The following is a 57,671-nucleotide window of genomic DNA, read 5'->3' on the forward strand; positions in this document are numbered from 1 at the left end:
CGCCGGCATGATCTGCGTGAATGTGAGTCAGGAATATATAGGTGATGGACTCAAGATCTATCCCCTCCTGTTTCAGATGAAGGTACATAGCTTCTATCGACTCCCCGGTTCCGGTATCAATAAGAGCCGCTTCCCCTTCACTCTGAAGCACATACACATTGCAATCAGAAGGGTGCGTCCAATCCATTCCCATCTTCCCACTGGCAACGATAGACACGTGCTCATTTATTCTCATCTTTTCACTCCTTGACTTGCACAATCATCTCGAGCTCCACAGGCGCTCCGAAAGGAAGTTCCCCGGCACCGAGAGCCGCTCTTGCGTGATTCCCTTTTTCGCCGAACACCTCAATCAACAGCTCAGAAGCTCCATTGATTACTAGAGGCTGTTCTCCGAAGTTTTCTGCCGATCGTACGTAACCGATTACTCGGACAAATCGTTCGACACGGTCAAGAGACCCGAGCACCGATTCAATTTCACCGAGACAATTCAGTGCAGCGAGCCGGGCCGCTTCTTTTGCTTCTTCTATATCTATCGATTCGCCGAGCTTCCCTACGTATTTCATTTCTGAGCCTACTTCCGGGGTCTGGCCGGATATAAACAATAAATTATCGACTTGAACTCCCGGTACGAATGTGAACCTTGGCTCAATCACGGGAACCTCTATTTCCAATTCTTTCAGACGCTCATATACACTCACTCGCCTGTCCTCCTTCAGAATTTCACTGGTCTTCCTTCTTCCGCGGACTGCACAATGGCATCAGCTATCTTGAGACCTTCCACTGAATCCGAAACAGGAGCAATCTCATTTTCTTCCTTTCTTTCTATCAGCCTCAGGAAATAATTCAATTCAGACCTGATCGCTCCTCCAATACCGTCAATCTCTGTCGACCATAGAGTCAATGCAGGGCGTTCCGTTCTTGTCTCCGTGTTGATAGAATATCCGGGATGGTTCAGAGCATACGTCGCCGTTCCCTTCTCTCCAATCACTTCTATATCTGCATCAATCGTTCCATCGAGCTCAAGCGTCTCCACCAGGTTTCTTGGCCCGCCTTCAGGGTAAAGCCAGGACGAATCAATAGAAGCAATCACTCCATTTTCAAAGGTAAGCACGGCAGAAAAGAGATCCGGGTGCTTGAATCCGCTTATATTTCTTTCAGAAGCGTATACTTCTACACATGGACTCCCGGCATACCATAGCGCCAAATCAATGTCGTGAATGCCGGATTCATATACCGGGTGAACCCTTTTTCCGAAATGGGCGAACCAGGATTTGCTGAAATTCCTCTTCGCACGGATCATCGCTACCTTCCCCAGCCTTCCTTCTCTCACCGCCCTGTAAATAGAATAGTAAGGAGAGCTGAATCTGCTTATATTCCCAACCAGTACGTGCTTTCCTTTCTCTTTGGCCAATTCATCAATTTGCTTCGCTTCCTGTACACTCGTCGCTATCGGCTTTTCGATGAATACGTGTTTGTTACTCTTCAAAGCATTTATTGCGTATGCACCATGGGTACTTTCATCACTTACGATATCGACGGCGTCCACTTCTTCATCATTTATCATTTCGTTGGCATCCACATACGTTTTCTTGACATCGAATTCTTTTTCCACATTTTGCAGTGCCTCTTCAGATATATCAGCCACCGCTACGACCTCACATCCTGGAAGCTCGGAAAGAACATTCAAATGAAGACGTCCGAATCGTCCGGCTCCTATGATTCCGATTTTAATGGTAGACATCACCTAACCACCTCTACTTTATCGATCCTTCTGTCAGTCCGCGTACGAAATACTTACCTACAATCCCGAAGAAAATCAGTACAGGAATCACTGTGAGCATGCCACCCGCTGTCGTCCATCCCCAGCGTACGGTGTACTGACCCATGATCTGATTCATCCCTACGGTGAGCACCTGGTTCGCCTCACTTGATATGAGAACAGAAGCGAATGCGAATTCCGTCCAGGATACTACGAAGGAATACACAGCGATCGTCGCCAGTCCAGGCGCAATAAGAGGCAAGATAATCTGGAACAGAATCCTCAGTTGTCCTGCTCCGTCTACTGCAGCAGATTCATCCAACGAAGGCGGGATACTCTTGAAGAACCCGCTCATCAACCACGTCGCAAACGGTGCGGCGAACGTAACGTTGATGATGATCAGACTCCACAGGTTATCAATCAGATTGACACCAGACATAAGGTTGTACACAGGAACCAGTAATAGCATCGTCGGAAAAATGAAAGTAGCCAGAATCAGGTAGTAGAAGAACTTCCTTCCCTTGAATTCCATCCGGTAAATAGCGTAGGAAGCAGGCACCACCAGCGCCGTAGTGATGATCATCGTTCCGAATGAAACGAACAGACTGTTCCTCAAATTCGTCAAATAAGGGGTCGCATTGATCAATTCGTTATAGTGTTGAAGCGTCCATTCTTTCGGCCAGAAATCCGCCTGCAGAATCTGATCCGGCAATTTGAAAGAAGAGATGGCCACCCAGTAGAAAGGGAAAGCAATCAACAATACGAGCGCAATCCCATAGATCCATTTAAATAGCTTCATATAAATTCTTTCCCCCCTTAATCCTTCGGTGCAGCAAAACGGACGAACAATACAGCAAACATAATCAGGAATAGAGCCGTAACCACGGACATAGCGGAAGCATTTCCAAGATTATAACTCTCAAAGGCTTCCTGATAGATGAGAACGGGTACGGTTGTCGTCGTCCCCGCCGGACCTCCTTCTGTCAGGGAATGTATCAGGTCGAAAATATTGAACATCCATAATGTCCCGACAAGCCCCAGCGCAAAAGTGGTGTGTTGCAGCGAGGGGAGCGTAATCTTCCAGAATTCCTGCCACTTGTTCGCTCCGTCCATCGCAGAAGCTTCATACAATTCTTTCGGGATTCCCGAAAGACCTGCCAATAGAATAACCGCAAGGAAAGGGAACCAGTGCCATGAATTGATGAAAATAATGACAAACAGTGACCACGTCGAATCGCCCAACAGATTCAAAGGCTCCCCGATAATGTTGAGGGATAATAGCACATCATTCAGAACCCCGTAGGAACCGTTCAGAATCCACTGCCAGAATATCGCGACGACGATAGTCGGAATCACCCATGGAATAATCATCCATGTCCTCGCCATCTGTGAAATTTTACGATTGTTGTTCAGAAGCAGTGCCACCGAAAAAGCAAGAATCGTTTGCACCACCATGTTACCGACGACCCAAAGCAGACTCTTCTGCCAGGCTCCCCAGTAAGCAGCCGAGCCGAATACATTCATATAGTTCTCAAAACCGACGAAATCTCCCTGTGTTCCGACGAACCCTGTACTGTAAAAGCTTTCCCGTATTACAGAACTGAGGGGCAGGAACACGGTCAATAATATCCAGATAACCAGCGGACCTACAAGCAGATAAGGCATCGCTTTCCTTATCCTGTTCTTCTTTTTTCTTACCCGCGTTTGTTTAGCGACCATCAGTACAGCCTCCCTTTCGCTCAACGGCTCCCCTCCTTCAATGAAGGCCCGGAGAAATTCTCACGTTGATTCTCCGGACCATAATGAAAATAAACTATTTATTCTATCGCTGCCTCCATCTGTTGCTGTCCCCATTCGACAGCTTCCTCGGCACTCATGCCATTGGATATCATCTGCCCGAGGGTATCAGCTAGAATGTTCGGACCGGAAATCTGACCGACTTCAGAAGACACTCCATCCGTGAACCCGAACAATGCCCCGTTTTCTGCAATGTCCATTAACGTACGGACTTCTTCTTCATATTGAGAAACGACTTCGTTGCTCCAATAAGCATCCGATTCCATCGCCGATTCTGTCACAGGTAGGAACAATCCAGGTTCTGCATTGATGAACTCTGCATAGTTCTCAGGTGTATATAGGTAATCGAAGAACGTTTTGATCGCTTCCTGCTTTTGCTCATCTTCTGTCAGCATCATGATCCCGTTAGAATAATAGATACTTCCTTCTTCTCCGCCTTCAGCCACAGGCATAGGAACTACACCCAGGTCTTCTGCCGGTCTTCCGGATTCTTCTTCAAATGGTGCCAAATATTGGCCCTTTTCGATTGCCATAGCGGCATTCCCTGAGTTAAACTGTGCCTGTGGCTCTCCCCATGTATACGTGTTACTGTCATTTGGAGAGTATTCCAGAAGCTCCGCATACATCTCATACGCTTTCACCGTTGCAGGTTGATTGAAATTGATATTATTGTCGCCATCAATAATATCTTTGGCTCCTGCAGTGATCATGAACGTATAGAGGACCTGATCGGTAGCCAGTGACTTCGATGCAGGAAGCGCAATACCGTTACGATCTTCTGTATCAAGTGCTTGTACAGCTGCCGTTAGTTCTTCCCACGTTTGCGGAGCTTCCAATCCTTCTTCTTCAAGGAAATCTGCCCGGTACCATAGAGCCTGTACCATCCCGAAAATAGGCAGCGCCCACGTCGTGTCATCATACTGATAAGGAGTAATAGCTGATTCTGTGAACCCATGCTCTTCATTCAAAGATTCATAAATCTCATCCATCGGTTGTACAACGCCCAAGTCCTGGATCAGCGTCGTGTAATCCGGAAGGGTGAACAATAAATCAGGACCATTCCCGGCCTGAATCGCTGCAGGGAACTGAGAATAAGCATCATCCCAACTCTGCACCTGGGGTTTCACTTCAATATCATCATGTTCCTCATTGAATTGCTGGATAACTTGATTAAATCGTTCCACCCTTTGTGGCGGCTCTTCCATGTGCCAAAGTGTTACTTCTGTGACACCGCCTTCACTATCACCGGAATTATCTCCTCCATCTTCATCTCCACCGGTATTGTCGCCGGAACATCCTGCTATAACAAGTACTAAAAGAAGCATGAAACCACTCAACCAGACAAACCTGTTCCTTTTGTTCTTCATCTTATTTCCTCCCCTGTTTTAAAGCTGATGCATCTTTCAAGCCATGACCAGTACAGACACATACCACACTTTCATCCGAGTCCATCCCTCCACCATCGACCATCTTCCTTAAAGCAGCGATAGCCGTCGAAGAAGATGGTTCTACGAATATTCCTTCAGACTCAGCCAGTAATGATAATCCCCTCATTATTTCATCATCAGAGACAGCGATAGCCACTCCACCGGATTCCCTGATCGTCTCAAGCGTCCTTGTTCCGTCATCCGGATAGCTCGTCAAAGGATCTGCGATGCCGCCAGCTACCGTCTTTTCTTTCACTTTCCACGGACCTACCTTCTCTTCCCCTTGCTCGAACGCTTTGGCAATCGGGGCACATGCTTCTGCCTGTACACCTACCATCTTAGGAAGATTCTCGATCATCCCCGCTTTCTTCAACTCCTGGAACCCTTTGTAACACCCAACAAGTAGTGGACCTGCACCGATCGGGATGATGATATGGTCAGGAACTTCGCCATACTGCTCATAAATTTCATAAGCAAGCGTCTTGTCTCCTTCAATCGCATAAGGATTCAAAAACGTCGATGTCAAATTGAGCCATCCCTGTTCAAGAGCTACACGCTTCGCAATGTCATAAGCGTCGCTGAATGTCCCTTCCACTGCTTTGATTTCAGCGCCGAACACTTCCATCATCGTCAGCTTCTCCTGAGGCGTCGTTTCCGGAACGCAGATCTCACACATAATCCCTGCTCTCGCAGCGTAAGCAGCAGCGGCCACCCCCGTATTCCCCGTAGAAGCCGTCACCACCTTATCTATCCCTCTCTCTTTAGCCAATGTCAAGGCCACCGATAGAGGCCTATCTTTAAAAGATAAGGTCGGGTTCCCTGCTTCATTTTTCAGAAAGACAGTAGATACCCCCAGTTTTTCCGCTAACGTTTCGCCTTCGAGGAACGGGGTTCTCCCTTCCCCGAGAGATACTGGTGCTGTAGTACCAGTCACAGGTAACAGTTTTCTGTACTTCCAGATCCCCGGCCACTCATCTTTGAACAACTTTTTTTCCTCTGAAAAAATCATCTCGTAGTCATATTCCACATCCAGGCTATGGCCACAAAGCTTGCATTCGTAGATGATGTCCACTTCGTGCTTATGCCCGCAATTCACACATACAAGTGCTTTGATATGTTCCAATAATCTCCTCCTCACTTGCACACATCTGTTACAACGTCATAGTACATACGGTATGCAGCCTGTAGCTGGTCCCTGTCGATGAATTCGTTGTCCGAGTGTGCTTGTGCTATATCGCCGGGTCCACAGACAACGACATCCACTCCATCCACTTCCCCGAATAATGCTCCGTCTGTCCAAAATCCCAGCCCAATAACTTCTGTGTCCTGGTCAAATTCCTTGGAGTATGCCCTTTTCAGACTGTGTACAATCCGGCTATTCGAATCGGTCTCGAGAGAACGATGAGGAACACCATTAAATACCGCTGATTCATGAACCACCCCTTTCATTTCGGGATCCTCTTGTTTCAGTTCTTCGATCATCTGCTGCAGACCATCGATCACATCAGATTCTTTCTCTCCCGGCAGAAGTCGCTGTTCGAACTTCACTTCACATCTGGCAGGTACAATGACCGGTCTGGTACCTCCAGAAATTTCACCGATATTCATCGTGCTTTCCCCGAGCAGCGCATGCCTGTTTTGTCTGATACGAGGCAGGTAGTCTCTTCTAACTTTCTGTATCCAATCCGTCGCCTTATAAATAGCGTTGATTCCCTTGAACGGCGTACTTCCGTGTACCGCTTCTCCTTCGAAAATGGCTTCTCCCCACACCACCCCCTTATGGGCGATTCCGATTTCCATATTTGTGGGTTCACCGACAATAGCGTAATCAGCTCTTACTCCATCTTTCACTAATTCATAGGCTCCTGGACTGTAATTCTCTTCACCTATCGTAGCTGTAAAAAGAAGTGTTCCTCTCATATTCTCTCGGTTTTGATAAATATCTTTCGTCACGACGGTCATCGCCGCAAGTGCCCCTTTCATATCGACACTCCCACGCCCGTATATGCGTCCATTCTCAAGGTAAGGCTGAAAAGGGTGCTCCATATCGTAGGGTGGGACCGTATCCATATGTCCGTTCAACATAAGGACAGGACCCGGGTCATCACCTTCGACAGTGGCAATCAGGTTACATCTACCATCCACCACTTCCCTGAGCTCCACCACCACCCCTTCTTTCTCCAGGTAGTCTTTCAGAAACTCAGCAAAACGCTGCTCGTGCCCTTCCGTCTCCTGATGACTTTCGATCTTTATCATCTCGAACAGAAGCTCTTCTACCTCAACGCTCATTTTTTGAGGCCCCATCCGAACTCTTCCAAAAACTCTTTCGATTCTTCTGCGACGCGGTCGAAATCACTTAACCCTATTCCTGAAGGCTCCCCTACACCGAACAGCCCTCCTGCTTGCCAGGCCTCCCATTCCACCGCGTTGTAGTGACTGTAGCCTACTTCCTTCAGCGCTTCAGCCATTTCCGAAAAATCCACGAATCCTCCGCCGAACCACACGTGCTGAGACTGCATGATATTCGGGAAGCCGACCTCGTCCTTAACGTGGACAACTTTGATACGATCACCAAGCTTCCTGATTGCTTCTTTGATAGGCATCTTCGGCTTCACCGTTGTATAGAAGGTGCCAACATCTACACAGCAATAAACATTCGGCCTGTCCACTTCTTCGAAAAGCTTGAGCATAGAAGCTATATCATTGATGATTGTTCCCTGAATCAATTCGATACTGATATCAATGTCATATTGTTTCGCATAATCTGCTGCTTCTCTCGTGGCCGTCACGACCTGATGCCACGCTTCTTTTCTCGTCATCACATTGTAGAGGGGAGGATCATAATAACCATCTCCTACAAGTGTTACGACTGTCTCCGCTCCCATGTCCGCAGCAGCATCAATCGCCTTTTTGAACTTGGCGATCCCGTTATCCCGGTCGAAGTGTCTCGGTGTAACAAAAGTCGTATGACAGGCAATTGAGGGAAAAGCGATATTCCGCTTCGTCATCGTTGATCGAATGCGCTTCACTTCTTCCTCATATTCATGAGGTCTCAATTCCATAATCTTCGGATAGACGACATCGAAGCCTTCATACCCATAATCAGCTATACGATTGATACACCAGTCGATTGATTTGTCTCCCCAGCTGTTCGAAGCGGGTCCAGCAATCTCAAGCCTACCCCATGGCATATTCGGCCAGATTTCAAAAGAAAGTTTCAAATGTGAACTCATCAACTCACCCTTTCGGTAATAGTACTGGTCATACACTCATCAACACGTCTATACCAGTTAAAAGATAATAAAAAAATACCGACGTTTTCGGTTATCACTTATCCATTTCGATGGAAAATTTATAACGATCAGCACGGTAAAACGATTGTACGTATTCTAATGGTGTATCATCTTCGCTGTATGTTCGACGTTCTATAAGCAGTACTGGTGTATCCAGATCAATCTCCAAATACCGGGCATCTGAAGGATTGACAGGATAGGATATCTCAATCGTCTGAGTCGCAGAGGCTAAGTTCAGGTGGTACTTCTCCTGCAATTCTTTGTACAAGGATTTATTCTCTAGAGAGAGACTCTTCAGAGAAGAAACTTTATCTGCCGGGAGAAATGACCTCTCCAATGCCATCGGCTGTTCATCAGCCAGACGTAGTCGGAACACTTCAACCACCCTATCTCCTTCCTTAAGATTCAACTTCTCGGCTACTTCCTTGTCGGCTTCGATCTCTTCAATATGCAATACTTTCGATCGTGGCTTCAACCCGCGCTTCTCCATATCTTCCGTGAAACTCGACAACTTCGTCAGACCCTGATTGATCTTCGGTCTGGCAACGTAAGTACCTTTGCCCCTCTTCCTGTAAAGCACACCTTCACTGACGAGATCATTGATTGCATGTCTCACAGTCATACGGCTGATAGCTAAGTGATCGGTAAGCTCTCTTTCAGAAGGAATGAGCTCGTTGACTTTCCACTCCCCTTTCTCTATCTGTTGGATGATTATCTTTTTCAACTGATGATAAATAGGAATGACTCCTTCTTTATCAATCGAACCTTCTTCTATCATTCAGGTCCCCCTTTCCAACTTACAAATTGAAAGTTTCTTATATTGTAAGCGATTACTTTTAAAATTTCAACAATTTTCGGAAAATTAATTCTTTTATTGTTCACATTTTTCTAGACCTTGCGGAACTAGAACCTACACGAAAAAAGTCACCTCCTGCAAAAAGGAAATGGCTTTTCAAGCTAAATCAATCACCTACAATATAAACCTCACGATACCCGGACAACCCATTCACCCACGAATCGATCGTATACGGCACGTAATCACGATAAGACTCATCCGTCGTAAAGTACAGAATCTCTTCCGGCTGCTCCCCGATCATCGCTGCATACAATTCACCGTCTGCACCTTTCATGATGATCCCTTCCATGAAACCGGCAAGCCCTCTCACCATTCCATGCTTCACTGTCGCAGGGAACTAGTCCAGGTTTTCCCGGTCCTGTCAGTTGGAAGGTTTCTTCGAATCTATTGTAGTAATAGTCTCCCGTCAGCTGTTTGAATCTGGCATTCTCTTCACTCGCAAACAACTCCATATCTACAAAAAGAACTCTGAAAGTTCTCTCCATTTATGAAGTATAATTCTTTCTTCATGCATTTTCATTTTTTTACATGACTCATAGTTAATAAGCTACATTTACAAAAATAGTCTCACAACATGAATAACTTTTCATTCAGACATTTTACCCCGTTCAAAACAAAAATATGGTTCTTCTTTTTGATGAACATCATTTCGAAAAAGTTCAAGGAGCCACTGGATAGTTAAGTAGCTCCTATTATTATTTTCCTCATGATTCTTTTACTCCACAGGAATCAGCTTCACAGACTCCTCCGATTCGATCGTTCCACCATCTGTCGCCTCGAAAATATATTCTGGTACCCCGAACCCTGACTCCCCATTTCTATCAAGGATTGTATTGACCAAAAGACTTCCGGAACTGCTATATACGATGAAATTGCTTCCTCTCCCTAACGGCATCACTTTATATCTGTTCGGTGGCAGATCTTTCCCTATCGTAAAGTGCCCGGCCGGAAGCTGTACAGGAGCCATCTTTTTCTCTTTGATCGAAGTATCCATGTCTGCGAGCTCCTCTTTCTTCACAGCAAGTTGACCATCTAAGTCTTCCATTTCTTTCTTTTTCGCATCCAGTTGGCCATCTATGTCCGAGATTTCATTCTCCAACTCTTTCTTTCCATCTATCATGGCATTGATTTCGTCCACTTCCGCCTGTTTTGCTTTGATTTCTTTATCCAGAGCAGTTATTTCTTCTTCTTTTCCTGCAATTTCCGTATCTTTATCTCTTTTCTTCTTCTCGGCTGCGGCTACATCCGTTTCTATCCCTTCTAAAATACCTTCCTGTTCTTCGATCATAGTCATTAAATCTTCATATACAACGACGTTCCCATCCACCTCAGCCTGACGCACCCCTGGAATCGATAAGAGGCCACCAATCACCAGAATGGTAAGTCCTGCCCCAGTCGTTTGAATAGCCTTTTGGACAGACTTTTTCATTACCAACATTACAACCATCCACCCTAACCCGAAGATGATCAGCACCGCGGAGAGACCCATGAGCACTTCTGCGACTGCAGTCATTTTCTTCTCCACCTTTCCTTCTTATTATATTTGGGCGAATTTACGAATATTTGATCATGAACAGAAAGATATAAAAGGTGACGAATAGCGCAAAACCGAGTCCATTCCACAATTCTTTGATCTTTTCCGCCCGGTAATACCAGAGCAATCCCGAGATGAAACCGATGAATGGATGCAGCGTCAGCATCAGGAACAATCCGAATACAATAGACCATGTGGAAGAGCCCCTTTCGTTTATTCTCCTTTCCTTATTCCTGGTGTGTTCCGGATGAAAGTTTCCAGCTTCCTCAGCAAAACGCTCTTTCTGCTTTTCTAAGTCATCAGAAGATGGTTCCTTCTTCAGTACGTTCGTGCGATTATCAGGGTAGTAAAAGACATTCTTCATTTTCTTAGCCCGAGCTGTTCGGAGCCATGCTTCTGTTTCCTGCGATTCCCTTTCATTCATTTCACTGATGAGATTCAGCAAATCCATATAAAAGTAATGGACAGGCGCCATCCGATTCATTTCTTCTTTCAGATTCTGAAGAATGATGGCGCGGTTTTCTTCCGTCGTCTGCTTTCTGAAACGTAACAATTTTCGTTTCGATTCCTCATACAATCGGTAATCCCCGGTGAAGCTTGAACTGAACAATAACAGGATCATCAATTTCACCGATTCCATATCGAGGTCACGGGAGGAAAAGTAATCATATGCGATCCGGGACGCACTGAAGAAATCATTCTCCATCGTATACGTCTTCGCATATTTCCAGACGTACCAAGGGTTGTACGGGTCCTTCGAAAGCAGTCGCAGACCGTAGGGACGAGCTTCCTCGAAAGACCCTTTGTCAAAACACAACCGAAGCATAAGATGGAGCCAAGCTTCTTCCTTCTCCCCTTTCGGCATATTTTCCGTTATTTTCTCTTCCGCTTCTTCGAGCATATCCAGCTGCAAGAAACAGTCGCTCATCAGAAGCCCGACTTCCTCCCGGCCAGGAAATATCTCGTCATATTCCTGTAAAATTTCGAGCGCTTCTTCATATTCCCCCAGTTTGAACCTGATCCATGCGCGTTCATAATGCTCTTCGAAATAGTAATCTTCGCGCAGCTTCATGGAAGCATAAGACGGGTGATCACGGAGGCTTTCATCGTATTCTTTTCTTAAAACAGGATTCCCGAGAGTTTCATAAGCTTTGGTGATCATCTGAAATTCCTTCGCATACCTTTCCTCGGAATACTGGCTCAATTTCTTCACGTATGCCCTCTTGATCGAATCCGGCGGAGCATTGGGCGGAATGTCGAGCATTTCATAATAAGTCATAGTGCTTTCCATTTCCTGACCTCCTTATGAAGGATGACATTGTTCTTGCAACCTCACATATGAAACGATAAAAATTTTATAAAGAACGTTATTGGTGAAATAAAGCTGCTTTCCAGTCGAAAAGCAGCATGTGTAAGTTATCAACTTATTCCGGTCAAGATTAGACGTAGGTCTCCAGTTTCTGATCATAAGGTAAGTATAAAGGATGACGGGGCTGTCCCTGCTTCGTCTTTCCTAAGCACAAGAGAGAGACGCCTAACTCATCAGCCAATCCCCTGAAGTACTGAACTCTTCTCTTATCAGCATGATTCCCCCAAGCACATACGATGGTTCGATGTTCACCGAGTAATCGTTTCAACCAGTAATCATTCTCTGCCCCCACAGGGGAATGGTCAGCTTTAAGTACGTCCGGTTTCGAAGAGCGAAGAGCATACAAGTTTACCACTTTAAATTTCCGGTATCCCCACCTGGATGTAAACCCTCTCAATTTCCTAATCGTTGGATCATCTGTTTTATCATCAGCGGTTGAGGGGTTCAACAGGACGAAAAGCAACTCCTCTTCTTTGGATCCTTCCTGCTCCCAGGACCGCTCCAGCCAATACCTGTAGTTCTCACATTCACTAATAAGTGCCATTCCTTTGTCACCCCCGGAAGTTTTTAAAGTTAGACATTGTGCTTCAGATGGTCATGTCAGGCGCCTCAGTTTGTATAATATCAGAATTTTCCCACTTTTATTGTAGCACAATTTACTAATTATGGGTTGACAAAAATTTGCACTTCTCCACAAAAGATCCCCTAGTTCTGTTCTTATTGCTTTATCGGATCTATCCAGTAAGCTAAACGGTCCGTTTCTGTATTTATTGGACACTCAGGTCCAGCATTTTCACCTGAGTAGTTCATTTCTTTCGTATTGAGCCATTTGAAAGCTTCCCCACGTCGTGAATGGGTGGCAATTAGATTTGCGAGACACTCGACTCAGCCTCCCAAGCCCTGAACAGCGCGCAAATGAATTCAAATACTTGCACCTTTTTGGCGAGAGCCAAAGTAGTTTACTAGTTCCCGGGGTTCTGGCTAAGTGTGAGCGTTTCGGTCCATTCAAGGGACCCAACTTTTTTAAAATGATCCTTTTTTCTCCGATACTACCTATAAAGCTATTCCAGGTAATAGTTTTCCTTACAAATTTTCAGATATTCAAAAATCTGTGCACCTCTGATCAAAAAGACTCACGACTATTTTCTTTTATTTGGATATCGTGTACGATAATTGCAACATATGAATTAGAAGGAAGAGGGGGATTCGTTTGGAGTCAGCAGAACAGCTTTACCTGAGACATCTCGATGAAAACATACATATCATGAACAGTCTGGATATCGACCGTAACCAGACCGAAGACTTCCAGAGCGTTTACAGACTTTTGATGAATAGAGACAGGGACACGCTGTTTCGTATCTTCCGCTTTACCGGTACCAAACATGAGGGTATCCCTTCCGATGAAGAGTGGGGACGCATCCAGTTCTCCTGGAAAAGCATCATTATTTCCGCCAGCCTTCAGGCGAGTATCCAACGGTTCACCCCTATGACGATGGCACAAATTTTTTCATTGTTGTTTACAATCGATGACATGGCACCCGCTCATTTCGAAACGGGGGCCCATTTTCTCACGGATAAGATGCTAGCCCTGTATGCCTCCGGGATCAAAGAGTTCGATCATATTTCCAATCCGCACGTAGGAAAGGCGATTCAACTCATCAATTCAAAGTTGAAATCCTCCAGGCTCAGTCTGAAAGTTGTTGCTGACAAACTGGAAATATCGTCGCCTTATCTGTCTGCTATTTTTCATGAGGAGATGGACGAATCAATCACCGCTTATATTCACCGAAAAAAAATCGAAGCTTCGACGGAGCACCTGATGTTTACGAATTATTCGATTCAGCGTATCGCGGAGGAGTATGGGTATTCGTCTGTAACGTCTTATGGCCGGAAATTCAAAGAAATTATGGATACGACACCTTTGAAGTACCGGAAGAATCATGCGATATGAGTGAAGCCTGACCATTCATTAGTGGTCGAGATTTCGGGGTATAAGGTGTTTTTTCAGTAGTAGATTTCTAAAGTACGGCATAAAAAATAGCATCAAACATTTTTCGTTGCTATTCAGTAAAAACTATCGCATACCTATACATTTGCGACGTATCACCTGATTCGCCACTGAAAACTGCCACAAAGAAAAAGCCTTCATGCGCTCGCGGCACATGAAGGCTTCTTTATTGATGAGTTACTAGCTTATTGCAGATCACTTTCCACACGTGGCGCCACCTTATACTCCTCGAACGTATATACGACAACACCAGTAATACTATCAAGCGTATCTCCTACTTCAACCGGAACATCCGTGAATTCATTATCAACGATGAACGTATTCCCTTCTCCGTCCACAGCTGTAAATTCACCGTACTCACGGGCTTCTGTAATTTCCACATTTTCAAGCGTTACGAGTTCAGCTTCTGTATCTTCTCCGATATCAGCACCCGTCACTGTTGCAGGTTCAAGGGCATCTGCATCAGCTTCCGCAATCATCACACTATCAGCATAAGCAACTGTAATCTGTTCTTGACCGTAGTACGCGCCTGTTGCTCCCTGAACTTCGATGACGTCACCGACTTCTGCATCGATGTTGCCATTTTCATCGTAAACGACGATACCAGCCGTGTCGTCTTCGATGTAATAGTTACTTCCATTAATAGCCGTGATTTCTCCTTGGACCTTCGCTTGCATGCCTCCATCAAGAGCACGGGCTTCTGAGATATCGACAGCCGGAGCTTCTTCAGGAATCGTGAGTGTCACTTCTTCCGTCTGTACTTCAGCTCCGTTCGTGATTGTTGCCGTAAGTGTCACTACTTCATCTCCAGTACCTGTCTCAGGTCGGGTAACGATTCCGTCCGCTGTCACCACGTCTTCGTTGCTTGAACTCCAGGAAATGGTCGTTCCGTCGAATCCTTCATTTGGAAGGATGAGGTCCTGCGTTACGGAGTCCTCGCTATCGCCTGCTTTGTATCCGATGTCAAGATTCTCCTTCATATACGTCACTACTTCTTCCGCACTCCATCCATCAAAACCGAAATCGATTTGTGCGAGAACCGGATCGTGGTCACTGGCACGGTCTTCCGCTACCGAGAAGTCGGAGTTGATGTTCAGGATATCCGCTGTCGTCGATCCGGCCAGGTCATTGTTGACGAGGATGTGGTCGAGGACCTGGGAGTTGCCTGTAAAGTTATACGTGTACTGCTCGTCCTCCGGTAATGTGTCGATCATGTTGGTGAGGTCGTCGCCTTTCAGAATGTCGAGTGTCTTCGAGAATTGGAAGTCGTTCAAGTCACCCATGACGACGACGTTCGCATCTGGATCATCTTCAAGAATTCCGTCGACAAAGCCGTTCACTTCTTCTGCAATCGCATGGCGCTGCTCTTCGGATCCACGTTCCGGCGGCTGCTCAAGACCGAATAGCGGATCATCGCCACTCTTGGAGTTGAAGTGGTTGAGGACGACGACAACGTCTTCACCCTGGAACGTAAATTCAGCTGCGAGCGGAATACGTGATCCTTGTAGGGCGTCACTGTTCGGAGCTACACGGCCGGGGTTCAGCGTGAGATCCCCATTTTCATAAGCGACCGCTTCTTCACTGCCGCCTTTCTCTGCTCCGTCTTTTAACGAGACACGGTCCGGATTATAAAGGAAGCCGACACGGATGTTCCCGCCCGGTTCTCCACCTTCTGCGTTATCGACAGGAGGAATCTCCGAATATTCATACGTAGGACCGCCGGCTGCTTCAATGGCGTCAATCAGCGTCTGGGCACTCTCTTCCCCTGATACGGTACCATCATCTTCATTACCCGTGTTATCCTGCACTTCGACGAGACCGATGACATCCGGCTGCTTCATGTTATCGGCGATGGATTCAGCGATCCGATTCGCTTTCTGTCCGGCATCTTCCGGGGTGAAGTTTTCAATGTTATAAGTCGCTACGTTCAATTTCCCGGAGTCGCGGGTGAGTTCTGTCGCACCCGGCTGGTAGTCCTGTTGATTCAACTCAGGAGGTGCTTCCGTTGCGAGCACCTGGAAGTTACCGAAGTCGTAGTCGACGATACCTGTAATGGATCCGTCCATTGTATCTCCGACCGTCGCAGGGTACGAATCGTTATCGACATAACCATCCAAATCGACGATGATCCGCTCCGGGTTCTTGTCATCTTCCGTCAAACGGGCACCGCCTGCTTTCGTTTCCGGTACGTCCGCTCCTTCCGGCAGCATCGCCACCTCACTGTAGTCGATCGGTGAGGAGATGGTAGGGTTATTGAAATCGACGCGCATGCCTTCCATGCTTTCGTAATAGTCGATGGCATCTTCTTCCGGATCGAAGCTCGTCAGTTCATCGTTATCGATTTCATCCGGTTGCGGCCGATCTTCGGCAAGCGTTACCGGTTCAGGGACATCCGCTCCTGTACTCATTTCCATCACTTCCGTCGCTGCAACTTGCGTCGTCGTCATCTGCGTTTCCGTACTCATATAGTCGGGGAGGTCCGGCTTTCTTTCTTCGACCATCCCACTCACAGAAACGACCGTCCCTGGTTCAATCTCTTTATCCGATACGACGAAGAGTCCTTCAGAAGTACCGATATCCCCGTCTTCTTCAAGCGACTGGATGTAGAATCCTTTCGGGAAGTAGCCCTGGTCGAGGTTGTGCGTAACGACACCTTTGACGTTGTTCACTTCCTCCCCTTCATAAGGCGAGAAGTGACCCGCTCCCTGGATGTCGTGAGGAGCAAGATTCTCTCCGTTCCAAGGAGTAACGCTCGCTTCCTCTTCCTCAGTGAAAAGATATTCGCCATCTTCTATCATTTGTTGGAGGATGTCTTCATCCGAAGAGTCTGAAGAGACTAACACATCAATATATGCATCAAAATCGACGATTGTATCGTCATTAACACCTATGCCCACCATGTCGTGCTCCATTATGTAGCTATAGAGACCGTCTCTTTCTCCATCAAGCAACTCATTCACGACCTCGTCATAATCGACACTTTTCAGAACCCCATCGTCATCTACAACGATTGTCGTTACCTCAACTTCCATCTCATCAGCCTGCACGACTGACGGAGCAAGTACGGCTGCTGCGACGACACTCGTTGCAAGAACCTTTCCTGGCACATTCTTCATCGAACCTCTCCCTTTTTCATAGATTAAAAGTCTGACTTCTATTATATGACAGGTTGTAAGGGCTTTCAATGAATGTGCAATCATTCACTTTTAAATATGATTGAAAATAGGTTCTTTTTCGGGAAAGAGGAGAGAATTTGCGGTTCGCTCACGATTATTTTTTGGAGCTGAGTGGTTCATTTCTCATGTATTGCGCCGTTCGTCAGCTGCCATGTGGTTATGGACGGTTCATTCTTACATTTGCGGGACATTCAGGGCATATTCTCCACTCCTGAACGGTTCGCAAATGCATTCCAATGCTTGTACCTTCCCAGAAAGCGGGAAGGTAGGTTGGGAGATCCGGGTTTTCTATTCATGTGCGAGCTTAGCAGGACAATCACGTTAGTGTTTCTCAACTGAGTGTCCCGCTTCTTTCTTACTGCGCCGTTCATCAGCTCTTCCACGACGTGAGTGGGTGGCAAAGGGATTTGCGGGACGTTCGGCACATGAATCACTTCACGAACGGCACCCAGAAACATTCGAATGAAAGAAAAACACCTGTCACAAGACAGATGTTTCACAAATCTATGTTCACACTATTCTACTCTTCTTCTTCAAAGGCTTGGCAAGAACCTTCTCCAGAGGTACAGGACGATAACAATAAGCTTTCTTCAGAAAATGCTTCAGGTGATATTCTGTCCGCTTCCCGTCCACCACAACCATTCCGTCCGCCATAGATAAAGTATGAATGCCGTCCGGGTAGAGGTCCGAGGGGTCCGGTTCGATTCTTGCTGCAATCTCCTCCGAGAATTTCGTCTCAGATAAATGCCTGATGCGATTCAGTACAATCGCTCCTCCATACGTATGCGAACAATCCTGGGCCGGACGGTACAACTCTCCGTTATGATAAAAGGGTGTTCCTGCCGGCCGTGAAGAGCGAGCGTCCACTTTCACAGGATTCCGGGCATGAGGCGACCATTCACCGAACAGGTCCTCCGCATAAAATATATGAAGTTCTTCGTTATCCCCATTATAAACGGAAGCACGCGTACAAAATATCCACCATTTCCCCTGATACTTGACCAATGTCGAATCGACAGCAGGAAAATGGTCAATCAATGTTTTTACCGCTTTCCACCCATCTCTGTACTGGTAAAGCACGACCTTTTCTGTTTCCGAGTTTTCCGGAATACAATACAACTCCCCGTCTACATACAATATATATGGATAAGAGAAATGGCTGCCTCCTGAAAGCACAGCTTTCTCTTCCTGGATAACCTCATTATTCCTGAGGATCCACTCTGTGATAAACCCTTTCACGGAGCGGTAATCCACTTCTTCCATAATGATCTTCCACTGTTCTCCATCCCGATACACGAATGGATCCGCATAATAGAGGTCGCTTCGTTGCTTGAACCAGTGAATGTTCAAATTCTTATGTTCCATAATTTCTTTCAGACTCATGGTCGTAGTCCCTACATTCCAGAACTCATAGCCGAATAATTTCCTTCTGAGCCGCTTCCACCGATGAATCATTTCCGTTCGCCGTATGTCACCTTTTCCTTTCAGCAAGCTATATTCTTTCGGCACGTATTGCTCCTCTTGCCTCATCAGAGTCTCGTCTTCCAAGTGTGCACTTACCAATATCGGCCAATCGGAAGTGATGGATTCGACCTTCTTCATATGGGTACGATACGAGTCAAGTCTCACGGAAATGCACGCCTCCCTCAGTGGCTGAACCATATCGTTATGCTTCAGTCGATCAAGACACACGGAGGTACTGCTCGAACGTTCACGAAAATTTTTCAAAAAAGGAATGGTCTCCCCATAATGACGATAGGTCCAGACACCCCACGTCGGCATATCAAGAATCTCACCTCGGAGACGGACTCTACTCAAGGAAAGGATCCAGTCCGGAGACTGTTCCCGGACATAGGCAGAAGTAGCGGAATCCAATTCTCCATCATGAGTGATAGAGGCGTCAATCACTTCGGTTTCTTCCTCAGAAGAACTTTCTCCTTTTCTCCCCAGACATATCAGAAATATAAGTTCTATCCGAGAGTCGTTCCTGATAGACCTGATCACCTGCTTTTCCCATTCCGTCAAAGGAAACCCATCGATGATCACTCCCGCCTTCCGCTGATTCCTCATCCTGTCACCTCCTTCTGGTACGCCAGGTATTCATCGATTGTTTCATGAACCATCTTGTCCAGGGAAAATTCCTTCTCTGCTTTCTTCCGCCCTTCCCGGCTCACTTTTTCTCTTTGTTGCTGATCGCTATCATACATGGAGAGAATAGCTTCAGAGAAGGATTCGACGGAATGATCGCCAATCAGGATTCCCGTTTCCCCTTCCGTAATCGCTTCTTTGATCCCTCCCCGGTCAATGGATAAGACAGGCGTTCCTGTCGCCAACGCTTCTATGATGACCATAGGAAACACCTCCCGTAAAGAAGTCAACAGGAGGAGATCCATGGATTGGATGAACACTTGCGGATCGTCCACCATCCCGAGCATCTCCACTTTATCCCACAGTCCCAAACCTTCAATCATCCGACGGATTTTATCTGCGTCCGGTCCATCCCCTGCAATATAAAACTTCATCCCCGGCACGTCTTTCAAGTGGTAGGCAATGTTGACGAAGAGCTCATGATTCTTCTCTGGAGAAATTCTTGCAAGGATTCCTACACGGAAGGTCTCCGTCTGTGTTTTAGGAACGAAATCGAACTGTGTGAGATCCACGCCGTTGTGGATAGTCTTCACAAGCTCCTCTTTCACGCCGATGTCCATCAGACGATTCTGTTCATAGCGGCTGACCGTGATTATTTTATCGACATGATGATTCATCAGATACGAAAAGAGGGCTGGTCGTTTCTTTTCAAGCATTGTCACATTATGTTTCGTATACAGGATACGGACGGGCAGTCGGCTGATTCTTTTCATCCAGAGGCTATACAATACCATTCGGAGACTGTTGGCATGGATGACATCGATCCTCCTTCGCCGTACGACTCCCTCCAACACCCTGATATTCTGCCGGTGCTTCCCGGGTTGCAATCGTATGAATCTCTCCTGATGCTTGAGTCTGTCTTCAAGTTCACCGGGAGAAGCGGCGAAGGTGAAATCGATATCCGGATGTTCCAAGTGGTTCTCCAATTTGCAGAAGTATATTTCCGCCCCGCCGAATCTCAACTTATCCGTAAGTAGAAGTACATTCATACCGCTTCCCCCTCCCTTTCCATGTGAGCAGGTCTTGAAATGACGACTTCATCAGTCATTTGACTCTGAAATAGATAGGCGGACAGAATCGCGACGTATAGGAAGAACATATCGTTGATGATGACAGTGAGAAATCCCATCTGCATCGTCAGACCGATGAATGTCAGAAACAGATAGGGTTCACGTTTGTGAACTTTGTAGTAGATCAGTTGGAACAAGAGAAGGCCGAGGAACAGGAGGTACCCGAATATCCCTACAAGCCCGGCATCTGCCAGGATGTCTAGAAACGTATTGTGAACCGTCAGATCATCATTGAATTCAACACTGTTGTAATCTGCGAAATTGTAGGCACCAAGCCCTGTCAAAGGATTTTCAGCGAAATAATTCCACGCTCTCCCCCACAGCTCGAGCCGTCCGCTCCCTCCGTCCTGGGAGAAGTCTTCGATCCGTGATCGCAACACGCCGATGATGTCCAATTTAAAATAGACGACCGAAACATACAGAGAAATGAGCAATGCAGTTCCTAGTCCGAGAAGCGTTTTCAACTGGCGAAGCGGATTATTGAGAGCGAGATAGACGAGAAGCAGGCAGACCATTACGAGCAGTCCTCCTCTCGAAAACGTCAGAAGGTTGGTCGTAATCGTAAGCAGTAACCCGAACTTGTTCATCCATGACCTGGCATTCGTCAAAAAGTAAGCAAAGAAGATTGTGTTGTAGAAGACGAAGAAGTTCGGGTCCTGCAGCAGCCCGATCAGCCGCGGGTAATTGCTGTCGAGCATGAGCCCGTAATGATACACCCGGTCCCCACTCAGAACGAACCCGACTTTCTGCAATCCGAGAAAATAAAAGAACAAACTCCCAAGATTGAAAAGAATGCCTACATACGTCAAGCTTTTATGAATCATCTCCTGCGTCGTGTTCACCAAAATCGATTTCATAACGAAATAGCAGGAAATATAAATGAAGATTCCGATCATGATCCGGATGCTCGATGCCGGATACAAGGCAAAGATTCCGGTCGAGACGTAAAGAAGATAGAATAGAAGCATCGCCACTTCGAATAACTGAAGCCGATAAAAACGGAAAGCTCCGAAGAACACCAGCATGTATGCGATGGATAATACCATATAAGGCTTGAGGGCAAATCCGATATACAGGTGATAGTTCGCCAGGGTGACTAGCAGAATAAGCAGGAACGTAAGTCCCCGATACTGAGGCTGTTGACTGAATGTATTCATTTTACCCTCTCCTTCTTTGCCCCTTCTACCGGCGACATCCTCCACGCTCTTTTTTTCTCGACGACCAGTTGAACGATTTGATCCCTCAATTGCCTATCCATCATCAGGATACTTAGAAGCAGAAGGGTATGAAGGATTGTTCCTGCCCAGGCTCTGTTGCCGAGCATCCACTCTATGCCCACCGTACTGATAAGAAAGAATGATAGATAAGGAAGAATCGCCCGTTTCAATAGCTTCCATCTCGTCGCTGTACATATCCAGAAGCCGGTCAAAGCGATCCCTTCCACTATCACCCCTGCAACCGCTGCTCCGACGACGCCGTAGCTTTTGCTGAGGAAGATGTAGAACAACACCCCTGACAACACAGCGATCACTTGGACGATTGTTCTCGCATTCTGTTTCTCCACCGTCGTCAATCCATCAGCGAGGGCCGTGTTCACCGATTGAAGAATCAGCATCATAGCCAGTATCTTCAGCGGCAGGGCCGCATCCAGCCATTCCTGTCCGAACAGGAAGGAGACGATGAACTCTGATAGGTGATACAGCGGAATGGCTATGACCATTCCGATCAGCCCCATCACTTTGATTTGCGTAAGGTGATGGTCGAAATGCTCAGAGAACCTTTGATTATGGAAATGTTTGAATAAAACCGGATAATACGCGCCCGCTACAACGAAGGGAATCTGCTGCAGCGCCTGGGGAATCCGATAAGCGACGGCGAAAAGACCTACTTCTCTCAAAGTGATTGTCTTCTCCAGAATAATAGGTCCGAGATGAGGAAGAAGGACGAATAGAAGTCCGCCCAGGGTGAAAGCTCCCAAATTCCTCAGAAGTCCGGAATGAAATGGTTGTCTCAGGCTCAGCGTCACGTGTTTCTTTACGAGAATGATGCCGAATATACCGGCAGCCATATACGAACATCCGTAAATCATAGCCATAAGAAGAGGATGGGCTCCGAGAAGCATTCCGACTCCAAGCGTCGTCAGAAGTGTTACAGCAGAAGCCAGACGGATCAGCCCGAAATATTGCATCCTTTCGGTCAGCCGGAAGAACGTCGTCCCTATGCTCTGCAGGGCAATACCGGTCACCATAGGGATTACCAGAGCATAAGCGGTATGAAGCAACGGTGTGTTATCCCCGTTCATAAGATGAATGACCAGAAACCCGAGAGCGAAGGTCACTACAAGGAGAAACGTCCTCATTTTGATATAAGACGACATCAGCCGGGACAGACTGACTTCCTGTTTCGCTCCCTCTCTCAGAACGATGTCACTTAAACCGGCATCCGTGAAGTACCCCATAATCATGGCGAAAGCCAGAGCGACACTGAATAGCCCATATTGATGAGACTGCAGGTATCCTGCTAACAATATTAATGCGATGGCATTGATGGCACTGGATAAAGCAGTACTGTAAAACAGATGGATGATATTCACAGCAATCGAATTCTTTTTCGCTGGATTCATAAGGGCACCTCTTCGTTAACCGGTCTGGAAGATCACCCCTACAAGGGGTTTCCTTGCACGCTCTATCATGTCCTTCGTCTGTATCGCTGATTCGCGCCGGGAGTGACGGTTCCTGGCAACTATGATGACTCCGTCGCAATGGTTCATCAAAACTAAAGGATCTGCGACCGATAATAGCTCCGGAGCTTCGAATATCACAACGTCGAATTCTTCCTTAACAATCAGCATCAGATTTCCTATCTTTTCCGAGACCCATAGTTTTCCCGGATGATGGACACGGGAGCCTGTAGGTAAAACATACAGATCGGACTGGAAGGTTTCTTTGATGTACTGACCAGGGCTCTCGTCTTTCAACAAGGCATTCGTCCACCCGTGCTCATTATCCAGCTGAAACCACTCATGGATTCCCGGTTCTCTTACATTCGCATCTATCAAAAGTGTACGTTTTCCCTGTTCTGCAAAAGAGAGGGCTAGTTTTGACGTGATCAAAGACTTCTGTTTCACATTTCCCGGGGAGGTGACCATCAGGCATGTTCCTTTTATATTGTCTTCCTGATCGATGTTTGTACGGATGATACGTATTTGTTCTGTACTGATCATCTGCTCATCCAGGTGCAGCTTCTGTATCATTTTTTTCTTTGATCTGCGGCTCTTAAACACTGATCTCCCCCCGTTTCTCTCCTTCTATGACTCCGATATCCTCTTCCTTTTCCACTTCGATACGAGGGGTACGGAAACGCCCTTTCCGCTTCTTCTTCATGTCGATCTCTCCGAGAAGAGGCACGCCGATTAAGGTCTCGATTTCTTTCGAGCTTTGGAGAGAATCATCCATGTGATCCCGGAACATCGCAACCCCTATCCCCGCAAGCAACCCTACAACGATTCCGATTCCTATATTCAGGACGAATCCGCCAACCTGCTGGACCTGACTATTATCCTCAGGGTTATTCAGAACCACAATATCCGCGACACCGAATAAGCTGTTCATTTTATCCACCGTCGTCGTCGCAATCAGCCCTGCCACCTGCTCTGCCCGGACCGGATCCTGGTCACGGACGATCACATTGATGATCTGAGAATCCTTCGTATTCCGAATGATCATTTTGTCGTTGATTTCTTCATAGCTGAGTCCGGATTCTCGGGTTACGACACTCAGCACACTGGGACTTTTGATGAAATCGATGGTGGAAGCCAGCAGCATGTTCAATTGCTGTGTTTCGCTGTAGCTTTCATTCGTGTTCAGACTTCCGATGACGATGTTTTCGTTGCCTTCATACGTGGGCTTCATCACATAGAAACTTACAACTACCGAAAGCATGAGCATACTTATCATTACAGCCAGGATGGTTATATACCTTCTTTTCAAGGTGCTTATAAAATTGTGTACATCCATTCTTTCATTCATTGCTACCCACCTCCCATCACTGTTGAGATATTTATGAAATGCGACGGAACAATTCCGACCTGCGATACGTTACTGTTCGACTTATGCCTTCCGCGAGACTATACCGTTGCTGCCAGCCAAGAAGATCTGCCGCCTTCTGATTGGCAAGAACACTCTCCCGGATATCCCCCTCCCTCTCCTCTTCGAACACAGGGATGACCGGTTGTGCCATCGTATTTTCCAATAAACGTATAAGTTCTATAAGAGAAACGCGTGAACCGCTCCCGACGTTGATAGTCTCTCCGTCCCCTGCTTCTAATGCCAGACGATTGGCACGAGCGACATCTTTTACGAAAATGAAGTCTCTCGTCTGTCCCCCATCTCCAAAGACGACGGGAGACCTTCCATGTAAGAGTTCGTCAGTGAAAATTGCAATCACTCCAGCCTCCCCTTGTGTGTCCTGCCTCATGCCATAGACATTCGCATAGCGTAGAATAGTATAAGAAAGGCCGTATATATCAGAGAAACGCCGGATATACATTTCTGCCGTCCACTTGGATAATCCATAAAAGGATAGCGGGCTTACCGAATGATTTTCGTCGATCGGCAAGTATTCCGGATTCCCATAGACGGCGGCGGAAGAAGCGAAGACGAATTTCTTCACTTTATATGTCACGCAAGCCTGCAACAGATTGACCGTTCCGACGACATTTGTCCTACTGTCGTATACCGGTTCCTTCATAGAAGCACCTACGGAAACTTGGGCCGCCTGATGTATGACATAATCCGGTTGTTCTTTTTGAAAAATATCATCCAGCTTCTCCCGGATATCCCGCTTGTAGAAACGTGCCCCCAACGGAATATTCGTTTTTTTCCCTGTAATCAGGAGATCCACGATAACCACTTCGTACCCTGCCTCCAGCAGCTCCTCAGCAATATGGGAACCGATGAATCCCGCTCCCCCTGTGATAAGAACTTTCACTCCTCTCACCTCCGCTTGATAATGAAAAGTTATATCTAAGTAACCACACTTCTCCACTAATCATAAGAATACTTTGTTCTTAATAAAGAACTTAATGTCATTATAAATCCTGCCCCCACAATTAAAAACCTCCGAATTCACCAGAAAACGCCATAGAAGAAGCTCCCACCCCTGATTTCTCTTTTTTTCTTCTTATCTCTTATATTTTCGTTCTTTTTAAAGAATGAAGGGTTCTAATCTTGAACAGGAACTTCCCATTTGTTGGAACGTCCATTGTCTTCGATGAATTCTTCTGTAAGGTTCGAAGATAGAAGATTCCGCTGTGATTCTCCGGAAAACGTGACGAAAGACTCGTTGTTCTGATATTGTTCGATATCCCAGATTACGCCGTCTATCCTGTTATCTGAGCCCGTCACATGAATTGCTTGTTCCGTAGAATCGGAAGGCTGAATCTGCAAGTTGGAGAACTGATTGCCTGAAACTTCGTTCGGGATGGAGATCGAACTCTGCATATCGATGCACCGTACGCAGTCCTCGAGGGTCAGATTAAGGAATCTGTTTCCGTTGATGAAGTTATCCTCTTCTCCTTGAGGAGCTTCCGCTTTCATTTCCAATCCAGTCTCAAATCCGACAATGGTCAGATTCTCAAAAGTGACAAAACTTATGAATTCACCGGAGTGATCCGCCACCAGAGATATACCCGTTCCTCGGTGAGAGCCCGTCGTATTGATTAGCTTTACGTCCTCAAGTCCCGTCTGATCCCAGGACCAGAATTCCTGCTCCCCGTCCAAATGCACTACCACCTCTGAGAAACTCCGATCTTCTATGAAAATGGAAGCCTTGCTGATCCATGCATTTTTCTCCATCTCGATAACTGGAAAATTTCCTCTGACGCGCAATCGGGACTGATGTCCGAAAGAAAGTTCGACCCCTTCTGTAATGGTAATACCACTTTCAAGCAGGTAATCCCCGTTCAACAGCACTTTCCCACTCCCGTGTTCTGCACCCGCATCTATCGCCTCCTGAATAGCACCGGCGTCATCGATGTCATCCCCTCCTTCGGCACCGTAGTCCTCTACTACAATCCCTGTTTCAGATGTTGTATCTTTACTCATGCTATAAAGAAAAATGCCATTTAAAATGAGAAATGCCACGATAATGATTCCAACCCTCACTGTCCATCTCCCTCCGCCCTACAACACGTGTTTCTCTTCTGACGACTCCTGTAGCAATCGATGCATGATCTGTACCATCTCCTCGTAGGTGTTACGTCGATTGAAATGCGTCTCTGCAAACCTTCGATTATTCTCTCCCATTTCCTTACGAAGTTGCGGATCCTGACTGAGTCTCTCCATATTTTCCGCTAAATCTTCGGCATCCCCCGGTATACAGTTCAACCCTATTCTTAAGTGGTCGACATAACCGCGATATTCCTTATTCTCCTGGGTGTTCAACACCGGGAGACCAGCCGCCGCATAATCACCTACTTTATTGATGACACTCTGGGCCGCTCCTTTCACAATAGGATTGACGGCAATATCACATTGAACCAACTTTTTTACCATTTCATCATATGGAAGCATTCCGGTGAATTCATAGGAGATCCCGAGTTTCTTCGCATGGTCTTCGAACACTTTCCGTTTCGGCCCATCCCCCATGACGACGAAATGAATATTCGTCAATCCCTTCTTCTTCAAAAGGTGGACAGCGTCAGTAACTAGATTGATATCATAACTGCTACCGAGCGTTCCGATATAGGCGACCTGGACTCCCTGATGAGATTCCGTCAACTGATCTCTGGTTTCTGAAAGAGAATCGAAATGGTTCAGATCCGTACCGAGGAAAACACTCGCCTCCAGAGCATTCTTCTTATTAACGTTCGCCGCACGGTCCACGTATGTCTGAGAAACGGCTAGGATGGCATCCGCCTGTCTGAACACGGCATCTGCCCCTTTTTCAAATGGCTTATAAAGCAGATTACTCAGCACAGGAGGATTGAACACCATGCGGAAAGCTTCCGGCCAGAGATCCTGAATATCGATGACGAAAGGGATCTTATGTTTTTCAGCATAAGCGGCGACCTTCCTGCCGATAGCGATAGGAGGAAACGGACAATAGATCAGATCAGGTCTCTTCCGTGCTTTGAGATACGTCATGATGTTCTTCGCCATCACTTCGTTGCTGTAAAGCCTCTTTACACTGACGTTTTTCGGGTACCCGGGTTCATAGATCAGTGTCGTTTTATACCCCAGGTATTTCAGATCCTCTCCTGAGAACGCCCGTTGTTTCTTCGTTTTGTGATAAAAGGTCGAAGCGATGACCTCCACATCGAACCCTTCCTTCGTAAGCAGATCTGCCAGGTACGTGTAGCGGCTGTTCCCCGTCTCTCCAGGAAACTGACAGTAGTTCGTAACCATCACGATATCCTTCATCTGAATCATCCCTTCGTTTTTGGATCAGTACAGAGAAAGCCTTACGACACGGTACAATCACGATTCTTCGACAACGTAGTCAGATTCGTTTCGATAAGATCGAACAGGCGTTGTTGCGTCCGATCGGATACAAAAGAGTTATGAGGAGTCACTAACACTTCATCCATGTCCCATAGCGGACTTTCTTCAGGAAGCGGTTCCTGTTCGAATACATCAAGAGCGACACCGAGGAACCTTCCTTCTCTCAACGCCTGTGCCAGTGCCTTTTCATCGATGATTCCACCTCTGGATACATTTATGAGCACACTTCTCTCTTTCATCATCGAAAGTTTATCTTCATCAAAGAGATGTCTCGTTTCGTTAGATAGAGGCAAAGTAAGGATAGCGATATCACTCTTCGCCAAAACATTCTCCAGCTGATCGATTCTGTGGTATTCATCCAACTCCTCATTGGTACAATGCGCTCTTCTGCCTAGACCTGTGATATGGAGACCGAATCCCCTCAGTCGTTTGGCCACTTCTTTCCCGACGCTTCCATAACCGATGATGGCCGCCCTTTTTCCAGGCAACTCCAGTAACCCCCTCTCTTTCTCCCACTTTCTGTTCATCTGATTATAGTAAAACCGGTGGCTGTTCTTGTATATTTCGAGAAGCTTCAGAATCACCCATTCAGCCATGGGTATACTGTAGACACCCTCTGCACGATATAGTTGTATGCCTTTCTCCTGTATATAATCGACAGGCACACGGTCCGTACCGGCACTGGTCAAGTGTATGGCCGACAGATTCGTGAAGAGGGAAATATCATGATAGAGAAACAACCCATTACAGACCACGACCTCTACCTCTTCCGGACGGATCGTCAACGGATCCCTTTCATTCTGAATAAAAGAGATATCGAACCCTCTCCTCCTCAGCCTTTCCATCTGCTCCCTGGTATATGGGAAAGCCCCGGTCAGTAATAGCTTCATGATCTCCCTCCGTTCTTCCGTTATTTCGCGATACTATCGACGATTTCTTTCACTTTGCCGTTCATCACTTCATGATTATCCTGAAAGAAGGTGAAGCGTTGCGTGGTCAGCCCCTTCTCATACGCCCGAAGCTTCTTCACACCCTCCCTGAAAATCCGGGAAATCTCCTCGATATCCGTCGCCTCCTCGGCATTACAGAAAGCCCGGGATAAAATCGCCATCTCTGAACCTAAACGATGATGCTCTGCCACAATCATTTCAGCCGGAAGCGCCCCCTGACCTAGTCGGGCAATCCCCCCAAAACCATATGGAATTCCTGTCTGTTTGATTTTTTCAGCGAGTCGTTCCACGGTTCCGTCAATCAACAGTTCAAACATGAAGGTCTTGCCATAGCTCAGGTGAAGGTCATTCAATCCGATATGAATGAAATCAATTCCTTCGATGTTCAGAATGTCATCAATGATCTCTACCGCTTCAGCTGTCTCCAATAGCAGGCAAACCTTCGCCCGTCCTCTGACGCAGGAGATAAAACGTTCCACTTCCTGCTTTGTCTTGAAATAAGGAAGCATCACTATGCCCGCTCCCCTCTCAATCACTTCATCAATCTCCTGCTCTGACTCTTCATATATAGGATTAACACGCACAAGCACCTCGGAATGTGATAACGCTCCCTTCACCCGGCTTACATCCGTAATATCGTGCCTCGAGATGACCGTATTCAAATGTCCCTGGCGATCAACTTTTCCGTTAATCTCCAAATCTACGAAGATCCATTCGACACCATTCTGTTCTGCCACCTTCGCCACATCCGGCCGATTGGTAATATAGATCAATCGCAAAGCCATGAATCATCCCTCTTTTCTCGAAGTGATAGAATCGACAGTCTCTTTCACATTGATATTGTTCTTCATGAAAAGTACTTGAAGCAGTGTCCGGAAAACGATTTTACTGTCAAAGATGAGGGATAGATGTTCCGCATAGGCAACGTCGTAACGAATCCTCTCCTCCCACAGCACATTCTTCCTTCCATTCACCTGTGCCCAGCCTGTGATTCCAGGCCTGACAAGGAACCGTTTCTTCTGCTCTTCGGAATACTCTTCGTAAGACCAGGGATGATAGAGCAAGGTGGGTCTCGGTCCAATGAGAGACATATCCCCTTTCAGGATATTGAAACACTGAGGCAGCTCATCCACACTGGTCCGTCGGATGATTTTCCCGACCCTCGTCACTCTGGGATCATTCGAAGATTCATAGACGCCCTGTTTCTCTGCATCCACACACATGGAACGGAATTTGTACATGGTAAATGGTTGGCCATGTAACCCGAGTCTCTGTTGCTTAAAGAAAACCGGCCCTTTCGATTCTATTTTGATGGCCACGGCAACAACTAATAGAAAGGGTAGTAATAAAAGAAGCAACAAACCTGAAATCACTACATCAGACAACCTTTTGACCGCAGGATAATTCATGGACTCGCCTCCTATTTCGCAACAAGACCGATATGAGCATGGGAATTCGCCAGATTGATTGCGTATTGTTTCACTTCTTCCGGTGGGAGATGAGGGAATTGTTCCATAAAGTCATAGATCGCTTCATGGTTGAACGGGACTGTCTTACCGATGAGAATCTTAGGAAAAACTGGATCATCGAACACTTCATCCTCCGCAAGCAGTTCTTCATAAAGTTTTTCTCCAGGACGCATACCGGAAAATTCAATCGGAATCTCTTCCTCGGTGAATCCTGACAGATGAATAAGGTTACGGGCCAAATCTACAATTTTCACCGGTTCGCCCATATCGAGAACGAAAATCTCTCCTCCATTCGCAAGCGCTCCGGACTGTAAAACAAGACGGGAAGCCTCCGGAATGGTCATGAAGTATCTGGTCATATCGGGATGGGTAACGGTTACCGGTCCTCCCCTTTCGATCTGCTGTTTGAATAAGGGAATGACGGACCCCCGGCTGCCTAATACGTTTCCGAACCGAACAGCTGTGAACTTCGTATCACTGTGCACACTCATCATCTGAATCGTCATCTCCGCCAAACGTTTTGTCGCCCCCATTACGTTCGGAGGATTTACCGCTTTGTCTGTCGATACCAGCACAAAAGTTTCCACCCCAGCGAGATCAGCCGCTTCGGCAACATTTCTTGTGCCGATCACGTTATTTTTGACAGCCTCTGCCGGGTTATCCTCCATGAGAGGCACGTGTTTGTGAGCTGCTGCGTGATAAACGTGAGAGGGAGCATAGTCCTGCATTACTTGCAGAATTCTGTCCCTGTCCTGTACATCCGCAATGACAGGAATCACTTCTGTGGGCGCACCCAATCTTGATAGTTCCATATGAATGGAATAGATACTGTTCTCCCCATGTCCGAGCAGGATCAATCGCTTCGGCGCAAACCGGAGCAACTGACGACATATCTCCGACCCGATCGATCCCCCTGCCCCCGTCACCAAGACGGTCCGATTCTTTATCTCCGACTCGATCGCTTCCAGGTCCAACTCCACCGAATCACGTCCCAGCAAGTCTTCGATCTGGACATCCCGGATATGATGGACGGATACCTTTCCGAAAGCGATATCTTCGAGCATAGGAAGCGTCTGGACATTCTGCACCACACTTTTCGCTTGTTGAATAATTGTTTTCATCCGTTCCTTAGGGACAGAAGGCATAGCGATTACAATGTGATTCACCCGTTGATTTTTCACTATAGTCTCCATGGATTCTATGTCCCCCCATACGGGATAACCACTGATAAGCAAATGATGGGTATCTTCGTCATCATCTACGAATCCTACGATTTGCGTTTGACAGCTCTTGGAATTCCTGACTTGTCTGGCCAACATACGGCCAGCTGCTCCTGCTCCGACGATCAGCGTCCGTTTCCCGTACGGAGTATTCTGCATCCCCTTTCGTTCGAACCCCGGTATGACGGTGAACCCGTAATGTTTGTAATAGCGCCACCCCAAACGGACACCTCCGACGGCCAGAACATTGAAAAGCCAGGTCACAATCAATACGTTTCCATAAACAACGTCAGTAAATGCAACCTGTGCCAGCAGGGTGGAAAGATGTGCAAACGTCACTACGTACAGAATCCCGATCAATTCTTCTAAGCTGGCATACCGCCATTTCTTCTTATACAGACCGAACATCATCGAGAATGCATGATAGAAAAAGAGAAGAACTAAAGCGGACGAGAGGATAGCCGACCCTGGTTCTCTTTCGGGGAATAGAAGAAAAAATGCCAGAAAAGCGGAAAACAGAATGATGCAAGAATCAATCAAAACGAGAAGCAGCAGCCGTACCTTGTAGGATTTCGTCATGCCCCACACCCTCTCCCTGGTGTATTATGTTCGACAAAATTAATGACCACCATACAACGTTCTATATAAAGAACTATAAAACAACATAAGAAACATGTCAACCTCAATAAAGAACAAAACTTGACTAATTCACAGACGTATGGAATAATTTATTCTATATAAAGAACATTTTTATTCAGGAATAAGTTGTAGAAGGAAAACTAAAACAATAGGGGGGATCAGCGATGAAAAGGTTGAGGAGTATGTTCAATACCGGGAAGTTCTGGAAAATATCTATTCTTCTATTATTCGTCTTTTCTATAGCAGCAGGCTTTTATTTCTTCACCATCTATAACGATGCCAAAGGGACAGTGAATGAAGTCATGCATGAACAGATCCCCTCTATAGAACGCTCCGTTACACAGAAGAAATTGAAAGCTCAAGAGCCGTTGACGATCCTTTTGCTCGGAGTCGATGAAAGACAGAATGACAGGGGACGTTCCGATGCGCTCATGGTGATGACGCTCGATCCTGAAAATAAAAGAAGCCAGCTCATCAGTATTCCCAGGGATACCAGAACGGAATTGGTAGGAGACGATCCGAAGAATGGCAGCATAGACAAGATAAATCATGCTTATGCCTTCGGTGGTCCCGATATGACAGTAAGTACCGTAGAGAATTTTCTGGATATCGAAGTGGATTATTATGTAAAAGTGAATATGGAAGGACTAGCGGATCTGGTCGATACAGTGGGAGGAATCACAGTCGACAACCCGATAGACTGGGTAGGGGAGAACGGATTCCATTATAAACAGGGGGAACTTACGCTGAACGGAGAGGAAGCCCTTCAATTTGTAAGGATGCGTTATGATGATCCTCAAGGGGACCTCGGGCGGAACGAACGACAACGACAAGTCATACAAGGAATTCTTGATCAGGGCGCCAGCATCTCTTCCGTCAACAAAATCGGAGAAATGCTGGATGTTCTGGGGTCCAGTGTAACGACAAATATAGAATTCAACACCATTCAGAACCTGCTCTTCCATTATCGTAGTGCCCGGGAAACTATGAGTACTTATCAGTTGAAAGGGACAGGGACAGAGATAAACGGTATCTATTATCTGCAGGTTTCAGACGATGAAGTTCAACAGGTCCACACTATGATCAATGAACCTGATGCTTTTTGATTCTTCCTTCATTAAAAAGGTCTTTCCACGTGTGCATGTGGAAAGACCTTTTTCGTTTTATGTGTGTTTAAGGGGCGAGATGGTGAGTGTGAGCGGGCTTTGAGGTACGTTCGGGGCAAGTGTCTCTCACTTGAGTGTCCCGCTATTTTCGTACCGCGCAGTTCGTCAACTTCTCCCCAGCGCGAGTGGGTGGCAAATGTGTTTCCCGGACACTCTAGCTAAAGGAATCCCTGTACGAACGGCTCCCAAATGCATTCTTAATGCTTGTACCTTCCCGACAGGCGGGAAGGTAGTTTGGAGGATCCAGGTTTTCTGGCTATGTGTGAGCTTTGCGGTACGTTCAGGCCTAAGATTCTTTCCCGAACGGTTCGTTTTTTTCCTATTGCGCCGTTCGTGAGCTGCCTCGGCATAATGAAGGGTTCATTCCGGTATTTGCGGTACATTCAGGCAATGCGCGCCACCCCTGAACGACGCCCAAATGCATTCAAAAAGAAAAAACGGAGGCACCCTCACGTATGAGGATCCTCCGCTTTACGAGGCAATGTAAAAAAGTCTTTGCTTTCGCTGTAGTTGCCGGCAAACCTGCCGAGCGGCTGCAGCTTCTCAAAGTCTACTTTTTCATTACCGAGATAATAGTCTTCTTCAATATGATACATAATCATTTCACCGATAATCATATGATCGGTCCCGAGCTCTATGATCCGGTCCACCTTGCACTCCATCTGAATCGGAGCTTCCTTGATCCGCTTCGGAAGCACGAGATCACTATCGATGGGTGTCAGCCCCGCTGCCGAAAATTCATTCACATCCGGAGGCAGGTTCTCCGAGGTCTTCTGCATCTGATTGCCAAGAGCTGAGGGCACCACGTTGATGACGAACTCTTGCCCGGATTTGATATTCTCCAGCGTATCCTTCACGGTTCCTTCCCTTTCCCCGACACCCGGACCAATGGAAATAGCTAGCATCGGCGGCTGACGGGACGCGACGGTGAAAAAGCTGAAGGGGGACAGGTTCAGGACTCCCTCCTCCGAAATCGTCGACACCCACGCAATCGGGCGCGGGACAACCGCTCCAGTCAAAAGTTTATAAACGGATTTCGTTTCCATGTTTTCAGGATTGAACTTCATACACTTGTTCCTTTCTTATACGACGTTATTGGTTCTTCTTAAATGAAGAGTAATGGTGATCAGCAACGTGAGTACTACAATCATCAGCCCGGAAATCGTGAACCATCCGGCTGTGTATCCTCCGCTCACGTCCACCATCAGGCCGAAGAGCGGTGGAATCGTGATAACTCCCATCGATCCGAGCATGATGCTGAAGCCGCTGGCGAGCCCTGACTTTTCCCGGGGGACAAGTTCCGACGCCACGTTCCTCCATATTCCGTTGAAACCGGATATGGCAAAACCGAAGACAGCGACGATAGGTATCATCGTTACGAATCCGGTTGTTTCCGGCACGAGAGCGACCGTCGTACTCGAGAGAATCGTTAGTACTGCAATAACCAGCAGAATGATAATACGTTTTCCTTCAAAAAAACGGTCACTGATCACACCCCAGCCGACTCTGCCTAGAGATCCGCACACTTCGGAAACGACGAACAGAATTCCTGCGAGATAGAGAGATATGTTCAGTTTTTCATGAGCGAAGAAAACGATGTACGTGTTCAGCGTCATCTGCGAGCCGTTCAGGCACAAGGCGCTCAGACTTACGTACAGCAAAGGTTTGTTCTTCGTCATCGACCATAGCGATGCGTAGAATTTTTTGAGCGATTGCTTCTCCCCTTCTCCTGCCTGTTCATGATCCCTGTACTTGAAATAAGACAGGGTCCCTAAAGCGACCAGAAGGATACCAGCGATAAAAAGTACGGGTCTCCATCCGTACGCGACTGCTAGCGGTAAAAGAATCAGCCCGGATAGCGCAGATCCGAGCGTAATTCCCATCTGTTTGATTCCCATGGCGGTGCCGCGGCGTTTCTGGTCGAACCAGTACACAATTCCACGGTTCGTCGTCGGGTGCATCGCTCCATATCCGATGCCTCCAATGCCGATCAGCAGAAGCAGCAGCCAGTAAAAGGAGTGAAGCGTGATGGCCATGAAGCTGAGCCCTGTGCAGAAAGCGACGCACAATAACAGCAGTCTCGACCCGACCCGGTCGACGACAAACCCTGCCGGAATGGAGGCCAGGGCCTGTCCGATAAACAAAGCGGACGGAAGCAGTCCTACTTGCGCCTTGCTCAATTCGAAATCCTCTCCGATCAGCACGCCGAGCGGCCCGAGGCTCCTGCCAATGAAAGCGACCATGATTTGTGCCATCAGCAGCCAGAGCAGCATTTTCCATGGATTATAATGAAACGTTTGGTTCTCGAGCGTTTTGTATCCCTGCATCATTACTCATCTCTTTTTCTCTAGATTACGCTTCCACTTTCAAAGACGTCATTTCTTCCGCTTCCGATTCTTCCTTCGCAGAAGTCGTGACGAAAAGCGATCCGACGCCGGCAATGGAAACGTTCACCAGTAGCCCGATAACCCCTCCATGGATTCCGAATACCGTTTTGAACCCGGTGAGCGTCATTAGACCTGCGATCAACGCACCGATCAACATGCCCCAGAAGACAGGCTTCGCGGACAACCGCTTCCAGTATAGCCCGAGAATGATTGCCGGCGCTACCTGGACGAGCAGTTCGAATTTCAGAACGAAAATTTCATATAATGTCGCCGGAGGGTTCCAGGCAAGCCAAAGGAGGGCTGCTACGGCGATGATTCCCCCTACTTTTCCGACCATGACTTTCTTATGTTCCGTGGCAGTCGGATTCACGAACCTTCCATAGATATCATTCGAGAGCATCGATGAAAAACTGAGAAGGACAGAGTCCGCTGTCGATACGATGGCCGCAACGATTCCTCCGAAGAAGATGATCATGATCCAGTAGTAGAAAGCGTTGATACCTGCGATTTCGTTCGCCATCATACCGACGAGCTGCTCCGATTCCCCGCTTGTAAGCCCAGGGAACATCATGATACCGATGATACCGATGACAAAGACGAGACCGGTCGTGAGCGGTGGCATCCATGCCATACGGGATAGGGACTTCTTCAATGTCTTCTCACTCTGAGCAGAGTAGATTCGCTGAACGGCATGCGGATAAATGGCTGCCCCGAAGCCTACGAGAATAAGGATACTGAACCAGTTGACTGCGGCATCCATCGGTGGCACGCCTACTTTCGCCGGTTCGTTTTCTGCGATGAATGCTCCGACATTCCCGAAGTTTCCACCTACGAGATAAAGAGAACCTGCAAGGAATACGATAATCCCGAGCATCAGTACGACACCCTGCATGACGTCCGTGAACGCTACAGCTTTCATTCCACCCATCCACTCATACGCAAGCATAACCAGAACGAAAGCGATAACGGCGAACTGATAAGGAATCGTACCACCTGTAAGTCCGGAAACCGCCTGACCGATGGCAACCAGCTGTTCAAGAAGATAGTTTCCCAGTCCCCAAAGCATAAGTATAACTGCGAGAATCGTAACCGGATTGGACTTGAACCGGTAATGGATCCAATCGGTCGGCGTAACGAAATTCATCCTTTTCGAGATGACATAAAGTCTCGGTGCAAACAGCAGGTAAGCTGCGATGATGATTGTCATGAACGAGATGGACTGCAGCCAGCCGAATCCCATACGATAAGCAGTAGGGGCATATCCGACGATTGTGTTCCCGCTGTACTGCGTGGCATACAAGGTGAAGAACAGAGCGATGATTCCAAGATTCTTACCGGCCAGAAAATAATCGGACAGGCTGTTCTGCAGATTCTTCCCTCTCCCTGAAAGATAACCGATCAACAACATGACAAGCGCATAGGATACAAGAATGATGACGCCATCTGCACCCGAAAAAGCTAAATCCATTCAATGACCTCCCCGTTTATTTTTCCTCTTCTTCCAAGTCTTCGACGATGTTCCATTGCGTCGCGCATAGCCAGCTCAGATAACCGCATAACACGAGCGAGAACATGAGCGACACAAACGCCCAGGCCGGAAACCCAAGTACGAACGTAACTTCTCCCCCTTTAGGGAAATACCACGGGACAATCGCAAGCATGATCAATACGACGCCGATCCAGATCCACTTCTTCTTGATCGGTTCTCTTACCTCATTATTTTCCATAGGGCACCTCCGCAGGTCTGAATTTTCAAAAAAACAAGGCCAAAAAAATTCACTCCAGACAACGTTACTTATGTAGCGACATAGATGTCCTCCTTTTTAAATTGAAATCGCTTACAAAGAATTTATTTTTTACCGGGGAGATATGAACTCCCCGATATCCTAAATGATGCCTTTCTTCTGCAGTTCTTCGATGTCTCTCTCGGAATAATTAAGTACATCCCGGAAGATGTCTTCGTTATGTTTGCCCATTTTCTCAGCACCTGGAAAGTTGACTTTCCCTGGCGTGCGGCTCAGCTTCGGCACGACTCCCGGCATCGGGAAGTCTCCGAGCTCTGGATGATCGACGTTAACGATCATGTCCCGTGCCTGATAGTGAGGGTCTTCGACGATATCTTTCGCTGAATAGATGAGGCCGGATGGTACTCCCTTTTTCTCCAGCAGTTGAAGTAACTCGTCCGAATCCAGGGTCTTCGTCCATTCTTCGATAAGAAGGTCGAGCTTCTTCATGTTCTTCCCGCGGGCTTCATGGGTGGCGTACTCCGGATCTTCCGCCAGTTCCTCCCGCCCCATCGCTTCACAAAGACGGCGGAAGACACCATCGGCATTCGCACCGATGACGACATAGGTCTCGTCTTTCGTCTGATAGATGTTGGACGGGGCTACCCCCGGCAGGATGTTGCCCATCCGTTCGCGGACGAAATCAGCAAGCAGGTAATCCGGAATCAGACTTTCCATGACGGAGAATACCGATTCGTAAAGCGCGGTGTCGACGACCTGCCCTTTTCCGGAAATCTGTCTTTCATTCACCGCTACAAGGCAGCCGATAGTCGCAAACAAGGCAGATAGCGTATCCCCGATAGAAATTCCTGTTCTTGTAGGGGCCCGATCATTATAGCCCGTTACATAACGGAGTCCACCCATCGCTTCCCCGACACTGCCGAATCCGGCTCTTTCTTTATACGGACCGGTCTGACCGAATCCGGAGGTCCGCACCATGATGAGACCCGGATTGATTTCCGACAGCTCTTCATAGGAAAGGTTCCATTTCTCCATCGTGCCGGGACGGAAGTTTTCGATTAAAATATCCGCTTCTTCCACAAGCTCTTTCAGCACATCCTGTCCTTCTTTCTCCCGAAGGTTCAGGGTGATAGACTTCTTATTCCGGGACTGGACCGGCCACCACAATCCCGTGCCGTCCTTCTCCTTGCCCCAGCCCCTCATCGGATCCGCTTTACCCGGCGGTTCCACCTTGATGACCTCCGCACCGAAGTCTGCAAGCAGTCTCCCGGTAAACGGTCCGGCCAGCAACGTACCGAGTTCCAATACTCTCAAATTGCCTAAAGGCATTTGTTCATCCTTGTCCATGATGCTATTCCCCCTGACCGATTTTTCTGAATATTCCTGAATCTTGTGTACATAATAACAGCATTGTATACAAAAAATCAATACTATTTTTGAAAGCGTTTTATTTTAGGTTATTTACCTATATTATGGCAATTATAAGCGATATTTTCTGAAAATATTGAAAATGTTTTCATTTTTGTATACACTAATAGTGAGGTGAGCTCATGAATGCATACAATTACATTAAAGAAGGCATAACCCAGGGGAAATTCGCTCCCGGCATGCGTTTGACCGAAGAATATCTGGCCAAAGAGCTGGATCTGAGCCGGACGCCGATCCGGGAAGCGATCAAAGAATTGAAATCAGAAGGACTGATTATTCCGCAGAAACGGGGAATCCGGGTCCGGGAGTTCACGAAAGAGGACATCCGGCAGATTTATGACCTGCGGACCCTGCTCGAAGGATACGCTGCGTCTCAGGCAGCCCTTCACCGCACGGAAGAAGACCTGGAAGTTTTGCGAGCAGCGAATAACGTATACGAAGACAATATCCTCAATTACGAGGAAGACAATTTTGACCAGATCATCGAAATCGTAGAAGCGAACCAGAGATTCCACGAGGGATTCATTTCCGCTTCGAAAAACGAACATATCAAATTCCATATATCCAAAGTCGTCGTAGTACCGATCATTTTCCGCTCCTTCTACTGGTATAATCATGAGAAATTGAAACGGTCGCTCGACTACCACAACATTATTTTGACAGCCATTGAAAACCAGGATCCGGAGCGGGCGCGGATCGCTGCCCATGAACATATCTACCAGGGACGCGATCAGGTTCTTAGTCAAATGGAGAAATTCAGTGAATCGGAGGAGGAGAATGAATGATCGAGATTTGTGAAGTAGGCCCGCGAGACGGGTTGCAGAACGAAGCGAAGCAGATCAGTACGGACGTGAAAGTGGAACTCATCGAGAGATTGATAGACGCAGGAGTCAGGAATCTCGAAGTAGCATCTTTCGTCAATCCGAAAGTCGTGCCGCAAATGGCCGACGCCGAAGAAGTGCTGAAGCGACTGCCAGACTATGAAGACGTCCGCTACACGGGGCTTGTGCTGAGCCAGTCCGGGGTAAAGCGCGCACTGGAAACGAAAGTCGATGTCGTCAATACGGCGATCACAGCAAGTAACGAATTCAATTTAAAAAACGTAAGGCGGACCGTTGATGAAAATCTTGCGGAGCTCGTGAATGTTCTGAAGACTGCCAAGGGAGAAGGTAAAGGCATAGCCGGAATAATCGGTACCGCATTCGGTTGCCCTTATGAAGGAGAGATTCCTGTAGACCAGGTGCTACATGTAGCGGAAGGTCTCGTAGAAGCCGGCTGTTATGAACTGACGCTTGCAGATACAACAGGACTCGCCAACCCTTTCCAGGTGAGAAAAGTGGTGAATAGCGTTAAAGGGGCTTTCGGCAATGACATCAGTCTCGGTCTTCATTTTCACAATACGAGAGGGCTAGGACTTGCGAATACGCTAGCCGGTTACGAAGAAGGTGTGCGCCGCTTCGACTCTTCCATTGCCGGGCTCGGCGGATGTCCGTTTGCTCCGAAAGCGGTCGGCAACGTCTGCACTGAAGACATGGTCCACATGTTCCACGAGATGGGTAAAGCGTCTGGCACGGATCTCGAAAAATTGGTGGCAACGGCCCAGTGGTTCGAGACATATATGGAGCGTCCGCTTGATGGTATGGTAATGAAAGCTGGTACTGCTTGAGGTGGATTGGCCCCTGAACTTTGTGGTTCAGGGGTCTTTTCTTATGAGCTTTGCGGGACGTTCGGGCTAGCGGGGCTTACTTGAGTGTCCCGCTTATTTCATACCGCGCCGTTCGCAGGTGGTCCCAGGAGATGAGTGGGGGGGGCAAATGTATTTGCGGGACATTCAACACAACCGTGCCACCTCTGAACGGCGCAAGTGCATTCAAATGGTTGTACCTTCCCGGCAAACGGGAAGGTAGGTTGGAAGATCCTATTCTGGCGTTGCGGTACGTTCGTTCCTGGAATTCTTTCATGAACGGTTCGTTTCTTTTGTATTGCACCGTACGCGCGCTTATCCATGGATGCGAGCGGTCCATTCCTGAATGAACGGTACACTCAGAACAAAACATCTTCCGCGAACGGTCCATAAGGGCTATTCAAATCTCCAATTCAAAAAAGTGCCGGAACACCGGCACTTTTTCTGATATCCATTATTTCACGGACCCGCTCACCAAGCCTTCCACCAAATGCTTCTGCAGAAGAACGAAAATGATGATGACCGGAAGTACAGAAATCGTGGCAAACGCCATCAAGTTATTCCATTCGATACCATAACGACCGATAGCATTGAAAATTCCTGCTGTCAGCGGCCACAGTTCCTGATCACGGTTGAAAGTGATACTGAAAATGAGGTCTCCCCATGCGAAGAAGAAGGAGATTGCCCCGCATACGAGAACACTAGGCAGGGAAATCGGAAGAATCACCTGTAGAAAAGCACGTAACCTGCCACACCCGTCAATGCTCGCCGCTTCCTCGAGTTCTTTCGGAATCCCCATGAAGAACGTACGGAGCAATAGTACAGAAAACGGAACACCAAGCGTTGCCGTCGCAAGGATCGGGGCCACATAAGTATTCAAGAGACCCGTATTGTTGAATACGACGAACAACGGCGTCAGCACAACCGTAGCCGGCAGCATCTGCGTTACGAGGAACACGAGCATCATCAGTCCGATCCCTCGGACTTTAAAACGTGCCAATCCATAAGCTGAAGGGACGGATAACAGAAGCACTACAATCGTTGCACATCCCGCAATGATGACACTGTTCAGAAAATACTGACCCACCCCACCGGAGATGACGGTGAGGAAACTATCAAGCTGAAAATTCTGTGGGAAGAATGTCGGCGGTGTCTGGAATACTTCATTCTGTGTTTTGAACGCTGTAATGATCATCCAGTAGACCGGAAATAGAAACAATCCAACAATGACGATGCCCGTTATGCTAAGAATCCAGTTTTTTCGTTTACTCATATCAAACCCCCTCGTCTTTCTTGATCATTCTCAAATAGATCAGGCTGATGATGAACAAAATGGCAAACAGCACGTTCGCGACCGCTGCCCCGAGGCTGAACTCGAAATCCGAGAAGGAATAACGGAAGGCAAGCGTCGACAATACTTCCGTCGAATTGATCGGACCACCGCCGGTCATAACATAAACGACATCGAACACTTTGAATGTATAGATGAAACCGAGCATCAGCACGACAAGAAGAACCGGTTTCAATAGAGGCAAGGTGATGTGAATCAACTTCTGCCACCAGTTCGCACCGTCCAGACTCGCACTCTCATAGACATCCTTCGGCAAACTCGACAATCCTGTCGACAGCAATAGCATATTGAACGGAATGCCGACCCAGATGTTAGCGATGATGACACTCCACAAAGCTACATCCGGACTGGATAACCACCCGATCGGTTCGCTGATCAGATTGGCGTTCAAGAGCATCTGGTTGAAAATCCCTTCCTTCGATCCCATCATGAATTTAAACAATAAAGCGGTAACTGTCAGTGGAATCAACCAACTGATCATCATGAGCCCCCGCAGGAACCCGGCTAATTTGAATTTCATACTGAAGAAGGAAGCAAGTAGAAATCCGATAATCACCTGAAATAAGACACTCGCAACCGTATAGATCAGCGTGTTGACGACGGATATGCCGAACACCCCTTCTACCATGATGGTGCGATAATTCTCGAAGCCTACGAACTGTTTATCGTCTGTTGCCAGGTTGCTCAGGTCCACGTTCTGGAAACTGAGCACGATATTGTAGATCAGCGGATAGCCGATCAGAACTAACATGAATATGACTGCCGGGAGTACAAAGACGTATCCCTTCCATTGAGTGCGGATTTCTTTCCACATAGGAAGCACCCCATTTCTCTCCTTTTGTCTGACTCGTTGTTTCCTTACACTTCCTTGTGTTACTCCTTGATCGGCAATGATGCATCCCCCCTCAAGAATAGCGGAATCGTTTCAAGCGATGCCGGACTTTCGATATATTGGCCACCTTCAAACGTTTCTCCCGTATGAGCATTCGTCCACGTATCTCCTTGTGGCAGATACACCGTACGACTTCTCTCTCCTTCATGGAGAATCGGTGCTACGAGAAGTTTCGGGCCAAACATGTAGGCATCCTCGACGTTCCAGGCTTCCTTATCTCCGGAGAAATCATAGAACAATGGACGCATAACCGGCGTTCCCTTTTCGTGCGCCTCCTGCATCAACTCTCTTATGTAGGGCCGCAGACGTTCCCGCATATGCATGTACTTCTGGAAAATTTCATAAGCTTCTTCCCCGTAACTCCACACTTCATTAGCTGCCCCACTCGCGCAAAGGCCGCCACCACTGTCTCCGAGCGGTTCCTGATGCGGCTCACGGTCCCCATGAAGTCGGAACACCGGACAGAAAGCACCGTACTGGAACCAGCGAATGATACACTCACGGAAATCCGGATCATCTGTCCAGGCTCCCTGAAATCCACCGATATCTGTCGTCCACCACGGAATCCCGGCAAGTCCCATATTCAGACCGGTGTGGAACTGGTTTCTGAGAGAGGCGAAACTAGAGTCTACATCTCCGGACCATACGAGTGCACCATAACGCTGGCTACCTGCCCACGCACAGCGGACGAGGTTGACGATATCTTCCTCTCCTTCTTCCTTCATGCCATCATAGAAAGCTTTCGAGAACAGTGCCGGGTAAATGTTACCGACTTGGGCGTTCGAACCGATATGGTAGCGATAATTTTCGAAATCATAGACGTTGTACTCCGGCTCCGCTTCATCCAGCCAGAAAATCTTGATGCCTTTGCCATAATAGTTCTGCTTCGCTTTCTCCCAGATGAACTCCCTTCCCCCGGGGTGGGTGGGATCGAAATAGACGGTGTTTCCGAGGAAATCATGCGTGATGCGGATCCCTTTCTCCGTCCTCGTCAGATACCCCTTCTCCAGCATCTCCTGGTAGTTCTCACTCTTCTTATCCACGGTCGGCCAGATAGAGACCATAAGCTCGATGCCCATCTCTTCCAGTTCTTTCACCATACCTTCCGGATCCGGCCAGTAGTCGGGATCGAATCGCCAGTCCCCTTGCGTCGGCCAGTGGAAATAGTCGACGACGATCACGTCGATCGGTAGCTCCCGCTTCTTATACTCCCTTGCCACTTCCAGAAGTTCTTCCTGCGTCTGATAGCGTAATTTACATTGCCAGAACCCGAGCCCATACTCCGGCATCATCGGCACGGTTCCCGTTGCGCGGGCATACGCTTCTTCGATTTCGGCAGGCGACTCTCCGGCCGTAATCCAGTAGTCGAGCTGCTTCGTCGATGTCGCCATCCATTCGGTGATGTTTTTCCCGAAGGTTACCTGTCCGATTGCCGGGTTGTTCCATAGGAAACCGTAACCGAGACTCGACAGGGCAAACGGCACACTTGCCTGGGAATTACGTTGAGCTAGCTCAAGTGTACAGTTCTTCAGATCGAGAAACGGCTGCTGGTACTGCCCCATGCCGAACAATTTCTCTTCGGGATCCGATTCGAAACGCTGGGTCAATCGGAAATCGCCGCCGAGATTCGCTTTGAATTCGCGGGCATCGATTTTAAGAGCGCTGGTGAATTCTTTAAGATTCTTCCGGTTCCGTACGTATTCCTGAAGGAGAATTTCCCCTTTCTGATTATAGAATGTCGTTTTCCCCGCTGCTTCTGCGGAAACGACGGCTGTGATCTTTCCGTTTACAATCGTCGCTCTGTCTTCTTCGATCGTGATGTCCGCTGTCGTTTGTGCCTGCGGGAGCAGCGCCCAATCTTCCTCCATCATCGTAGTCAGTTCCGTGGATCGTATGCGCAGGCTATCTTCTCCCCATGGTTCAATCCACATTTTCTCTCCGTCGTATTCTCTGATGAGTTTCTGTCCTTCAACGGTAAACATGCATTCCACACTCCTCTTAATCGGGGCAGCGGAACTGCCCCGTATCCATTTATTCCTCTGCTTCTATCTCTTCTATTTCTGTTGCCGCATCTTCAAGTGCTTCTTCGGCAGGCTTCGTTCCTGTCAGTATCTCCTGAATAGCAATCTGGATCGCCTCCGAAACGTTCGGCCAGTTCGCGGAAGGTCCTCTTGGAATCGCATTCTCCATAATAGGAACGAACTGTTTTACGTGCTCCGTGTTCTGCCAGTAATCCGCTTCGTTCAATACGTCCGATCGTGTCGGGTAATACCCTGTATCTTTGGCGAATTGTTCATTCTGCTCCGGTTCGAACAACCAGGAAAGGAAATTCCACGCGGCATCCACATCGGCGTTACTCGTTACAGCTATGTTGTCTCCTCCTGTAACGGACACGTACTCTTCATCTTTAGGAATCTGGGAAATGCCGAAGTCCACTTCTCCGCTTTCAGCAATCCGGTCGATCATCCACGGGCCATTGATCATCATCGCCAGGTTTCCTTCGATGAACTTCCTCGTCAGATCATCCTGCGTCGCATTCAGTACATCCTGACTCATGGACCCTTCGTCCAGAAGACCCTTCATAAAATTGAAGGTATCCGCTGCTTCCGGAGAATTCAGTTCCTCATATGTAGCACCAGAGGAATAAAGGAAAGGATAGAACTGGAACGTAGACTCTTCCGATCTTGTAGCGGAGAGACCAAACCCTTTCACGTCATCTGTCGTGAGAGTTGCTGCAGCTTTTTCAAGCTCGTCCCACGTCGATGGCGGTTCTTCGATGCCTGCTTCATTCAATAATTCTTCATTGTAAAACAAGCCCAGGGAATTGGTAGTAAGCGGCAGGCCGTAATACTTGTCTTGATAAACTGCTGAATTCAAAGGACCTTCGAGAAGCTGATCGGCCTCTCCCCACTCCTCTACCTGGGAGGTGATGTCAGACAGAATTCCCATCGATGCCATGGATGCATTATTGACGGTATCCGATATCACAATATCTGGAAGTGTATCTCCGGCCGTACCGACCGAGAGCTGCCTGTTCATCTCATCGAATGGTACATACTCCGCAACGACTTCCACTTCATCCTGAGACTGGTTGTATTCATCAAGCATACTGTTGAGCGCGTCTTCAGAACCTGTATAATAATGCCACAATAAAAGCTGTTTCTTTCCATCACTGCCTTCGGTCTCCGAGATTCCCTCACTATTTCCACACGCTGCCATGACTACTACCATCAACACGACCATTACCAGCACCAATTTTTGTCTCATTGCTTCCACTCCTTCTCTTCGAATACGCTTTCATTCTTCGCGAAATTTTTTTCAATTCCCTGTTTCATCCTCACCTCCCATAAAATGATGAACGTTCCTCATTTTATGAAAAATAGTAAGCCCCGCATCAGGACAGGGAAGGGGGAACCCCAGTCCTGACCCGGAGCTATCAGCTCCAGTAATACTTGGCATTGCCTCTCGTCACGATTTCAAGCTTGACGATATTGTCCTCTTTCTCCGGTGGTTTATCCAACATCAGGTAATTGAAAGCCAGTCGTACAGCAAGATTCCCCTGATAATGAGGATCCTGGCAAATCGTCGCCGTCACGATGTTGTCCTGCAGATGATGATATACATCATCGTTCAGGTCATGACCGATCAGAACAGGCTTTTTCCCTTCAAGTTGTTTCACCTGATCCGCGACTTCGGCGAGAGCTCCACAAGCTACATAGATGGCATCGACGTCTTCAACATTCTGCCTTACTCTTTCAAGAGAATCTTCCATCGATTGGTTGTTAAGGCGCAGCAATTTGACGAAGTCTACATCTCCATCTTCTATCGTAAAGGCCTCGAACCCTTGTCGTTTCTGCTTCATCTGATAAGTATCCGCTTCATCGGTGATGATCGCGAACCGCTTTCGCTCCCCTGTGAATTTGGAAGCAAGATCACCGGCGAGCTTGCCGGCCTCGAAATAATCGGCCCCTACATAGGAGAGTCTCCCACTTTCCGGAGAATCATTGTTGAAGGTGAAAATCGGAAAATTATTATTGACGGCCGATTCGATGATCGTCGTCAATGGAATACCGTCTTTCGGACAAATCACCATCCCGTCGTAGGCTTCTGAATCGATGATGGAATGGACGGTTTCAAGCTGGTCAGCAATCGTGTTGGATGTCTTCTTGATGTCTACATGAAAGCCGTAGTCAGTAATATCCTCCAGGGCATTCACAATTCCTTTCTCGATTTCTTTCCAGAAATATTCCGGATACTCCGGAAGGACGAATGCGACTTTCACCAGCTTCTTCCTTGCAAGAAAGCTTGCCGATTTGTTCGGCGTATAGTTGAGCTCCTCGGCTTTCTGCAGCACCCGGTCCACCGTTTTCGGTTTCACCCCTCCTCTATTATGTAGTACGCGGTCCACCGTGGCAGGGGACATATTCAGTTCCTCCGCGATCGTTTTCGCTGTTACTCTCATATCATTTCACCACAATCCCTTAATTCTATGATCCTCATAATGATGAACGTTCATCATTAATATTCAAAAATAAAACCGCTTTCACTTAAAGCTTGTTCTTAGTTTAACGACTGGACAAAGTTTTGTCAACCAAGCGTATCGAAATTTTCTGATATTTATTCGGCTCTTTTACATTCTGCTTTTACAAAAGCACACCTGCCCAGGGGGACAGGTGTACATTAATTCAATTGACTTTCTTCATTTTCAACGGCTCAAGAACCGCAATATCCAGACTCCTTGCGAGAATCCGCGCTCCCTTATCATGAGAAGCGAACACCAGCCTCGTTCCATGATTGATTTCATTCAGAACTCCGTTGATGATCTGTTCATCCGGATTCTTGAAATGACTGTTCTGATTCGGTCTTCTTGTCCATTGCAGACGATTGGTCCGTTGGAAATTCTCGATGATATCGAATCCGAGTTGGGCGTTCTGTCGCACTATTTTATTCTTGTTCTTTTTCAATCCTTCCAACTCTTTGAACACGGTAGGGTGCAGAAATACGTGGGATTCCGTTTCGGTCAGAATCTTGGCCATTACATCCTGGAAGTGCATAGCGAAATTCGTATCGATCGCCAGGTGAAAGCCATTCGAAATATAAAGCACCGCATTGTCGAAGTAGTTATCTCTTGTTTCTTTGTTATGCTTTTTGAAGTTCTTCTCTTTAGCCAACTTGGCATGCCCTTTCGCTTTCTTGCTGCTCTGGTTCGCCTGGATGAACACCAGAACGATGAAGGCTACGCCCATCCCTGCAATAAAATTGTCTCCCGCGTCACTGAAACGATAGATCCCGATAGGCATAGCAATCTGAATCAATATAAAGTAAAACCACGCCAGAATATAAGATCCGGCATAAGCCAACCCGCTCCCGGTAAAGAACAGGGACGACAGATACGCAATGGCGCTGGATCGATCCAGATTTTTCGCCTTTTTATTGTAAAAATGGAACAAAAGCAAAAGTGCTATATCGACAGCAAGAATCAACAGGTATGCCGCCCACGGATAGTCCTGATTATTGTATATGAAAAGTGAGATTAAAGTAGCCATCGCATGTCCTCCTTCATTTTAAAAAACAGGCCGACTTTCTCCTGCCTGGAATGATTACTCGCCCCAAGTACGGTCAGAATCGTAGATAATGGTGTATGCTCCTGTCACTGTATTTGCGATATACGCTCCCTCTTCTGTGAAACGGTACGTATCTCCGGGCATTACTTGGTCGTCCTGTCCACCCGGCGTTTCGATCATGAAGCTGTAGTCGTAATTTTCCACTTCGATATCCAACGTCTCGTCATCAGTGATCCAGATCCGGGAATAAGGTTCCATCCCATCAAATGTAACGACCGGATCCATGGTGAAAGAGTTCTGCTTCAATTCATCGTAGTAGTTCCGAAGAGCTTCCTGCTGACTTTCTGTCGGTGAACCGGAAACTTTCGAACTTGTCACCACATCACTATAAGGGAACATCGTCACTTTAAAATCTTCAGCAAAAGATTCAACGAAGGAATTTCCATAATACTCATCGTAGTCATCGTACCCTCTGATCATTTCATAGGTTTCCTGCTGTGGGTCATACGTATAGTCGAAGATATGGCCAAGCTCATGGTAGAAAGTCTCGGGTGCCCGCTCATCCGAGGCGGATATGCTGATCAGGGAAGGGAAACTTAGCGCAAAACCCGCTTCGCCGGATGTATGGATATTGCTGATGACTTCCATTCCATCGAGAAAATCGTACTCGTACGGCAGATCCAGCAGCGTATTATAGATCAACTTATCCGCCGGCAATTTTCCTTCATTCTCATCGTTCGGCCAGTAGGAGATTCTCTCTCCCATGGAACGCAGGTACTCATCCGGATATTCGGACTCTCCCTCATACAAGGTATTGTAGCGCGCTTCGATAGCTCTGCTTAAAATGTCCCTCTTCGCATAGACTGCAGATGGATAGTATTGCATCCCTTTGATATTCAACACTTCATCCATTACCTGTTCATACTCTTCTTGAAGAGCGTACATTTCCTTAAAAAGTACCTGGTTCGTTACACTCTTATTCTCTATGTAAGATTCATCTTCCTTGAGCCAGTTCCAGTAATCCATACCACTATGTACAGAGGAGATCTCCGTATTCAAAGTTTCTTCCGGCAGCTCCTGGTCGGGACTGAACGCTCCAAGCATAGATAGATCATCTACTGTCGTGAACGTCTTCTTGACCGGGTTCTTCAGGTTCACATCATTATAATCTTTCAGTGCAGCTTCGACGTACAAGGTATAAGTTTCTTCATATTTATAAAGTTCTTTTCCCTTGATATGAAGAAGTGTTCTTTCACCCTTCTGTTCGGTCTCCGCTGTGAATGCGTATGTAGCACCCTCTTCATCTTCAATCGAGACAGTTTCCTTCACACGCTCGAGGAAAATGTATTCCTCATAATCGTTCTCATACATAGGTGTCTTGAAAGCGACAGTCCATGTTTTATCAACTGGAACTCCGTCTTCATGGCCTATGTCTACGTAATCGTCAGCATTGACGGTACTTGTCATGCCGAAAGTGACTATCACTAGCATAAGCAAGTTCATCACTATTTTCTTCATTCCATCACTCCTATTCAGTTTTCCGGATCTAGTCCCTTTTACTATCGGTCTGTACCTATGACTATTGAAGGAATTCCTTATCTTCATTTGGTAAATATAAAAGTTCTCTGCCAAAATTGGAAAAAGGGTTATTTCCCCTTTACCGCAATCGACAGAGAACCTTTTAATTTACTCTACAACAATTTGAACTTTAGATGTCCCCATGTATTTACCTATTTGAATAAACCCTTCCTTACCAGAGGCGTCCTGTTTCACTTTCAGCTTCAAACCTACCTCGGTCTCAACGGAATCGAACACATCTCCACTATGCAGAATATCAATTTTCCCTTTTTCCGCCCGGTTCTGACGTAACCAAATACTCTCTCCTTCCTCGACATAAAGAGGTCTATAATCAGGAACATTCGTGTATGCCTGATTATTCTCGGAGTGGTAGTAGATAGTATAGTCAGCTTCTATCGGCTGCTCAGGATAACGAAGAACCGCTTCATGGGAATACCCTTCTCGTTCCTCTCCCCAACTCATGCTACCTCTTTCATTAGAATCTTCGAAAATAACCTCATTACTTTTTACATCCACTGACCCACTAGGAACATAAGGACTCATTTCTCTTATGATTTCGTAGCGATCCAAATAATCGTTGTGGGTAACCATAGTGCTCGCTACATGTACTCCTGTGCCTGTGTACTGAGTTTCGAACACCAATTGATCCCGGTTTCTTGTGGAAGTATGTGTAATGCTACCTTTATAATCCAGGGAAAACACCGCACTTCTCCTACCTACTTGCTCCTCATTAACATTTTGGAAGACCCACTCCTTCGTTTCTTTATCAAAAGAAGCGACACGAATGTAATGAAAGGGAGACATGCCGTAAGAAGTCGATTGGTCACTTACAAAACTAACGATAATTTCCGGAACGGCATCCCCGTTCAAATCGGCAAAATGATAATTCGGGGCTGCATCGTAATGCACAAGGTAATCCACATAACTATCTTCAATCAATTCTTCTTTCGTCACGCCTAAATAATTCAACAGATGATCAGCCCGCGCTTCCCCTACCTCTGCCGTACGAACAGAATCGGGTACCGGCTGTGACAAAAGTTCTCTAACGGTTTTCTCCTCGACCACCTTGAATGCCGCTTCCACTTTATCCTTCATCGCAACACCTGAACGAGAAGCCACCCCATCAGAGATAACGAGATTGAACCTTCCCTCTTGGTATCCCTGGGCAGGAGGATGAACAGTAACGATTTCATTCTCCATGGTGACATCAATCCCTTTAACCTGATCCCCGTTCGAATCTACTATGTAAATGTCATCTGCCGCTGCATCACTCAACGGAACGTTGAATTCTATCGTGAAGACTTTATCCCTGGGTACTTCTTCATTAAATAAAGGTTCCGCTTTAACTCCTTCTGTAAATGCTTGATCTGCTATCCCTAAAAAAACCATCATTGTCGCAATTACTACTATTATCTTTTTCATAGCTCTCCACCCTCTTCTGTTCAACATTACAAACTTTCTTTATTTTTATCGGAATACTCCTATTAGTTTAAAATAGTAAACGGAACGTTCCTTTTTGAGAAAGATAATTTACCTTGCAATGAAACATCCAGAACTGATTGGAACCCTTTAAACACATAGAAGCTGTCTTCGATATATTGCAAGACAGCTTCTAAACTTACATTATTCTATTCAGCCTCTGTATCCACATCTACATACGAAGACGAATCTGGATAGACAGGCTTCTTACTCGATCTATTGTCCTTAAAGAACTCCGTCAAATCGTACATTATTCTATCTGTAATCTCGTGACCCACACCGTAGTATAAACCGAATGCTCCCTCAGCACCTGACTCAAAGTACAACTCTTTATTGTTGTTCCACCTGGTCGGATACATCTCTTCACCCATAAACTCTCGAATCAAGTCTTTCTCTTCCGGTCCGAACGTGTCGTTGTACTGGAACGTATCATTTGTATCTTCTTCTCCCTGGTACATGAAATTGGCTACATCATTGTAGGCGCTAAGATTGAATGGTTCGCCCGTTATCTCTTCAACATCGCTGACCCCGATCGGATAGATCAATTCTTCTCCATCCTTTTCTTCCATAGGGATGATCGCCGTACTGTTCACGCCACCGGAAGCAACGGCCTTTACACGATCCGGATGCAGCGCAGCCCAACGGTTTGTAAAGTTACCTCCTGCTGAATAGCCGGACAAGAATACCTTATCCTCTTCGATTCCATGCCCGTACTCATTCAGATAAGCAATAGCATGATCGATCATCGCTTCCAGCTGCTCATCAATATTCCTCATGTCATTTATGTCTTCCATGCGTAACCCTTCACTGTCCACGCGTGACCGGAACCGGTCATCTGTTTTCATATCACCATACATATTATCAAGCATCATAGAATAACGGTCCAGTGCATGCGTATAAAAATACCCACCTTCATATCCCACTCTATATCTAGGAAACGCAGGAACCAGAACAGGTGCCCATAACCTTTCTCCCATATCGCGAATCAACGGGTGACCGAACATCTCATTTTTTGTTCTTGATAACGTATCAATTTCTTTGTTTGTGCTTCCCGTATTGTTCGGCACCACCATCAACCTTCGAGCATCATCTTCGTTGTCTTCCTTGTGACGTTCAGAAGGTAGGCGAAGGAAATAAGGATAGTTGAAACCCTCTGCCGGATCAGCCGGTATTAAAAATGTACTTCCTTCGTCATCGTTCAACTTAAGTTTCGGCAGACCAGACGTAGTAAAATTGATATAGTGCCTGTCTCCATTCTTCATATACACTTTCAACTGATAAGATGTCTCTGTATCAAGCGGCATCAAGCCGTTCTCGGTCGGCACACTCAATTCACCATCATTTACAGACAACACTTTACTCAAGTTCTCTCCGCCTTTGGCGATACCCATCAGGTCAATATCGTCTTCCACAATTCCGTACTCTTTCAAAGGTACAGAAGGATGATATATATCCATGTCCTCTTCCATGTCATGATTCATCGTTCCATTTGAAGGAGATTCCGGGTGCTCAATCGTAAAATCGAGCACCACTTCATCTTTAAGTGCTTCTCCTTCTTTTGATTTCACGTCACTGGATATGTATAAGAGGTAAGAAGCTCCCGGACTGTACCCTTCTGAGGGACTATGAACCTTCAAGGTAGTCTCGTCAATCATCTCGAGTTCTGTGTCCACTCTCTCTCCGTCCAAAGAGGTGACTCTCACTGAACTATTATCAATCGTCTGCTCATCCATCGGCGTACTGAATGTCACCGTCCAGACCTTATCCTCTTCCACCTCTGCATGCGTGGCAACAGGAAACAAGAAACAAACTATTATAAAAATAAAAGATATACACCACTGCTTCTTAGACATACACTCCACCCTTCCATAGTTTATTCATTTTAATGAACACTTATTGTCATCAGTATACCAAAAAAGTAAGTCTGAAGAACCACAAAAATATGCACACCTCTGGAATCAACTAAAGCTGTCTTTCATTCTTAAACCTCTCTGATATATACTCGAAAAGACTACTCATTCAGAAAGGTGATGGAACATGGATATCCTAAAAGAATTCGAACAGATGCCTGCCACTTGCGCTTCGGACGCTACAAAAGGACTAAATAACCTGAACCCTTCGATCAAACCGCTCTTTCAGAATCACAACATCGTCGGCAGAGCCTTTCCTGTCAAAATCACAGCTGGAGACAATCTTGGAATATTGCGAGCCATCAAAGAAGCCTCCCCCGGTGACATCCTTGTCGTCGATGGTAAAGGAGAAACTTATCGGGCTATTGCGGGTGATTTTGTCATAGGAATGATGAAAATGATGAACCTCGGCGGGTTTGTCGTAGATGGAGCTGTCCGCGATGCGGAGGATATCAAAGATCTCGACTTCCCCGTTTTCTGCAAAGGGACAACTGCTGCTGCAAGCAACAAAGCGGAACCTGGCGAAGTAAATGTACCTATCTCATGCGGAGGGGTGCCTGTTCATCCTGGGGATATAATTATCGGAGATGCGGATGGAGTTGTCGTGGTGCCTAAGGATCAGGAAGAGGAGGTTCTTGAGAAGGCGAAGCAGAAGCTCGATAAGGATGCAGCACGTGATGAAAAAGTAAAGACGCCTGAAGATGTGATTGCTTATATTGATAGTGTGCTGAAAAAATATAAAAATCATGATGAATGAGTCGTTGAGTCCGTATCCTTTTTCATGAATATATGGTATACTGAGTTTTGCGATGAGCTGATTTGCATAAGACGAGATTGACGCGCCTTTTGGCAAAGCACTATGTGGAGTGCTGTCTCTCGCGGCAAATATACGAAGACGTCCTTTCGAGGGCGTCTTTCTTTATGCTCAATGATTGATCCTTTGAAAATATTGCTCTTTTGATCCATTAAATTTGAAAATTCCCTGCTGAACGGTTCATTTCTCTTATATTGAACCGTTCAAGGCTCGACACAGTGTGACGAGTGGGTGGTAAATAAATTTGCGGTACGTTCAGGAGTGAATAGGTCTGCTGAGTGGGGCGTAAACTTTCATTCCCATCCCACTGAAGGGACTATCTTCTCATTGGGAAAATCGCTCGCAAAATCCCGGTTAATCACGCTTTTTCCTCCTTTGTTTCCCAACCCCTGATATGCAGGTATTCGACAAAAATTTAAGAATACATAGAGTATATCTTTTAAAGGAGGAATAGCATTATGAAATTCAAAAGACTTGCCACTCTGTCCCTTGCAGCCACGTTAGCCGTCGTTCCCGTTTCCGGACAAGCCTTTGCTTCCACTCAAAGCGATGATGCAAACAAGATCGAGGTCCAGCAGAAAGATGTCGCTAAACCCCAAAAGGGTGAAGTCGTCGTCACTATGAAACCTGGAAAAGCGTTATCGGACAATGCCATGAAGAACATGGGAGCCAAAGTTGTCGATGACCACAGTGACGTCGTCGATACCAAACTGAAAGTACTCGAAGTCGGAAATGTTGATGCCGTTCTGAAAGCGTTGAACCGGAATCCGAATGTAGAGTATGCCGAACCTAACTACACATTCGAGGCTACAGCTACTCCGAATGATCCGCTGTACAGCAATCAGTATGGTCCTCAAAACACAAGCACACCTTTAGCCTGGGAAACGACAATAGGGTCCAGCTCCCAGGAGATTGCGGTCATTGACTCAGGCGTCGATTATGATCACCCTGATCTCGATGATAAAACGATCCTCGGCTATGACTTCGCGCAGAACGATTACAATCCAGACGACCGTAATGGGCACGGTACCCACGTTGCAGGAACAGCTGCTGCCGAAACGGACAACGCGACAGGCGTAGCAGGAATGGCGCCGAATACGAGTATTCTGGCAGTAAGAGCATTAGGTGCAAACGGAAGCGGTTCGTTGAACGATATCGCTGATGCCATCCGTTACTCCGCTGATTCGGGAGCTGAAGTCATCAACCTCTCCCTCGGATGTAACTGTGATACACAGACGCTTGAAGACGCTGTAGATTACGCATGGAACAGTGGTTCTGTTGTCGTTGCCGCTGCCGGGAATGACGGAGTATCCACCACGTTCGAACCGGCTTCTTATGAGAATGCCATTGCCGTCGGTGCAGTCGATTCCAATAATAACATCGCCTCCTTCTCCAACTATGGGTCCTGGGTAGATGTTACAGCACCAGGGGTGAATATCGTCTCTACCGTACTTAGAGGAAACTACGATAGTTATTCCGGCACATCCATGGCCTCCCCTCACGTAGCAGGCCTTGCAGGATTGCTCGCGTCCCAGGGGCGCAGCAACACAGAGATTCGTACAGCTATCGAGCAGACTGCCGATCCGATCTACGGCACGGGCTACTACTTTGAGCACGGGTTGATCAATTCTTATGATGCCGTAACTTACTAATACCATAAACGAAACAAGCCCCTGGCAAGTTACATCCGCCAGGGGCTTTTCTTATGAAAAGAGGTGGCGCCTGAATCACAGGCCCCACCTTTCGTTTCTACATTAAATTTGAACGGAAGGAGCTGGATGGTCTTCTTCACCTGCATAATTCTGTACAGAAGGCGCAGGGTGATCTCCTTCTCCGGCAATGGCTGAACCGACCGGACCGATGGACCCAATGACAGAAAGAGCTACGACAGTTACAAGCAAGAATTTTTTCATAAAATGATTCCTCCTAAATGATGATTATTTTTAATAGTACGAAGAGATACTTCGTAATAGTGGTTCGCTTTTTTATATTTGTACAGCTTCTTGAAATGCTGCCCTAAAATGTAGGCGTACTTGACGATGTAATCCACATGTTTCTTTTCCTCGAAATAAGGAAGAGCTCCCTCTTCGATAAAAGATGCCAATTCGTTGTCGCGAGAATCATCAACCAGATAATCATAGATGTAAAAATGATAATAATACTCCCGCGAATGTTTGTGATGATGCTGCTTCATGAGGGAAATACCTTCTTCGATCCACGTTTCACAGTCTGCCATATAGCCTGCATTATAATGCTCGATGACGATACATAGAATCGTGTTCAACGTGTAGTTCACATTTGTGTTCGTCTGTTTCTTGTATTCTATACTGGCAATATAGTAGTCCAGCGCCTTCTGGTAGTCATTCTGGATCGAGTACAGGTATCCTAAGTTATGGCTTACGAGACCTTTGATGTATGTATTGTTAAGCAGGTGGGCTAATTTGTCCGCAAGCAAAAAGCTTTCTTCCGTCTTTTCATACTCGTGGATTCTTTCATAGGAAATTCCAAGTAGAATGTGGCATTCCGCTGCTCTCTCATACTGATACTTAGCGTTATAGTACTCCAGGGCTTTGTTCGTATAAAAGATGCAGTTCGTCGTCTTTCTTAATCTACTATTGATGAGGCCCATGAAATAACAGAGATCAGCAAGGTCCCATTCTTCCACTAGAAGGGTTGGCAGGGCTGCCTCGGCTTTTTTTACATTTGTAAGAGCGCTTTGAAAATCCTGGATGGTGTAATCATAAAGAGCTTTGAACCGGTGATAGTAAAAGAAGTTACGCACATTCAATGTGTCTTCATAGTCAGCTATCCCTTCCATAACTTCTTCAGCTTTTTCAACGTGGTTCACCATTAGATAATACTTGATCTTGAAGATCTCAAACCTCACATATTCCTCAATATCATGCTCTGAAATAACACCGGAGAGCTCTTCGAACATGGTATCCGCCTGATCTGATTCTTTGTGTACCACCACCTTATACCATTCATCCAAATCATCCATGGTACTTGAATCAAGGTTCTGCGGGGCAGGTGTATCAAGCTTTTCAAATAGTAAGGAAATCACCTCTTTATCAGGGATGTTGTCATTATTCTCGATCTTAGATAGGTACGAAACGGAAATGATTCCGTCCGCAAGCTCGGCCAACGTCATGTTCTTCTTCTTTCTGACAAAGCGAAGTTTCGTTCCCAGGTCCATATCCCACATCTCCAATCAAGCTACCTTATAGATATCTTACCTTTCATAGGTATGTTTTACAATAGTTGGATGATTCTCCTTTATTCCATTATTGCGAAAAAATGAAAAATTCAATAGTTTTAAGACCTTATACCCGGAAATATATTCACTATTATAATAAACTATGGTATATTTTAATTAACGTTCATTAAGTAACAGGAAATAGTACTTATGCTAAAGGGGAATTACTTTGTCGAGGAAATCAGAGATTATCGAAGAAG

At 46.7% G+C, this 57,671-nt stretch carries 51 protein-coding genes (2 of these 51 cut by a window edge); 7 read left to right on the forward strand and 44 right to left on the reverse strand.

Features of this window, described 5'->3' with window-relative positions:
* The 14 genes from BLQ44_RS06615 to BLQ44_RS06680 all read right to left on the reverse strand — a co-directional run.
* Positions 1 to 235: the start of an MBL fold metallo-hydrolase gene (locus tag BLQ44_RS06615; RefSeq protein WP_093193098.1), read on the reverse strand. Its footprint begins 506 nt before the window's first position; the window shows 235 of its 741 coding nt (coding positions 1-235); its start codon is at positions 233 to 235; its stop codon lies off the left edge, out of view.
* A 4-nt stretch (positions 236 to 239) separates the two neighbouring features.
* Complete coding sequence (locus BLQ44_RS06620; protein WP_093193099.1) at positions 240 to 698, reverse strand: RidA family protein; 459 nt, start codon at positions 696 to 698, stop codon at positions 240 to 242.
* A 14-nt stretch (positions 699 to 712) separates the two neighbouring features.
* Complete coding sequence (locus tag BLQ44_RS06625) at positions 713 to 1,741, reverse strand: Gfo/Idh/MocA family protein (RefSeq protein ID WP_093193100.1); 1,029 nt, start codon at positions 1,739 to 1,741, stop codon at positions 713 to 715.
* Positions 1,742 to 1,754: 13 nt separating this feature from the next.
* A complete protein-coding gene (locus BLQ44_RS06630; RefSeq protein WP_093193101.1) occupies positions 1,755 to 2,558 on the reverse strand; it encodes a carbohydrate ABC transporter permease in 804 nt (267 codons plus the stop codon).
* 17 nt (positions 2,559 to 2,575) lie between these two features.
* Positions 2,576 to 3,502 (reverse strand): carbohydrate ABC transporter permease, encoded by a 927-nt coding sequence (locus BLQ44_RS06635; RefSeq protein WP_093193102.1) that lies wholly within the window; start codon positions 3,500 to 3,502, stop codon positions 2,576 to 2,578.
* 74 nt (positions 3,503 to 3,576) lie between these two features.
* The gene (locus BLQ44_RS06640; protein ID WP_093193103.1) at positions 3,577 to 4,923 is read right to left on the reverse strand and encodes an ABC transporter substrate-binding protein; all 1,347 of its coding nucleotides are present in this window, start codon (positions 4,921 to 4,923) and stop codon (positions 3,577 to 3,579) included.
* A 1-nt stretch (position 4,924) separates the two neighbouring features.
* Positions 4,925 to 6,106, reverse strand: coding sequence for a threonine synthase (locus BLQ44_RS06645; RefSeq protein ID WP_176757451.1), 1,182 nt, complete (start codon positions 6,104 to 6,106; stop codon positions 4,925 to 4,927).
* Between the two features lie 11 nt (positions 6,107 to 6,117).
* Entirely contained in the window at positions 6,118 to 7,272 is a 1,155-nt protein-coding gene (locus BLQ44_RS06650) for a M20 family metallopeptidase (RefSeq protein WP_176757452.1), read from the reverse strand.
* Positions 7,269 to 8,216 (reverse strand): sugar phosphate isomerase/epimerase family protein, encoded by a 948-nt coding sequence (locus tag BLQ44_RS06655; RefSeq protein WP_093193106.1) that lies wholly within the window; start codon positions 8,214 to 8,216, stop codon positions 7,269 to 7,271. Before BLQ44_RS06655 ends, BLQ44_RS06650 begins: the two co-directional genes overlap by 4 nt.
* A 94-nt stretch (positions 8,217 to 8,310) precedes the next feature.
* A complete protein-coding gene (locus BLQ44_RS06660) occupies positions 8,311 to 9,054 on the reverse strand; it encodes a GntR family transcriptional regulator (protein ID WP_093193107.1) in 744 nt (247 codons plus the stop codon).
* Between the two features lie 184 nt (positions 9,055 to 9,238).
* Positions 9,239 to 9,445, reverse strand: coding sequence for a hypothetical protein (locus tag BLQ44_RS06665; RefSeq protein ID WP_093193108.1), 207 nt, complete (start codon positions 9,443 to 9,445; stop codon positions 9,239 to 9,241).
* A 402-nt stretch (positions 9,446 to 9,847) separates the two neighbouring features.
* Positions 9,848 to 10,645 carry a hypothetical protein gene (locus tag BLQ44_RS06670; protein ID WP_093193109.1) on the reverse strand — a complete coding sequence of 266 codons (798 nt, stop codon included), beginning with the start codon at positions 10,643 to 10,645 and terminating at the stop codon, positions 9,848 to 9,850.
* A gap of 40 nt (positions 10,646 to 10,685) precedes the next feature.
* Positions 10,686 to 11,957, reverse strand: a complete 1,272-nt coding sequence (locus tag BLQ44_RS06675; RefSeq protein ID WP_093193110.1) for a J domain-containing protein — start codon at positions 11,955 to 11,957, stop codon at positions 10,686 to 10,688.
* A gap of 148 nt (positions 11,958 to 12,105) precedes the next feature.
* Positions 12,106 to 12,579, reverse strand: a complete 474-nt coding sequence (locus BLQ44_RS06680) for a DUF1643 domain-containing protein (protein ID WP_093193111.1) — start codon at positions 12,577 to 12,579, stop codon at positions 12,106 to 12,108.
* A 666-nt stretch (positions 12,580 to 13,245) separates the two neighbouring features.
* Between BLQ44_RS06680 and BLQ44_RS06685 the strand changes: the two genes are divergently transcribed.
* A complete protein-coding gene (locus BLQ44_RS06685; RefSeq protein WP_093193112.1) occupies positions 13,246 to 13,986 on the forward strand; it encodes a helix-turn-helix domain-containing protein in 741 nt (246 codons plus the stop codon).
* A 242-nt stretch (positions 13,987 to 14,228) separates the two neighbouring features.
* On the opposite strand, the gene BLQ44_RS06690 is transcribed toward BLQ44_RS06685, so the two are convergent.
* The 14 genes from BLQ44_RS06690 to BLQ44_RS06755 form a co-directional block, all read right to left on the reverse strand.
* Complete coding sequence (locus tag BLQ44_RS06690) at positions 14,229 to 17,159, reverse strand: immunoglobulin-like domain-containing protein (protein WP_176757453.1); 2,931 nt, start codon at positions 17,157 to 17,159, stop codon at positions 14,229 to 14,231.
* A gap of 570 nt (positions 17,160 to 17,729) precedes the next feature.
* Positions 17,730 to 19,289 carry a glucosamine inositolphosphorylceramide transferase family protein gene (locus BLQ44_RS06695; RefSeq protein WP_093193114.1) on the reverse strand — a complete coding sequence of 520 codons (1,560 nt, stop codon included), beginning with the start codon at positions 19,287 to 19,289 and terminating at the stop codon, positions 17,730 to 17,732.
* The gene (locus BLQ44_RS06700) at positions 19,286 to 20,356 is read right to left on the reverse strand and encodes a glycosyltransferase family 4 protein (protein ID WP_093193115.1); all 1,071 of its coding nucleotides are present in this window, start codon (positions 20,354 to 20,356) and stop codon (positions 19,286 to 19,288) included. The genes BLQ44_RS06695 and BLQ44_RS06700 overlap by 4 nt, the downstream gene beginning before the upstream one ends.
* A complete protein-coding gene (locus BLQ44_RS06705) occupies positions 20,353 to 21,594 on the reverse strand; it encodes an O-antigen ligase family protein (RefSeq protein WP_093193116.1) in 1,242 nt (413 codons plus the stop codon). The genes BLQ44_RS06700 and BLQ44_RS06705 overlap by 4 nt, the downstream gene beginning before the upstream one ends.
* Positions 21,591 to 23,060 (reverse strand): oligosaccharide flippase family protein, encoded by a 1,470-nt coding sequence (locus tag BLQ44_RS06710; RefSeq protein WP_093193117.1) that lies wholly within the window; start codon positions 23,058 to 23,060, stop codon positions 21,591 to 21,593. Before BLQ44_RS06710 ends, BLQ44_RS06705 begins: the two co-directional genes overlap by 4 nt.
* A gap of 15 nt (positions 23,061 to 23,075) precedes the next feature.
* Positions 23,076 to 23,720 (reverse strand): CpsD/CapB family tyrosine-protein kinase, encoded by a 645-nt coding sequence (locus BLQ44_RS06715; RefSeq protein ID WP_093193118.1) that lies wholly within the window; start codon positions 23,718 to 23,720, stop codon positions 23,076 to 23,078.
* Entirely contained in the window at positions 23,713 to 24,465 is a 753-nt protein-coding gene (locus BLQ44_RS06720; protein ID WP_093193119.1) for a YveK family protein, read from the reverse strand. The genes BLQ44_RS06715 and BLQ44_RS06720 overlap by 8 nt, the downstream gene beginning before the upstream one ends.
* Before the next feature lie 31 nt (positions 24,466 to 24,496).
* The gene (locus tag BLQ44_RS06725; RefSeq protein ID WP_093193120.1) at positions 24,497 to 25,426 is read right to left on the reverse strand and encodes an NAD-dependent epimerase/dehydratase family protein; all 930 of its coding nucleotides are present in this window, start codon (positions 25,424 to 25,426) and stop codon (positions 24,497 to 24,499) included.
* 233 nt (positions 25,427 to 25,659) lie between these two features.
* Entirely contained in the window at positions 25,660 to 26,601 is a 942-nt protein-coding gene (locus BLQ44_RS06730; protein WP_093193121.1) for a glycosyl hydrolase family 28-related protein, read from the reverse strand.
* An 18-nt stretch (positions 26,602 to 26,619) separates the two neighbouring features.
* Positions 26,620 to 27,858: a glycosyltransferase family 4 protein gene (locus BLQ44_RS06735; protein WP_176757454.1), complete on the reverse strand. Its 1,239-nt coding sequence runs from the start codon at positions 27,856 to 27,858 to the stop codon at positions 26,620 to 26,622.
* Positions 27,859 to 27,899: 41 nt separating this feature from the next.
* Positions 27,900 to 28,829, reverse strand: coding sequence for an NAD(P)-dependent oxidoreductase (locus BLQ44_RS06740; RefSeq protein ID WP_093193123.1), 930 nt, complete (start codon positions 28,827 to 28,829; stop codon positions 27,900 to 27,902).
* A 20-nt stretch (positions 28,830 to 28,849) separates the two neighbouring features.
* Positions 28,850 to 29,674, reverse strand: coding sequence for an aldolase/citrate lyase family protein (locus tag BLQ44_RS06745; protein WP_093193124.1), 825 nt, complete (start codon positions 29,672 to 29,674; stop codon positions 28,850 to 28,852).
* 3 nt (positions 29,675 to 29,677) lie between these two features.
* Positions 29,678 to 30,298: a sugar transferase gene (locus BLQ44_RS06750; RefSeq protein ID WP_093193125.1), complete on the reverse strand. Its 621-nt coding sequence runs from the start codon at positions 30,296 to 30,298 to the stop codon at positions 29,678 to 29,680.
* 11 nt (positions 30,299 to 30,309) lie between these two features.
* Positions 30,310 to 32,157: a polysaccharide biosynthesis protein gene (locus tag BLQ44_RS06755; RefSeq protein ID WP_093193126.1), complete on the reverse strand. Its 1,848-nt coding sequence runs from the start codon at positions 32,155 to 32,157 to the stop codon at positions 30,310 to 30,312.
* 224 nt (positions 32,158 to 32,381) lie between these two features.
* Between BLQ44_RS06755 and BLQ44_RS06760 the strand changes: the two genes are divergently transcribed.
* Positions 32,382 to 33,323 carry an LCP family glycopolymer transferase gene (locus BLQ44_RS06760; RefSeq protein WP_093193127.1) on the forward strand — a complete coding sequence of 314 codons (942 nt, stop codon included), beginning with the start codon at positions 32,382 to 32,384 and terminating at the stop codon, positions 33,321 to 33,323.
* A 509-nt stretch (positions 33,324 to 33,832) separates the two neighbouring features.
* Here BLQ44_RS06760 and BLQ44_RS06765 read toward each other — a convergent pair.
* From BLQ44_RS06765 to BLQ44_RS06785, 5 genes are all read right to left on the reverse strand, one after another.
* The gene (locus tag BLQ44_RS06765) at positions 33,833 to 34,450 is read right to left on the reverse strand and encodes a flavin reductase family protein (protein WP_093193128.1); all 618 of its coding nucleotides are present in this window, start codon (positions 34,448 to 34,450) and stop codon (positions 33,833 to 33,835) included.
* Between the two features lie 15 nt (positions 34,451 to 34,465).
* Positions 34,466 to 35,713, reverse strand: a complete 1,248-nt coding sequence (locus tag BLQ44_RS06770; RefSeq protein WP_245688114.1) for an MFS transporter — start codon at positions 35,711 to 35,713, stop codon at positions 34,466 to 34,468.
* A 22-nt stretch (positions 35,714 to 35,735) separates the two neighbouring features.
* Positions 35,736 to 37,238, reverse strand: a complete 1,503-nt coding sequence (locus BLQ44_RS06775; RefSeq protein ID WP_093193129.1) for a sodium:solute symporter family protein — start codon at positions 37,236 to 37,238, stop codon at positions 35,736 to 35,738.
* 16 nt (positions 37,239 to 37,254) lie between these two features.
* On the reverse strand, positions 37,255 to 37,497 hold the full coding sequence (locus tag BLQ44_RS06780; RefSeq protein ID WP_093193130.1) for a hypothetical protein: 243 nt from the start codon (positions 37,495 to 37,497) through the stop codon (positions 37,255 to 37,257).
* Positions 37,498 to 37,656: 159 nt separating this feature from the next.
* Complete coding sequence (locus tag BLQ44_RS06785) at positions 37,657 to 38,862, reverse strand: CaiB/BaiF CoA transferase family protein (protein WP_093193131.1); 1,206 nt, start codon at positions 38,860 to 38,862, stop codon at positions 37,657 to 37,659.
* A gap of 203 nt (positions 38,863 to 39,065) precedes the next feature.
* On the opposite strand from BLQ44_RS06785, the gene BLQ44_RS06790 reads away from it, so the two are divergent.
* Together BLQ44_RS06790 and BLQ44_RS06795 are read left to right on the forward strand one after the other, a co-directional pair.
* A complete protein-coding gene (locus BLQ44_RS06790) occupies positions 39,066 to 39,728 on the forward strand; it encodes a GntR family transcriptional regulator (protein WP_093193132.1) in 663 nt (220 codons plus the stop codon).
* On the forward strand, positions 39,725 to 40,609 hold the full coding sequence (locus tag BLQ44_RS06795; RefSeq protein ID WP_093193133.1) for a hydroxymethylglutaryl-CoA lyase: 885 nt from the start codon (positions 39,725 to 39,727) through the stop codon (positions 40,607 to 40,609). The genes BLQ44_RS06790 and BLQ44_RS06795 overlap by 4 nt, the downstream gene beginning before the upstream one ends.
* Positions 40,610 to 41,081: 472 nt before the next feature.
* Here the strand turns inward: BLQ44_RS06795 and BLQ44_RS06800 are convergent, their stop codons facing one another.
* From BLQ44_RS06800 to BLQ44_RS06840, 9 genes are all read right to left on the reverse strand, one after another.
* Positions 41,082 to 41,900 (reverse strand): carbohydrate ABC transporter permease, encoded by an 819-nt coding sequence (locus BLQ44_RS06800; protein WP_093193134.1) that lies wholly within the window; start codon positions 41,898 to 41,900, stop codon positions 41,082 to 41,084.
* A 1-nt stretch (position 41,901) separates the two neighbouring features.
* Entirely contained in the window at positions 41,902 to 42,792 is an 891-nt protein-coding gene (locus BLQ44_RS06805) for a carbohydrate ABC transporter permease (protein WP_093193221.1), read from the reverse strand.
* Between the two features lie 59 nt (positions 42,793 to 42,851).
* Positions 42,852 to 44,852, reverse strand: a complete 2,001-nt coding sequence (locus tag BLQ44_RS06810) for a glycoside hydrolase family 31 protein (RefSeq protein ID WP_093193135.1) — start codon at positions 44,850 to 44,852, stop codon at positions 42,852 to 42,854.
* A 49-nt stretch (positions 44,853 to 44,901) separates the two neighbouring features.
* Positions 44,902 to 46,137 carry an ABC transporter substrate-binding protein gene (locus tag BLQ44_RS06815; protein ID WP_093193136.1) on the reverse strand — a complete coding sequence of 412 codons (1,236 nt, stop codon included), beginning with the start codon at positions 46,135 to 46,137 and terminating at the stop codon, positions 44,902 to 44,904.
* Positions 46,138 to 46,306: 169 nt separating this feature from the next.
* Complete coding sequence (locus BLQ44_RS06820; RefSeq protein ID WP_093193137.1) at positions 46,307 to 47,332, reverse strand: LacI family DNA-binding transcriptional regulator; 1,026 nt, start codon at positions 47,330 to 47,332, stop codon at positions 46,307 to 46,309.
* Positions 47,333 to 47,555: 223 nt separating this feature from the next.
* Positions 47,556 to 48,416 (reverse strand): PIN domain-containing protein, encoded by an 861-nt coding sequence (locus tag BLQ44_RS06825; protein ID WP_093193138.1) that lies wholly within the window; start codon positions 48,414 to 48,416, stop codon positions 47,556 to 47,558.
* A gap of 54 nt (positions 48,417 to 48,470) precedes the next feature.
* Complete coding sequence (locus tag BLQ44_RS06830) at positions 48,471 to 49,952, reverse strand: Ig-like domain-containing protein (protein ID WP_093193139.1); 1,482 nt, start codon at positions 49,950 to 49,952, stop codon at positions 48,471 to 48,473.
* A 168-nt stretch (positions 49,953 to 50,120) separates the two neighbouring features.
* Positions 50,121 to 51,434, reverse strand: coding sequence for a hypothetical protein (locus BLQ44_RS06835; RefSeq protein ID WP_093193140.1), 1,314 nt, complete (start codon positions 51,432 to 51,434; stop codon positions 50,121 to 50,123).
* Positions 51,435 to 51,640: 206 nt separating this feature from the next.
* Positions 51,641 to 53,344, reverse strand: a complete 1,704-nt coding sequence (locus BLQ44_RS06840) for an Ig-like domain-containing protein (protein ID WP_093193141.1) — start codon at positions 53,342 to 53,344, stop codon at positions 51,641 to 51,643.
* A gap of 184 nt (positions 53,345 to 53,528) precedes the next feature.
* Here BLQ44_RS06840 and BLQ44_RS06845 point away from each other — a divergent pair, with 184 nt between their 5' ends.
* Positions 53,529 to 54,158, forward strand: a complete 630-nt coding sequence (locus BLQ44_RS06845; RefSeq protein WP_093193142.1) for an RraA family protein — start codon at positions 53,529 to 53,531, stop codon at positions 54,156 to 54,158.
* Positions 54,159 to 54,673: 515 nt separating this feature from the next.
* Positions 54,674 to 55,867 (forward strand): S8 family peptidase, encoded by a 1,194-nt coding sequence (locus tag BLQ44_RS06850; RefSeq protein ID WP_093193143.1) that lies wholly within the window; start codon positions 54,674 to 54,676, stop codon positions 55,865 to 55,867.
* Between the two features lie 102 nt (positions 55,868 to 55,969).
* On the opposite strand, the gene BLQ44_RS16515 is transcribed toward BLQ44_RS06850, so the two are convergent.
* Positions 55,970 to 56,128, reverse strand: a complete 159-nt coding sequence (locus tag BLQ44_RS16515; RefSeq protein ID WP_176757455.1) for a hypothetical protein — start codon at positions 56,126 to 56,128, stop codon at positions 55,970 to 55,972.
* On the reverse strand, positions 56,125 to 57,411 hold the full coding sequence (locus tag BLQ44_RS06855) for a helix-turn-helix transcriptional regulator (RefSeq protein WP_176757456.1): 1,287 nt from the start codon (positions 57,409 to 57,411) through the stop codon (positions 56,125 to 56,127). Before BLQ44_RS06855 ends, BLQ44_RS16515 begins: the two co-directional genes overlap by 4 nt.
* Positions 57,412 to 57,640: 229 nt before the next feature.
* Here BLQ44_RS06855 and BLQ44_RS06860 point away from each other — a divergent pair, with 229 nt between their 5' ends.
* A protein-coding gene (locus BLQ44_RS06860; protein ID WP_176757457.1) for a TetR/AcrR family transcriptional regulator crosses the window boundary here: on the forward strand, positions 57,641 to 57,671 show its 5' end (the start). 554 nt of this gene lie beyond the right edge of the window; the window shows 31 of its 585 coding nt (coding positions 1-31); it begins with the start codon at positions 57,641 to 57,643; the stop codon falls past the right edge of the window.

This window comes from Salimicrobium halophilum (assembly GCF_900100295.1).
Classification (GTDB): Bacteria; Bacillota; Bacilli; order Bacillales; family Halobacillaceae; genus Salimicrobium; species Salimicrobium halophilum.

Coding starts and splice junctions, on each gene's coding strand:
- BLQ44_RS06660 (WP_093193107.1), bottom strand. CDS start 9,054: ATGATAGAAGAAGGTTCGATTGATAAAGAAGGAGTCATTCCTATTTAT.
- BLQ44_RS06675 (WP_093193110.1), bottom strand. CDS start 11,957: ATGGAAAGCACTATGACTTATTATGAAATGCTCGACATTCCGCCCAAT.
- BLQ44_RS06655 (WP_093193106.1), bottom strand. CDS start 8,216: ATGAGTTCACATTTGAAACTTTCTTTTGAAATCTGGCCGAATATGCCA.
- BLQ44_RS06830 (WP_093193139.1), bottom strand. CDS start 49,952: ATGAAGAAAATAGTGATGAACTTGCTTATGCTAGTGATAGTCACTTTC.
- BLQ44_RS06665 (WP_093193108.1), bottom strand. CDS start 9,445: ATGGTGAGAGGGCTTGCCGGTTTCATGGAAGGGATCATCATGAAAGGT.
- BLQ44_RS06670 (WP_093193109.1), bottom strand. CDS start 10,645: ATGACTGCAGTCGCAGAAGTGCTCATGGGTCTCTCCGCGGTGCTGATC.
- BLQ44_RS06815 (WP_093193136.1), bottom strand. CDS start 46,137: ATGAGACAAAAATTGGTGCTGGTAATGGTCGTGTTGATGGTAGTAGTC.
- BLQ44_RS06770 (WP_245688114.1), bottom strand. CDS start 35,713: ATGATGCAGGGATACAAAACGCTCGAGAACCAAACGTTTCATTATAAT.
- BLQ44_RS06740 (WP_093193123.1), bottom strand. CDS start 28,829: ATGAAGCTATTACTGACCGGGGCTTTCCCATATACCAGGGAGCAGATG.
- BLQ44_RS06775 (WP_093193129.1), bottom strand. CDS start 37,238: ATGGATTTAGCTTTTTCGGGTGCAGATGGCGTCATCATTCTTGTATCC.
- BLQ44_RS06845 (WP_093193142.1), top strand. CDS start 53,529: ATGGATATCCTAAAAGAATTCGAACAGATGCCTGCCACTTGCGCTTCG.
- BLQ44_RS06700 (WP_093193115.1), bottom strand. CDS start 20,356: ATGAATGTACTTCTACTTACGGATAAGTTGAGATTCGGCGGGGCGGAA.
- BLQ44_RS06640 (WP_093193103.1), bottom strand. CDS start 4,923: ATGAAGAACAAAAGGAACAGGTTTGTCTGGTTGAGTGGTTTCATGCTT.
- BLQ44_RS06650 (WP_176757452.1), bottom strand. CDS start 7,272: ATGAGCGTTGAGGTAGAAGAGCTTCTGTTCGAGATGATAAAGATCGAA.
- BLQ44_RS06820 (WP_093193137.1), bottom strand. CDS start 47,332: ATGAGAGTAACAGCGAAAACGATCGCGGAGGAACTGAATATGTCCCCT.
- BLQ44_RS06625 (WP_093193100.1), bottom strand. CDS start 1,741: ATGTCTACCATTAAAATCGGAATCATAGGAGCCGGACGATTCGGACGT.
- BLQ44_RS06680 (WP_093193111.1), bottom strand. CDS start 12,579: ATGGCACTTATTAGTGAATGTGAGAACTACAGGTATTGGCTGGAGCGG.
- BLQ44_RS06735 (WP_176757454.1), bottom strand. CDS start 27,858: ATGAAGGATATCGTGATGGTTACGAACTACTGTCAGTTTCCTGGAGAG.
- BLQ44_RS06785 (WP_093193131.1), bottom strand. CDS start 38,862: ATGGACAAGGATGAACAAATGCCTTTAGGCAATTTGAGAGTATTGGAA.
- BLQ44_RS06795 (WP_093193133.1), top strand. CDS start 39,725: ATGATCGAGATTTGTGAAGTAGGCCCGCGAGACGGGTTGCAGAACGAA.
- BLQ44_RS06780 (WP_093193130.1), bottom strand. CDS start 37,497: ATGGAAAATAATGAGGTAAGAGAACCGATCAAGAAGAAGTGGATCTGG.
- BLQ44_RS06630 (WP_093193101.1), bottom strand. CDS start 2,558: ATGAAGCTATTTAAATGGATCTATGGGATTGCGCTCGTATTGTTGATT.
- BLQ44_RS06840 (WP_093193141.1), bottom strand. CDS start 53,344: ATGTCTAAGAAGCAGTGGTGTATATCTTTTATTTTTATAATAGTTTGT.
- BLQ44_RS06760 (WP_093193127.1), top strand. CDS start 32,382: ATGAAAAGGTTGAGGAGTATGTTCAATACCGGGAAGTTCTGGAAAATA.
- BLQ44_RS06855 (WP_176757456.1), bottom strand. CDS start 57,411: ATGGACCTGGGAACGAAACTTCGCTTTGTCAGAAAGAAGAAGAACATG.
- BLQ44_RS06745 (WP_093193124.1), bottom strand. CDS start 29,674: ATGGCTTTGCGATTGATCTATATTACCAATCGGCCGGATGTGGCGAAG.
- BLQ44_RS06805 (WP_093193221.1), bottom strand. CDS start 42,792: ATGTGGAAAGAAATCCGCACTCAATGGAAGGGATACGTCTTTGTACTC.
- BLQ44_RS06690 (WP_176757453.1), bottom strand. CDS start 17,159: ATGAAGAATGTGCCAGGAAAGGTTCTTGCAACGAGTGTCGTCGCAGCA.
- BLQ44_RS06710 (WP_093193117.1), bottom strand. CDS start 23,060: ATGAATCCAGCGAAAAAGAATTCGATTGCTGTGAATATCATCCATCTG.
- BLQ44_RS06755 (WP_093193126.1), bottom strand. CDS start 32,157: ATGACGAAATCCTACAAGGTACGGCTGCTGCTTCTCGTTTTGATTGAT.
- BLQ44_RS06720 (WP_093193119.1), bottom strand. CDS start 24,465: ATGAATGAAAGAATGGATGTACACAATTTTATAAGCACCTTGAAAAGA.
- BLQ44_RS16515 (WP_176757455.1), bottom strand. CDS start 56,128: ATGAAAAAATTCTTGCTTGTAACTGTCGTAGCTCTTTCTGTCATTGGG.
- BLQ44_RS06850 (WP_093193143.1), top strand. CDS start 54,674: ATGAAATTCAAAAGACTTGCCACTCTGTCCCTTGCAGCCACGTTAGCC.
- BLQ44_RS06790 (WP_093193132.1), top strand. CDS start 39,066: ATGAATGCATACAATTACATTAAAGAAGGCATAACCCAGGGGAAATTC.
- BLQ44_RS06800 (WP_093193134.1), bottom strand. CDS start 41,900: ATGAGTAAACGAAAAAACTGGATTCTTAGCATAACGGGCATCGTCATT.
- BLQ44_RS06695 (WP_093193114.1), bottom strand. CDS start 19,289: ATGAGGAATCAGCGGAAGGCGGGAGTGATCATCGATGGGTTTCCTTTG.
- BLQ44_RS06765 (WP_093193128.1), bottom strand. CDS start 34,450: ATGAAGTTCAATCCTGAAAACATGGAAACGAAATCCGTTTATAAACTT.
- BLQ44_RS06705 (WP_093193116.1), bottom strand. CDS start 21,594: ATGAATACATTCAGTCAACAGCCTCAGTATCGGGGACTTACGTTCCTG.
- BLQ44_RS06835 (WP_093193140.1), bottom strand. CDS start 51,434: ATGAAAAAGATAATAGTAGTAATTGCGACAATGATGGTTTTTTTAGGG.
- BLQ44_RS06750 (WP_093193125.1), bottom strand. CDS start 30,298: ATGAATTATCCTGCGGTCAAAAGGTTGTCTGATGTAGTGATTTCAGGT.
- BLQ44_RS06810 (WP_093193135.1), bottom strand. CDS start 44,852: ATGTTTACCGTTGAAGGACAGAAACTCATCAGAGAATACGACGGAGAG.
- BLQ44_RS06825 (WP_093193138.1), bottom strand. CDS start 48,416: ATGGCTACTTTAATCTCACTTTTCATATACAATAATCAGGACTATCCG.